The sequence below is a fragment of the Sinomicrobium soli genome, assembly GCF_003285545.1.
Lineage (GTDB): Bacteria > Bacteroidota > Bacteroidia > Flavobacteriales > Flavobacteriaceae > Sinomicrobium.
The window spans coordinates 57,672-115,342 of the sequence record NZ_QLNV01000008.1; the positions used below are offsets into that span (position 1 = coordinate 57,672).

Below are 57,671 nucleotides of genomic sequence, written 5' to 3' on the forward strand. Positions count from 1 at the left end.
CTATTAAATCATTAAAAATCAGGTAAGATGAGAAACAAGGAATTATTGTCCTCCCTTTCAAACTGCATAAATCACTGTAATTACTGTGCAGACGCCTGTCTGGAGGAGGAAAATGTAAAGAAGATGATCAATTGTATCAGGACCGACAGGATATGTGCTTCGATATGTACGGCTACGGCCGAAATTCTGGCAACGACATATCCGGCGGAAGCACTGGTTCAATATTGTATGGAATGGTGTGAGCTGTGTGGAGAGGAATGTGCGCGCCACGGTCACGATCATTGCCAGGAATGTGCGCAGGCCTGTATGGAATGTGTCAGGGCATGCGAGCAGTACCTGGCTTAGTATGCCTCGAATCTGTGTAAGCGGGAGTTAGAATCTCCCTGAATGCCAGGTAAAAACAGATCGTTTGGATATCAGGTTGCCAACGCATAGGCGATCTGATATCCAAACGATTTAAATCAATGCAATAACCACAGGACCTTATGAAGACCTGTCTTTTTTAACATGCAGTTTATGGAAATAAACGTATGACACTATAAGAATAAGCAAAAAGATAAGAGGCATCACAACAATATTCACGGGGTCCCCGCTGCTACCGTGAGAGATGGCAGCAGTGATAAAAACAATCCCGAAGCCTGCATATACCCATTCTTTGATATTCCGGGGAAGGGCGGGGATTAATAAAAGTACTGCTCCTATCATTTTGGCAATAGCCAGTTCTACCCTGAAGTAAGAAGGATAACCCAAATGAGTAAAAGCCTGAATCATATCCGGATTGGTTAAATACTGAAAAGCACTGAAAAGCATCATCAGGCTGATGATAGCTGTAGTAATCCAGAAAATAATTTTATTGGTTTTCATAGTTTAGTTTATTTAGTTTACAGTTCTTAATTCTTATTGGATGACAGCTTCAAGCTTCCGACTCCGGGCTTCCAACCATTTCGTCGTTCACAAACGAACGATATTTTTGATTTTTATTATCGGTCAAAGTTATATATTTTTACTTTCGAAAAGTAAGTAGTGAATAAAAGGTAAGTGGTTACATTCAGGTTAGTGATATGAAATACAATTCAACACAGTGTAAAACAAGTTTAAATGCGTTAGAAGATGCTCTTTATGTGATAGGAGGAAAATGGAAACTGCGCATTATCATTGCATTAAGAGATGAAAAGTCAATGCGGTTTAATGAATTGCAACGCAAAATCGGGGGGATCTCTGCCAAAGTACTTTCCAATGAATTAAAAAACCTGGAAGAAAATGATTTTGTAGAAAGAAAGGTCCATATAGGAGCGTCGGTAATCGTTGAATATCAATTGACGGATTATAGCGAAACCCTGGGTGACGTGTTAAAGGCCTTGGTGGAATGGGGAACCATGCACCGGGAGAAAATCGTATCTTCTATGACCTGAACGATTAATTTACCTTGTGTTCCAGGTATGTTTTTACCTCCCGGGGCATTTGGGTTCTGATATGTTCTATCTGTGCTTCGGGAATATACCTTTTCAGTGAGTTCAGGGTATCTGCAATAATCTGTTCCGTGGGTTTTTTCCACGGAAACTGTCGTTCGCCGTATTGGTTTTGCAGCGATTTCACACACGATTTCATATCTTCCAGGGTGGTATAATTCAAGGGAGGATGTGCCGTATGTTTCCAGCCCTCTACATATATTCCCTTCAGAATCATGGGTAGGGGGGGGTAGTGATTAGTTGGGACTTTTAATTGCTGCCGTTGCCCTGATCCTGTTTTGCTGGTAACATTTCGGAGAGCAATTGTATTTCTTTTTGAATATTTTTGAAAAATAACTACGGCTGGCAAAACCGATGCTGTATACTATTTCCGAAATATTCAGGTCTGTATTTGAGATCAGCCGTTCTGCTTTTTCCACCCTGACATTCCTGATAAAATCGGCTACCGTACGATGGTGCATTTTCTTGAAACCTTCCTGCAATTTACAGGGAGGAAGCCCGCTCATGCTGCACAGGTACTCCACAGTATACTGTTTTTCCGGATTTTCCTGTATAAACTCCGAAAGTTTATGAATTTCCCTGCATTCCCTCTGGTTCAGGGTACCTATGGCATTTCTTCTTCGCCCTTCATCTTCTATGAACTGCTGGATCTGCAAGCTGATAATAATGTTGACCAGTCCTTCAAATAATAAATGCCGGGAAAGATCGGTAATGGATATTTTCTTCAGACGCCGGGCATAATCGGCGATCATCAGGTTATAGGACCCGAGATAGATGCCGGTTCGTTTCCTGTTTAAAAAAGAACAGAAAGCCTTTATGGCATTCAGGCTGATCTCTTTGGGTATCCTGCTGCGGAGCAGGTTAATATCGTATAGGCATATGATAAAGAAATCGTAGGAATGTTTTTCCCTGAAAAAGAATTCCAGCCTGTCCTGCGGATTGACGTGAAGGATTTCCGGTTGAAATTCATCCAGTAATTTCTCCTTGTTGCCCAGGCTCTCTATTCTATGAGATAATTGTCCCCCGGTACTGTAGGCAAACATAAAGGATCTTCGTGTTTCGGTGTATACCTTGTATACTGTATTCTGATTAAAGCGTATTTTGAAATGGGTAAAGACCAGTCCTTTTTTTATCCTGGATTCCCGGATCTTTATTTTTCCGGTCCTATTGTTAAAGGAAAGCGCCCTTTCATTTTTGGTTACCGAGATTTCCTTGTTCCCGTAACGGGCTAATTCCTGTAAGATTGTGGTTTGTTCCGATGCAATTGACAGTAGGGTATTCATGACTAACGGGCAGTTTTACGATCGCTTACCTCAGATCTTATCCCGGGTCCCCGAATGTGGAATTTCCCGGATCGTCAGCAGTGCGACAGGGTTAAAAAATTATTTTAAACTTTAAGGCCGTATCAGGCCATCGTTATAAAACCCGGCTTTTGGTATGGGTGGGGAACCTGGGGAATTGACCTCCGGAAAGCCGGAATTTTTCAATGGTGAGAAAAGATCGGGTCCGGAATTCATAAGGGTAAGACAGCTTATGTGATAAAGTACTTCTGTCTTCCTTTTCGATCGTATTGTAAAGTAAAGGTAAGTTTCCGGATTAAGCGTTATATAATTATCTCTTTATATTACATAATCCCGTTATAAATAAATGTTAATGCGCTTATTAAGTGGTGCTTAATACGTTACGACACCTGTGTCAACATCTGCCGTACCCGGTGGCAGGGTGTTGCCGGGGTTTTCCTGTAGAAGCACATTCAGGTGCGGTATATGAAGTTTTCAATATTAAGGTTGGATTCCAGGTACTGGAAATTGATTTTCAGTATTTTTTCCACTACTTCCCTGAATTTCTCATAAGTATGCGGCTTGTCCATATAGACATTTGCTCCGTAGACAAAGGTATCTTCGATAAGCTGTTCCGAGGCCCCGGAGGAATAAATGACGATGAGGGTATTGCGGAGTTGGTGCTGTTTTCTTACCTGTCTCAGGTCTTTCAGGAAATTTTTTACCATCGGGTCTAATTTCAGGAATATAATATCGGGGACATGGTTTTGGGGGCCGTCAATATATTCTAAAAGTTCATTGCTTTGTTGAAAAAAAATCATGCCGGCAACGAGGGTACTCTCATTGATGGCCTTTTGAAAAAGTTTTTTTGAAGATTTGTCATCCTCAACTACAGCCAATTTTAGAAAACCTCGTATCATATGGTCCGTTTTTTGAGTCCGGAAGTCCGGAGTCCTGAGTACATTTACTTCCGGCTCCGGGCTTCCGACTATTTTGCCGTTTCCTGCCTCGCAAATTAACAATGTGTGTATCAGTTACAGGGTGCGGTTTCTTTTTTGGATAATATTGTAAAAAGCCGTCGGGGTCATCCCGGTGGTCTTCTTGAATTGTTTGGACAGATGACCTACGCTGCTGTATCCCAGCTTATAGGAGATCTGGGTAAGCGAAAGCCTGCTTTCGAGAAGCAGCTTTTTCGCATAATCTATTTTTTTAAGAATTACAAAGTGTTCAATAGAATAGTGGGTGTGTTCTGAAAATATCTTGGAAAGATAGGTATAGGAATAGTTCAGCTTTTCGGTGAGATAGGTCGAGAGCTTAGGGGATTTCAGGTCCTCCTGGTGTAATATCATTTCTGAAATGGTGTCCTTGGTACGCTGAATAAGCTCATGACGCGAGTTTTCAATAACATATATCCCGGCTTCCCGCAATTTATTTTTAAAAGTCCTGATCTCGGAGAGGGCAGGTTGTCCTTTCAGTTTTACTTCGCTCCATCCGTTTAACTCATATTCTATTGAAGACGCTTTCAGGCATTCTTCCAGTACTTTCATATAGACCTTTTGTGCGTCGTAGGTTAAGTGCATACTAATCATGTGGATCCCGGGTTTGTTGATATGAACTTTTAACAGGTTTTATAATTCTTTCATTTTGTGAGATAAATTTAAGAAATAACTTGTTAATCACGATCTTTTAAATGAGTTATAAATGATAAAAATATGCTTTGGAAGTTATGTAAGGGCATAAAAAAAACTCCCTTCTCAAAAAAGGAGTCTATTTTCTCACGGATATGGGACGGAGGGGGCTTATGCCAATGTGCACTTTTCCCGGTGATATACTGATCTTTTTGAGTGATCACATCTCTATCCGTGATTTCCCGGTCAGGTCCGGGCAGGATGTGTCAAATCAAAACAGGTGTCAGTTTTCCCAGGATGCTATTTCTTCGCGAAGCTGCCGGAGGCTTTTACCTGTTTTATATTGCAGGTGTTTCAGCATATGCCCGAATTCTCCCGGGGCGTATACGATATCCGAACGGCTGAGACGATCGTATTTGTGCAGGAAATCTTCTTTTATTTTTATCCACTTCTTTTCCAGGGCGTTATCTTTTACCTTGTCCTGATGCAGGTGGCTATCCAGGAACTCGTCCTGTTCCTGCTCCTGTTCCTGCCTGTCCATGCGGCCTATTCCGCGGTGATGTGATTTGTCGTTGTTCTCTTGTGAATTCATCTTCGGGATGTATTTGGTCTCGCTTAAAACCGGCTCCCTGCTTATCTTTTATTACAGAGCGGTTTTATGAGTTCGTTTGAATTTTTCTTTACCGGCCACGGAAAAACAATAGCCACGGCGGTACGGCAGCAGGTCGCTGTTCCGATGATGTCACTGGTTTTGTTGCTTTGTCCAGTCCTGATATTTCCGGTATTGCTCGGCAGAGAGAATATCTTTTAATATCCGGTCGCGTTCCGTTTCCAGATTTGTAGTTCGTGTATTGTCAGACATCTCCTCAGACATTTCCTCGATATGGGTCTGGTAGTTTTTTTCAAAGGTCCTGATCTGCCCTTCATCCATTTCGAGATGGGAATACAGGGCATTGATATCTACCCCTTCACGATTGTTGTCCGTGTTTTCGGAATTTGATCTCAACCTCCGGTCGTCACCGGCTCCCATGTTATTCTCACTACTGCTGTTGGCAGAAGTAGTATCGGGAAGTGTTCCGTTTTCCCGGTCCCTGTTTTTCCGGTCCCTGCACGCTAACAGTGCCATGATCCCGACAACGATTACGGTTACTCTTAAAATTTTCATGATATTATGCTTTTATGGGTTATATATTTCTGTAACTCAAATCTAACCAGCATTACCAAGATAAATTGACGCATATCGATCAAAAATTAGTTCGGTACGTTACAAAGACCTTTTTCTGTCGGTTTCCGGTGAAGATAAGGGAGGGTTTAACCGGGATCTATATCCTAATGTTTTTCGGGAGGCGTGCCGTTTCCGGAAAGGGTGTGCTTTTTTCCTTCCCTGGTGTTCCAGCTGTTCTTGAAGAACTGCATAAAAGTCAGTGAGAGCACCATCGTTGTGGCAAACCCCATAAGAAGTACGGTAAACAGCAACATTCCCACATTGGCCGACCAGTCGAACTTCCACATCGGCATGAACCTGTCCGTAAAACGCGGATTCAGTTCTGTAACATACAGGGTAAAGAAGGCGGTGTAGATTACTGTTGCGGTAAAGCCACATAACAGGCCCGCCCCGAACCCGTCCTGGTATTTGAATTCTTCGGCCCTGTGCTTTTTGTAATGTTTGATACACAAATACATACCTGCCCCCATAAAGAGGACATTGACAAAACTGAATGCGGGCTGTATATGGAGCCCGGCCAGGGAAAGCGATAAAAAGTATACGATCAGTATCACTGTTATCCCGCATCCGTATGCGATTGGTATAACCTGGTATTTCATATGCGCTGTTTTTAAAGCAATACAAGGGCAAGTTGCCACAATCTCCAGGGGACGGTGTGCTCTATCCGTTTTATTTTTAATGCATTCGCGTAAATGGTCAAACAATTAACTTTCTATTTAGAAGCGGGACAGGCAATAATGGGTAATTTGCTTTATCATGTGCAGCTTGCTGCTGCTTTTAAAGATCATTGACCATGTCAGTACAGTGGGACCACATAGACTATAAGGCATTTGAGAGACAACTGGAAAAGAAATCCATTGTGGAGCTGACCCTCCCCAACGGGGGCTTTCTCCATATTGAGGAAAAGCTGTCGTTCATTTTGATATACCGTAAGAAAGACAATGACAGCGGTACGGAAAGGCTGGTAAAAACCATAGGTTCGTATTTGCTGATCGGTAAGGGAGACACTTCGAAGTATTCCGTATTGCTGGAAATACTGATACGTTTTTTTACCAGGAAATACAATTCCTACCTGCTTTTTGAAATTTACAGCGGGGGGCCTCATGATACGACTTTTGTTATAAAGGGTCCTGCCCATAAATTGCCCACAACACTTCAGGCTTTAAAGGAGAAACTGTCCGGAATCCCTTTTAACCGACTGGTGAAACCGGTGGATGTAGTTATAGAACAGACCAAGGAAAGACATGCGAGGGGGCAGGAGTCCATTATCGATATCGAAAAGGCAAAAAACAGCGGGGGGCTGCTCATTGCACTTGAAGTCCCCCCGGTGTACCGGGACGGGAACGGCCATATCTATCCCGTTTTCTTTCAGGCTTTCCGGGATGATTTTGCCCGGGCTATCCGGAAAACACTCTTTGAATACCTGCGTGTACAGACTACTTCCGGAATTGCCAGTTACCACGCCCTCGGGAAGAGCCAGATACAGGAAGAAGTACTGAAAACAGACCGCGAACTGTCGGAGATCCAGAATACCTATCAGTTCCTGCTGCAGGTTGCTCCTGTAAACCTGGAACAGATCAAGGATGATTTTTTCAGCAGCAATTTCAAAAAGCTCTCCAAGTATCAGTACCGCCTGCTCACCGCAGATCCCGACCTGCTCAAAAGGAAATTGTTCAACCTTCAGATCGAAAAAATCGATGATCCGGCCCTGTTCTATATCTTTAAAGAAAAGAGGGAAGAACTGGACCAGCAGATATCGATGCTGGGCGAACGGGGTACGAGGAACTTCTTTTACAACAGCATCCGCATATACAAGGGGGTGAACAAGGAACTGTTGTCGGAAGCCACTGCAATTTTGAATAATCTGCCGGAGCAGGACGGTAAGGGAGAGGAACTTATCGGTGCGGAAGAGTTTGCCGCATTGGCCGAGGAGGAGTTCGAGACGTACCGGATGCAGGCCTCCTCCTTTAAAAGCAGGATACACCTGAGAAAGGACCTCAACATATTGATGGTATCGAGGGGGGAACTTTATATTCCGACGACCTTCCGGGTAGCCCCTGAAGAGGCCAGGGCCCTGATACAGCATGAGGTAGGGACGCATGCGCTCACGTATTACAACGGAAAGGAGCAGCCATTGCAGCAACTGGCCATAGGGCTGGCAGACTACGAGACCTTACAGGAGGGAATTTCCGTGCTTTCGGAATTTTTCAGCGGGGGACTTAGCGGAAACAGGCTGAGAATCCTGGCAGGGAGGGTGGTTGCAGGAAATGAATTGCTCAAGGACGCCAACTTCCATGAAATATTTTTCAAGCTCTATACCGAATTCGACTTTTCCAGGGAACGCGCTTTCAATATTACTTCCAGGGTATTTCAGGGCGGAGGCTTTCTCAAGGATATTATTTATTTGCGCGGGCTGATACAGGCCATCCGTTACCTGAAAAAAGGAGGGAACCTGGAACCCCTGCTGGCCGGAAAGTTTGCGATACGGCACCTGGAAGTGATAGAAGACCTGACCGCCCGCGGAATCCTTATTAAACCCAGGATATTGCCTACATATATGCAAAACGGGGTATTCGAGGAAAAACTCAATACTATCAGGGAGGGATTGCCTCTCTTTAAAATGATCTCATCGTGAAACCGTATTACCAGAATGATCTTCAGACTCACCACCTGTGGCATTAAAAAACAAGAGGCCGTTGGCCTGCAAAGCGGGAACGGCGAAATGGCGGGAAGTCGGAAGTCCGAAGTTGTCATCCAGACCGGAGTGCTTGTCCCGGCTTTTGTCGGGGGAAGGATCTCTACCCGGGCACCAAGGAGCTTCAATAGCATCAAGGAAGCACCCGAGATTTAACTGCGTTGAGCCCTTCGGGGTTCTCCTTTCCCGATGCTCGAGGCTGTCGGAATGACAAACTAAGAACTAAGAACTACAAACTAAAAAACTAAACCATGAAAATAGGTTTTGTCTTAAATGATCTGGATACGGAAGGCTACGGTACTTCGGTCACCATTATGAATAAAGCTTCTGAAATGGGACATGCGGTGTATGCAATGGACGTGGGAGACTTTGTGTTTGACAACAATGCCCCGATGCAGGTATATGTCTGCAGGATCGATGAACCGGCACGGGCACTTGCCCCGAAAGGGTGTTTTGACCAGTTGAAAAACGCCGGGGAAAGAAAGGAGAAAATTCAGGTAAATGAGCTGGATGTCCTTTTTCTCCGGAATAACCCCACCGAGGAAAATGCTGTACGGCACTGGGCCGAACTGGCCGGGATTGCTTTTGGCAGGCTTGCACAGCAACAGGGCGTACTGGTACTGAATGATGCCGACGGATTGTCTGAAGCCTTTATAGATAAGCTCTATTTCGAAAGTTTCCCGAAAAGTATAAAGCCGCGTTCCGTGATTACCCGGTATAAATCGGAAATATTGCAGTTTTGGGACAGGCACGATAAAAGAATGGTCCTGAAACCGCTTCAGGGTTCAGGCGGAAAGGATGTATACCTGATAGACCGGAGGGAAAAAAATGTACACCAGATCATAGACACCATCCTCTCCAGGGGATATGTCATTGCGCAGGAATATCTTCCGGAAGTGAAAGACGGTGACATACGGGTGCTGCTGATGAACGGAAAAATACTGGAGGAGAACGGGGAAAAGGCACTTATAGGCAGAGTGAACAGTAGTAAGGAAGAGTTCAGGAGCAATTTTAAGGTAGGGGCAAAGGCCAGAAGATGTGAACTGACTCCGGAGATAGAAAAGATAATAGACCTTGTTTCTCCCGGGCTTATCCGGGACGGCCTCTTCCTGGTAGGGCTTGATGTGGTTAAGGATAAGCTTATAGAAATCAACGTACTGAGCCCCGGCGGCCTCGATAAATTCCGCCATATAGACATGCCTGATTTTTCAGAACCCCTGGTCCGGGCCATAGAGCGTAAACTGCACTACAAAAAGAAGTATAAAGGGAGGTTCGACAACCGTACCCTGGCAACCATGGATTGATATTTATGACAGCATTATGGAAAGATTGATAGGAGTATATGAGGGTAATGGCCGCGGTGGTGCCGTATTATTCGTTACCGCAGGGATTCACGGCAATGAAGCCAGCGGGGTTACGGCTTTAAAGAAAATATTCTCCGAACTTGGAGACCATAAGCCGGAAATCAGCGGAACCGTAATCGGGATACGGGGCAATACGGAAGGCTTGAAAGCCGGAAAAAGATACCTGGATGAGGATCTTAACCGCGTCTGGACCAGGGAGAATATCCTGTCCGGTAAAGCAGACACCAGCGAAAAAAAGGAGATGTTTGACATCATTCGCAGTATTGACCTTTTTTCTTCCGGGAAATACCGCGAATATTACTTTCTCGATTGTCACACCACATCGTCGGCTACACGGCCATTTATTTCCGTACAGGACAGGGGAGGCAATGTCGGATGGGCTTACCGGTTTCCGTTACCGGTCGTATGCGGGTTCAGTGATATAGTGAACGGGTGTATTGACCAATACCTGAGCAGTTCGGGAATGACCGGGTTTGTTTTTGAAGGAGGCCGGCACACTGCCCCCTCTGTTGTAAAACATCAGGAATGCATGATATGGCTGGCTATTGAAAAGGCCTGTGGCCTGCATCCCGGACAAATTCCCGGGCTGCCGGGTTTGCTCCGGGACTTCGGAAATAACGATATGGAGCAATCTGTCTTCAGGATCATATACAGGCACATCCTGCAGGAGGGAGACCGCTTTGTGATGCAACCGGGGTTTGCCAATTTTCAAAAGATCGGAAAGGGAGAACTGCTGGCCATCCACAATGGCAGGGAGGTCGTTAGCCGCTGGGATTCATATATCTTCATGCCATTGTACCAGTCGCAGGGAAAAGACGGTTTCTTTATCATCGAACGCGATGAAATACACCCCGCCTGATACCGGGGTGGCATTGTTTCCCATGCCCTCAATACTTATGGATATACACTGTTTTTTTATTGACAAATTCCCGGATGCCGTCTACCGACAATTCCCGTCCGTACCCCGAACTCTTGGTTCCCCCGAACGGTAAGCGGGGATCGCTTTTTACCAGTTCATTCACAAATACGGCGCCATCGTCAAATTCCGGGACCAGGCTTCGGGCCCTTTCCAGGCTCTCAGTGAAGACAGAGACCCCCAGTCCGTACCTGCTTTTATTCACCAGTGCTATGGCCTCTTCTTCCGTATCAAAAACCGTTATGGCCATAAGGGGGCCAAAGGTTTCTTCCTTAAAAACAGGCATTTCCTCGGTAACATTGACAACTACCGTAGGCTCGAAAAAAGCCTTGTCCCTTTTTCCCCCGGTCCGTATTTCAGCCCCTTTTTCAACAGATTCCTGCAATTGTTTTTCGAGATCCTCCGCAAGGTCCTCACGGGCCAGGGTACCCAAGTAAGTATCCTTGTCCATGGGGTCTCCCGTTTCCAGGTTGCGGACGGCTTCCACAAACTTTTCCGTGAATTTTTCCGCTATGGCAGCCTGTAATAACAACCGTTTACCGGCAATACAGCTTTGTCCGGCATTCTGAAAACGCGCCTGCACACAGGTCCTGACCGTTTCTTCCAGGTTACAGTCGTCAAAAACAACCAGGGCATTACTGCCCCCTAGTTCCAGTACTGTTTTCTTGATCCGGCTCCCGGCAGCAGCAGCCACGGCTCTGCCCGCCATCTCACTTCCTGTAAGAGTAACGGCCTTTACCTTGTCGTTCTCAATGATGTGCTCTACCTTTTTACTGCTTATCGGCAGGTTGGTAAAACAGCCGTCGGGAAACCCGGCCCTCCGGAAGACTTCTTCAATAAGGCCGGCCGACTTCATGACGTTACTCGCGTGTTTCAGGAGTCCGGTATTTCCCGCCATCAATGCGGGAGCCGCAAAGCGGAAAACCTGCCAGAAGGGAAAGTTCCAGGGCATTACCGCGAGAACGACACCTATGGGTTCATAACTCACATAACTCTGGTATGCTTCCGTCTCTATGGATTTGTCAGACAGCTGTTTTTCCGCATGCGCTGCATAATACTCACAGACCCAGGCGCATTTTTCCACTTCTGCCAGGGACTGTGTGATGGGCTTGCCCATTTCTTCCGTAATTGCAGTGGCGTATTCTTCCTTGTTCTTCCGCAATTCACGGGCAGCTTCCAGCATTAATTTTTTCCGCTCCGGAAAAGAGACCTTCTTCCACGACCGGTATCTTTCATCCGCCCTGTCAATGGCCTCATTGATCTGTTGTTCGTCATATTCCCTGACTTCGTAAACTTTCTGCGAGGAATACGGGTTTATGGATTGTAGCATCTTAATAGTATGAATTTAGGGTTTAACCCGACGTAGACTGTCCTTTCAAAAGGAAAAACTTATTCTCCCTTACGCCGGAGTCAATACGTTTCAAAAAAATATAAGGTAAATCGGGTTCTCTGCAAATTACAAAAGAATCGCGGAAATATTGGTAGCCCGGAAGGAAATTCTGTTGCCTGAATAACTTACTAACCCAATAACCGAATAACTTTTACCACAAAAAGGCAATCTGACAAACAAAATTTTTGGTATAATGGCAATTATTTTGTTTTTTGTGGTTCGAACACATTTGGTTGTGATAAGAACGAGGATGGTTTCAGATAAATTTTTTTAGCATTTAAAAATGTTGACAGTAATACTTTTGTCATTCTGAAATGTATTATTATTGAGAGCTTGTTTAAATTGATTTGATTGCAGCGAAAAATGATGATTTTTGTTCCATATGAAGACTTTTTTGAACCGCATAGCATAGCTACGGGGTGATAAAAAGACAGGACCGAACGTTAAGAAAACAGCTGGTAGCTGTTTTTAGTGAAGGGGCCAGGTGGCGCACTGGGGCAAAAAGGGCATTTTTTTAGCCAATTGGAATTAGTTTAAACAAGCTCTGAATACTTTCTTAAACTTAAAATCTTAAAATAATGACTATGAGATCAAAAAACCGGATCAGGAAGATTGCCTTGTTATCATTGGCAGCAGTTGCTTTTTCCTGCAAAACCGACACTGAGAAAAAAACTGCTCCGGAAGCAGTGAGCGGGGAAGAGCTCACACAGGAAGACCGGCAAAAGGACTCCGGGTGGATCTACCTCTTTGACGGGACGAGTACCGAAGGCTGGCGCGGATACGACATGGATTCCCTGCCGCCGGGATGGACGGTAAAAGACAGTACTCTGACTTTTGATACCGAGCTCGGACTGGAACAGAATTACAAGGGCGGAAAAGATATCATCTACGGAGCCGAGGAGTTTGACAATTTCGAACTGTACCTGGAATGGAAACTCCCCGAAGGAGGGAACAGCGGTATTTTCTATCACGTAAAGGAAGGATATGACGGTCCGCCGGTGGTGGCTCCCGAATACCAGCTTATAGACGATGAGAACTACGCCAGTATCCACGACCTTACGGCATACAATACCAGCCTGGGATATACTGAAAAACCCGAAGAGCTGAAGCCCTTGCAGCAAACCGGGGCCGATTATGCCATGCACCCGCCCAGCCCGGATAAAATACTGCATCCGGTAGGAGAGTGGAACAGTTCCAGAATTGTCTTTACCCCGGAAAAAGTAGAACACTGGCTCAATGGAAAACTGCTGCTGTCTTTCGTGCCGTGGGACGAGGCCTGGCATGAAAAGAAAAACTCCGACAAATGGAAGAACAGCCCTGATTACGGGAAGTACAAGACCGGGTATATCGCCCTGCAGGACCACGCCAGCCCGATCTGGTTCCGGAACATAAAGATCAAAAAATTATAATTCTCCAGAATAAAATGAACAAACGCGAATTTTTAAAAACAAGTGGTGCCGGTGCCCTGGGAGTGATGCTGGCCCCTTCCCTGTTAAAGGCTTCTGCTGCCGGAAACCGCTTGCGAACCGCTCATATCGGAGTGGGAAATATGGGTATGGAAGACCTGAAGGCCGTTTCTTCCCATCCCGAGGTCGACGTAGTAGCCCTGTGTGATGTCGATGCCGTTTACTTGTCTGAGGCCCGTAAACTCCATCCCGATGCCCGGGTATTTTTTGATTACCGTGCCATGCTGGAAGCAATGGGAGACCAGATCGATGCTGTAATCGTGTCTACTCCCGACCACACCCATGCCCCGGCTTCCATGCTGGCCATGGAGATGGACAAGCCGGTATACTGCCAGAAGCCGCTTACGCATTATGTTTCCGAATCCCGGGCGATGAAAGAACTGGCTGCCCGGAAGGGGCTGGTTACCCAGATGGGGATACAGGTACATTCCTTCTATGATTACAAACTGGCTACACTTTTAATCCGCTCGGGGATTATAGGAAAGGTACATACGGTACACGCTTGGTCTCCGAAAAACTGGGGGTACGACGGCCCCCTGCCGGAAGGGGAAGATCCCGTACCCGGAAAGCTGGACTGGAACCTCTGGCTGGGAACTTCGCCCATGAGGCCCTATAAGGAAGGAGTATACCATCCCGGGAACTGGAGAAAACTGGTGGACTACGGTTGTGGTACCCTGGGTGATATGGGGGTGCATATTTTTGATACCCCGTACAACGCCTTGGAACTCGATGTTCCGCAGACCATTACCACGGAATGCAGGGAGCCCAACGGCTTCGGGTTCCCGGAGCACAATACGGTAACTTATGAATTTCCGGGAACCGATTATACTGCAAAATCCCTGAAGTGGATATGGTATGACGGACAAGGTGCCCCGGCCATGCACGAAGATCTCATGCTGCCCGGTATGGATACCGGAAAAGGCAAGAAGAAAAAGGAAGCCGGTGTTAAGGACAAGATATCCCTCGATGCAGGAGTGGCTGCCGAAAACGAACTCCCGGAACAGGGAGCCATGTTTGTCGGAGAAAAAGGCCGCCTGTTATTACCCCATTTCATGCAACTCCCCAGGAAGATCGTAAGGGGGAAATATGTGGATATTTCGAAGGAAATCGCCAAAATGTCGGAGAAGCACGGCCTGGGAGAGCCCGTCCGTAATTACGAGTCTGAAGGTCCCAAACACTATCATCAGTTTGTAGATGCCTGCCTGGGCAAGGGGGAATGTACGGCGCCTTTTGATTATGCCGCACGGCTTACGGAAACCATTTTGCTGGGTACCATAGCCGGACGATTTCCAGGAGAAACCCTCCACTGGGATGCCGAAACCGCCAGGTTCAGGGAAGAAAAAGCCAATAAATACCTGGCCGGGGAATACAGGAAGTTTTAGGGAAAACGGGATGGTTTTATTAGTCTGTTAGTTTGTAGTTCTTAGTTGTTAGTCATTCCGACAGCCTGTCCCGAGCATCGGGAAAGGAGAACCCCGAAGGGCTCAACGCAGTTAAATCTCGGGTGCTTCCTTGATGCTATTGGAGCTCCTTGGTGCCCGGGTAGAGATCCTTCCCTCCGGTCTGGATGACAACTTCGGACTTCCGACTTCCTGCCATGACTGCCTTCCGGGGAGCCGGTCTGACAAATATCATTTCAGGTTTATAGCCCCGGGTATATTTTTGGTTCTGAATAACAGGAGTGTTCCCGGTGATATGGTAACCCCTTAATCCTTTAGACATGAAAACAATAGTAGTAGCCACAGACTTTTCCAAAGAAGCGGAAAACGCGCTTCAATACGCTGTTAAAATGGCGGAAGAACATCAGTTCAGACTGGTACTCTTTACCCTGTACAATATCTCGGTACATGCATTGAATGCCAGGTTGTCTGACGATTCCATAGAGATGCTCATCGCCCGTAAGACGGAGGAATTACAGAAATTAAGCGATAGGATAAAGCAATCTTCCGGTATAGAGGCGGCAATACATTTTGCTTCCGGCGATTTTTATGAAGAGGTAGAACGCTGTATCCGGCAATATGATGCCGGAATGCTGGTGATGGGAATGGCAGAGAAATCGGCAGAACAGGACCTGCTGGGCAATACCACAACAGTGGTCATCCACCAGCTTCGGACCCCCATACTCGCTGTTCCCCTGGGGGCAAGGTACAAAGGCATATATCATCTCCTGTTTGCCTGTGATATCGTAAAAGGCGTACAGAAGGAAATATTTGAAAAGGTCCAGGAACTGGCTTCGCATATAGGGGCCATTGTCGAAGTATTCCACGTTTCGGAAAAGGTGGAGGAACTGAGAGATACTAAAAGTCCGGAGATAGAGCTCATGGAGAAGGAGCTAAAGGAGGTAACCTATTATTACAAGAATGTGGAATCCAAAAAGATACTGGAAGCCATTAAAGAGGAAATAGCTGCCACCAAAACAGATATGCTTATTATGGTTCCCTATAAATACGGGTTCTGGCAATCGCTGATCCACAGGAGCAAAACGAGAATGATGGCCTCGGGAAGCAGTATTCCGCTGCTTTCGATTCCGGTGGACTGAACGATGGAACTCTTTGACAGGTGTTTAGTGGTTGGTTATTAGGTTAATGGGGTAATAAGTTAATGAGTTAATGAGTTGTCGCCTGAATAACTTAATAACTGAATAACCTAATAACCAAACGACAGGTCCTTCGAATGAGGCCACTAAATACGGACGGGCTGGAGCGCCCGGAGTTTTTGTGCCGTGAATTTTAAATGTATGTTAAATCAGCTGAAAATTAGGATGTTGTCTGTGTTTTTAGTACTTTAAGGAACTCAAATCTTAAAACACAGAAACTATGGTAAAAGATCACGGTCCGCAGATCAAGGATGACGAGAAGTATGAAAAACTTCGAAAGGAAGGGATGAGCAAATCCAAGGCCGCCCGGATTGCCAATACCAAAGACGCCTCTGAAAAAGGGGGAAAGGCGAGTAAATATGAGGAACGTACCCGGAAAGAGCTTTATGAGCAGGCAAAGAAAGTGGGTATTGAAGGGCGTAGCAGGATGAATAAAAAGGAACTGATCAGGGCACTCCGGAGTTCGTGACAAACGGAATACTGTCAGAAAGGCACTTGTCTTTCTTCTGGAACGTATTTTGCAAAAAGAGGGATAAGTATATCGTATGTTCTTATGGTTTAACTTAAAAAACTTGGATTATGGAGAAAAAGCCTGTTCAGGTACAACTGGTGGGTAAGGAGGGAGACCGGTACAAGATCCGTTTTCCCCATTTAAAGATTCCTGTTACGGTAAACGAGAACCTGTATCACCAAATGCTGAATAGTGATGAATACCGGTTTACAAGTCTTAACTCTTCCGCCAAAAACGCTTACGCCCCACAGCTGAGAAAGAATAACAAGGTTGCTTTATAGGCAACCTTTCTTTTTATGCAGCTTTCCCGGTAGTCGAATACGGAGACCTAATTTACGGATTAAAAAGAGAATATTTGTGAAATAATATTGCTTTCAAATTTTGTATCTTTGATAAAAATAGCGGATATGAAAACAGGAGACAGAGTTTTAATCGCCCCCCAGGTTACGGGAAGGGCAGATTGGACGGAAGCCACTGTTATTGAGGTCGAGAAGAACCCATACGTGGGCATTGTGATTACAGCAAAGGCAGATGATGGAGAGATCTTCTTTGAAAAAGAGGACATGTTCAGGCTTCTGGACAGTGAGGTATGTACGCAATAGGAAAATAATCACTGAATATACCTTATACGATATTACCTGCCAAAATCATTGACCGGATTCTGATGACCAGCCTTTATACACTACCTGTAGATTTTGTATACAAACAAGGATACCCGTAACGCTGTGGAGTGGCCCGAAACGTTGCCGAGCGGTACGATTATGTCAATATTCTGTTAAACCCCCCCGTTTTTCACGGTATTTGCAAAAGAGAGCAATATCAGAAAATGCGGAGCTGTGTTACGGACACCGGCCCCGCCTGTAAGATTGCTTTTTTGCTATGATTAAAATAACATTATTGGTAGTACTGGGGTTTTTGATTTTTGTACTCAGTACGGTAAGCGGTGGCGGAGCGAGCCTGCTCCTGATGCCACTGATCATTTTTGTAGCGGGTGCCAAGTCGGTGGCGCCCATAATGACCACGGGAATAGCCATGAGCAGCAGTTCCAGGGTGTTTTTATTCTTTAAGGACATCGACTGGAATCTGTTCAAGTGGCTGTTGCCTTCCACCATCGTGGGTTCGGTGCTGGGAGCCCGGCTGTTCGCTTCCCTTTCTTCAGACTGGATACAGATCATTATCGGGCTTTTCCTGGTTTTTACCGTGGTACAGTTCTTCCAGAAAAAGGAAAAAGTCAGGGAAAGGCGTATCAAGACCTGGCATTTTGTTCCCATCGGGTTCACCATTTCATTTCTCTCCGGACTGATAGGAGGGGTGGGACCGCTGATGAACTCGGCCTATATGAATTACGGGATGACCAAGGAAGAGCTCATAGGCACCCGTTCGGCTAATGCCGTAGTACTGCATATTTCAAAGCTGGCCAGTTATGCCTATTTCGGATATCTCACGGGAGATGTCCTCAAATACGGCCTCATTCTGGGAGTGACAGCAATTGTCGGGAATTTTTTCGGAAAAAAATTACTGGGAATGATCTCGGAACTGATCTTCCGGAAGATCGTCATTACCACCATGGTCGTGAGCGGGGTACTGATGCTGTATAAGCACTGGGATTTCATACTGCAAACCATTCACGCTACCTGACCGGCAGGTCCGGCACCATAACAGGCTATCGAAAATCATACACTATATCCATTTGAAAAACAACAGAAAATAAGCCCATGAAATTAAGTATTGCAGATAACGTACATTTGGTAGAACCCGGAGATTTCGAGGCTTCGGAACACTGGTATCCCCGGGTATTGAATTCCAATATACACCCGTTGGTAAGCCATTTTCTCCACCTTACCCAGGATCAGTTCATTGCGAGGTACAACCGCCTGAACCCCACAACAGACCCGGAGATGCTTAAAGAAATCCTTTCGTACCGCCCGGAATATTTCAAGTGGTCGGGTACCGATATGATGCATGTGACCAACCGGGCCGGGAACCGGAAACTTACCATCATAGAGACCAATTCCTGCCCGTCCGGACAGAAATCCATGCCGCTGCTGGACCTGAACGTGGAACAGGGAGGGTATAGAAAGCTTATAGAACAGACGTTTAAGCCCCAGATAGATCTCCATGATGAAACGGGAGCCCTGGCAGTCATATACGACAAGAACCCTATGGAGAATGTGGGCTATGCTTCTACGCTGGCCGATGTTTTCGGAGAAGATGTGTACCTGGCCAGGTTCCTGAAAGACGATCCCAACCCCCCGGCGAAGTTTGTAGATAACAAGCTGTATGTAAAGTCGGAAGATGAATCATGGATACCTGTCCGGGCCGCGTTCCGCTATGTGACGCAGGAACCCTGGAACAGGCTTCCCCTGAAGTCGAAAACATTACTGCTCAACCCTATAGAAGCCTGTCTGGCCGGGGGGCGGAACAAGACGGAAGCCTATATGGCATACCGGAAATTTAATGAGCAGTTCAGGAAATACGGGCTGGAGATACATACCCCGGAAACCTTTCTGGAAGTAGAACACGGGGATCTGCCGGAATATTTCGAAAAACTCGGGAGAAGTATGGTGGTCAAGGTCCCCGACAGCAATGCCGGGCAGGGGGTGTATACGGTAACATCAGAAAAGGAAATGAAACAGGTATACGAGACCCTGAAGCAATACCAGCCCGAAAAATACCTGATCCAGCAGCTGATATACAGCAACCACATCAACGGGTCCGACCGGGAGAAAGCCTGGTACCACGTAGGGACCATCCCGGACAAGAAGAACAGGAGCTATGCTTTTGACCTCCGGCTGATGATGCACTATACGGAAAACGGGCTCCGGCCTCTTGCCATTTATTCCAGGAGAGCGCGTTTACCGCTCAACAAGCCCTTGCCGGAAGGAGCCAGTTCCTGGGACCTGTACGGAACAAACCTCTCCGTAAAGCAGACCGAGGGCTGGTCGTACGACGATGAACGCCTGATGTTATACGATATCCGTAATTTTGGTAACTTGGGGCTCGGAATAGACGAACTGATACAGGGCTTTATTCAAAGCGCCATGGCTACTTATGCCATAGACCGGCACGCGATTGAAAAATTTGATAAACTATAGGATTATGAGCTTAAAGATATTAGTAGTAGAGGATGATGTGGTATTTTGTCGTTTACTGACAAAATTCCTGAACAACAACCGGATAGAGACCAGGGATGCACAATCTGCCGCCAGGGCCAGGGAATTGCTTGCCCTGGAAAAATTTGATGTGGTCATCACCGATTACAAACTGCCCGATGAAGACGGGCTGAGTGTCCTGGAAGCCACCAAAAACAGTCCCAACAGCAATTCCACCAAACTCCTGATGAGCCGTTTCAGGGACGAAGAGGTCGTGGCCAGGGCACGTGAGCTCGGGGTTGTCGATTTTATTCAGAAACCCATTAAACCGGCGGAATTCCTGGAGCTCCTGGAAAAACTGGGGTGAGACAATAGTACGGACAGCTGTCCGGAACCGGTATGTTGTTAACTTGCAAAATACATCGCTATGCTTCATGTAAAGAGTAAGACCCTGCTGATGTTTGCCCTGAGCGTGGTTGCCATAGCTTCAGTGGGGTTTTACTTTTATACCAGCCTGGAGTCGCTTAATACACGGGTGGAAAACAGTATTAACCCCCAGAAGAAGTCCAACTATCTGAAGAAGATAGCCCTCGACCTCAACAGGCTGAACAACCTATACCTGGTCGATTCCGTCGAACTTTCACGGGAAAAGGTCGATTCCATTATCGCTTCCGTTGAAGTTAACCTGGATTCCGTAAAGGAGGTCTCCGGAAAGTCCCGTGAGCAGGGAGATTACAGCCGCCTGGATACCATCCCGCAATTGCTGAGGGAGATTAAAAGGGAATACCTTACCCTGGAGGATATCAGGCAGAAAAGCCAGGAAAGGTTTTTAAATGATTTTGAAGATGTACTGAAAGAAGAACTCTCAACCCTTAACCTGAGTGCCCGGGATTCCATTACCATCATCAAGCAGATCACCTCGGAGATCTATGAAAACCCCGTAGACCATTCCGGAAGATTATTGGTCAAGGACCAGCTGAGCGGGGCAGACAAGCGAAACTTTTTTCAGCGCCTGTTCGGCCGGGGCGGTAAGGATACCACGGCACGGGAAAACGGGGACCTGCCTGAACCTTTCCTTGCGGAGGAGGTGGAGGCAGACAGGGATACCGTGGTTTCTACGGCGGTAGATACCCTGCATATGCGGCAGGAGGCGGGAGAAGCGCCGGAAATGAAGATCATCTCCATCTTCGAGAAAGTCCAGAAAAGACGGATCCGGATCCTGGATAACCTGAAACAGCGGGAAAAGCAGATATTCCGGAAAAATGCCGAAATCAATAATTTTATAGAAGGGACCCTCAATGAAATACTTTTTGAGGAACTCCGCGAGTTCAACCTGTATATCGATAACTTTTCGACAGCGTCCAGGAGATACATTTATGAGACCGGGGCGATCATCCTGGTGTTCCTGGTCATCGGTCTTATTGCCACCTATATTATTTTCAGGGATATCAATACCTCCATCTTTTACCAGAAAAAGCTCGAACTGAGTGAAAAAAGGGCCCTGAGGGAAGCCGAGGAAAAACAGAAATTCCTGTCTACCATGAGCCATGAGCTCCGTACACCCCTTACCTCCATTATAGGCTATGCCGACATGCTGGACCAGGACGATGAAAATGTACAGGCCCTGCAATCGGCCTGCGGTTATCTCTACCAGATGACCAATGAGATCCTGGACATGGCCAAGATAAAGGCGGGGATCATAGAGATCAGGAATGAGAATTTCGACCTGCTGGAAGTATTGGGCAGGGTGAGGAATAATTTCGAACCGCTGATCATCAACCGCGGGATACAGCCCCTGTTCCTCTTTCCTTCGGCCCCGGTATACGTTATATCGGATGAATACCGCATTCAGCAGATCGTGTATAACCTGGTACACAACGCCATCAAGTACACCGAAGAAGGATATATCAAGCTGGCCCTGGAAGTTCATGAAGACCCGGAGGATACGACGGCACTTCAGGTAGATATAGTGATCGAGGATTCCGGTATCGGGATGAGTGAGGAAGAGCAGAAGACGGTATTCCAGGACTATCAGCAGGCAGGAACCCATAAAAACAAGATCAAGGGCACAGGGCTGGGGCTGGGGATCGTGAGAAGGGTGGTACGGGAAATGGGCGGTACCCTTACCGTGGAAAGCCGGGAAGGGGAAGGCAGCAGGTTTGTGACAGGCTTTGTCTTTAAAAAGGGAGCAGCAAAAACCACTGCCGGCGAAGGAACATTTGTAATGGCTCCCGACAGCCTGAAAGGTATACGTGTCTTTGCGGTAGACGACGACCCGTTGATTACCCGTCTCTATGAAAAACTCCTGGTCCCTTACGGCGCCGGTTTTACGGCAGAGAATAACCCGGAACAGGCATTGAAACGCCTCGAAACGGAAACCTTCGACCTGGTGATCTTCGATATGAAAATGCCGGGAATGTCGGGATACGAGTTGAAACAGGAACTGGAAAACAGGGGAATAAGGCTCGCCCGTACCATTATTGCTACCGCCAACGTCATGCTTACGGATGAAGACCGGCGGAATATGGGAAGCTTTGACAGGACCCTTTTTAAGCCGCTTCGGAAAACAAATGTATTGAAGGTTGTTTCGGAACTCCTCGACCTGGAACACCGCAGTACCGCCCTGCCTGAACGACCGGAAAAGAAAGAGAGAAAATACGACCTGGGCGATCTTAAGGAGTACACCGGCGATGACGAGGAAGCCCTGAGGGACATGCTGGGATTCCTGGTAAGCGAGAACAACAAGGAGTTGGAAATTTACAGGGAAGCCCTTGACGAAGAGGATTACGAGGCCCTGGCCCATACCATTCACAAACTGGCATCCAGGTTCGCACAGGTACGGGTAACGCCGCCCTTTGCCACCAAGGCCCTGGAACTGAACCTCAGGGACAGGAAGAAAGCGGCCCTGCGACAGGCGGGAGACCTGTACCGTTTCTGGAAGCAGTGCAACGAGGAACTGGGAGAGGCATGTTGAGACAGGAGACTGGTGTACGGCCTGTTACGGGCTGGTAAATAATACCCGTTTTTAACGGAAAAAGCTGCTTCATTCGGGGCAGCTTTTCGTTTTTATAGTGTGAATTCCATATTCTGAACGAGCTAAAATCACATATTTACCATGTATTTAATGTTAAAATTATCAAATACGCAATTTTTTTTACCCCCGGTCTTGTGTATTTAAAAATAATCACTACTTTTGGTTAACCAATCTGGTCAACCAGTTTGGTCAACCAAATTACCAAATGGGATATGCTGGATCTAAAAAAGGAAAATTTCACGGAAGTTCAGGAAGAGTTTCAGACCGATGAGGAACTTATTATCAACAAGATAAAAGAGCTTATCACCTCCCGGCAGCTGGAGTCCGGAGACCGTTTGCCTTCGGAACGGAAGTTGTCGGAGAAGTTCAATGTAAGCCGGGGGCAGGTGCGTTCGGCCATACAGAAGCTGGAGTTTTACGGCCTGCTGAAAACCCTGCCCAAAAGCGGCACTGTGGTTTCCAACCTCGGGGTTACGGCATTGAACGGGATGATGCGGGATATCCTGAAGTTGCAGCGGCCGGATTTCAAGTCGCTGGTAGAAACGAGAATAATGCTCGAAAAAAACGCCGTATGGCTCGCGGCGCAGCGCCGGAGTGAGGACGACCTGCAACATATCGAAGAGGCCCTGAAAGCCTTTGAGAACAAGCTTCTCACCGGTGAGAGTGCCGTTGAGGAAGATATGATGTTTCACCTGAAACTCGTAGAGGCCGGCAATAACAGTGTCATGCATTCCCTGGTACTGATCATCGTGCCGGAGATCATCACTTACTTTATGAAGAATAAAATATGTAGCCATGTAGAAGCCAGAAAACTGATCAAGGAACACCAGGATATTTTTGATGCCATCAGGGAAAAAGATCCGGAAAAGGCGGAGAAGGCCATAGATGCCCATTTCACCGATCTGAAGCGTTACTGCTACAGTTGAGCAGGTAATACCAGTTATAAAATAAAAAGGATGAGCTGCCTACTCACCCTTTTTAAACAAAAACTTCTTGTCGTCAGAAGTCTGATAATAGTGCTGATATCAAGTACTACTACGTATTGCAAAATTAAGGAAAAGATTATTGTAACAAAATAATCGGCTTCATAATTATGGATTTGCAGTGGTAGCGGTACCTGGTATATGGCCGGACAAAACCATTCAAAACCAAACTAATTATGAAAGCCAGATTGTGTATACTCTTCTTCTCACTGGGTATAATGTCCCTGTACGCCCAGGATTCCTATACGCTTACCGGGAAAGTCATCTCCGCAGCAGACCAGTTGCCTGTTATAGGTGCCAATATCGTGGTGGTCAATGCCTCGAGGGGAACTACGTCCGATTTCGACGGTAATTTTTCCGTTGAGGTTTCCGGGAATGATGTGATCAGTATTTCTTATGTGGGATACATTACCGAAACCATTATCATCGCGAACCAGAACAATATTACGGTTAGCCTCAGGGAAGACACCGAACAGCTGGATGAGGTGGTCGTGATCGCCTACGGTACGCAGAGGAAATCCAGCCTTACCGGTTCCGTAGCCAGCCTGGAGAACAAGAATCTCGACGAACTGCCGTACAGCAGGGTAGACCAGTCCCTCCAGGGAAAGATAGCAGGGGTACAGGTTCAGAATATCTCTTCTGAAGTGGGTACGGCCCCGCAGATCAATATCCGGGGGCTGAGCTCTATAAGCGCCAATACATCCCCGCTTGTCGTGGTAGACGGTTTTCCCATAGCAGATGCCCTGGAGTTCATCAACCCGAGCACCATAAAATCCATTGAGGTACTGAAAGATGCAAGCTCTACGGCCATGTACGGTTCCAGGGGCGCCAACGGGGTGATCCTCATCACTACCAAGAACGGTAGCCTTCAGCCGAAATATGTTTTTAAAACCTTTACCGGGTTTAAAAACGCCTATAAGCAAATAGACGTTCTGGACGGTTATGAGTATACCGATATGCTGCTGAGGGAACGCCAGATGGTGGAAGACTATGAGGCCATGCAGAACGGGACCACACCGGCTGTACTGGCACATTCCGACAGGGAAATGGCACAGCGGATCGTTGCCGATAATACCGGGGGCACCGACTGGGCCGATGAATCACAGCGGGGCGTGGCCCATATCAAAAACTACCAGTTCGATGTATCCGGGGGGAACAGCAATACCCGTTACTATATATCTTCTCAATGGATTGAGGATGAAGGGCTTTTAAGGGATAATTTCAACAACAGGCTGAATCTCCAGGGCAGGCTTACGACCAGGCTTACGGAAGACCTTGAAATAGGGTTTAATTTCCGGCCGTCCTATTCGAGAACACGGCGTTCCACGGTGCCCTTTTCCGATTTTTCCAGGGCATTGCAGTGGGGCCCCGTAAGGCATAACGAATATACGGCCGCGCTTACCGGGCAACCCCTGGGGACTTATGCCCATCCGAGGCACTTTAACAATACGAGCTATTCGTATACCGATGCCGACGGCAATGAAAGGACATTTACCGTTCCTTCCCTGTGGGGGTCCAGCAATAACAACCCCATAGCCCGTATGGAAAACGAAGAACGTATGCAGTACGACTACCGCGTGGTGACCGATGGCTTTGCCAACTGGGATATCACCGATAACCTCCGCTACCGGGGGTCGGTAGGAGCGTATTTTCAGTTCCGTGATTACGAACGGTTCCGCAGGTCGATTGCCGACCGTACCGGGCAGTCCCTGGGTATTAATACCACTTATATGCGAAACCGGATCATTACCGAACACACACTGAACTACAGAAAGAAGTTTAAAAATCACCGGCTGGATGCCCTGGTCGGGACTACCTACGAATATACCGGGATAAAGAGGACCGCGATCAGCGGAACACAATTCCCTACCGACCTGATCGAGACCATCAATGCGGCTACGGTGATCGATGCCGACGATACCTATACCAGCAAGGAAGAGATCTCCCTGGTTTCGTTCCTGGCAAGGGTAAATTACGAATACAAGGGAAAATACCTGGCCTCGGTAGCTGCCCGGTACGACGGTTCGTCCCTTTTCGGACCTGAGAACAAATACGGTTTTTTTCCTTCGGCTTCCCTGGGATGGAATATACACAAGGAAAAATTCTGGGAAGACCATATCGGGTTTATTGACGAATTTAAGGTGAGGAGCAGTTTCGGAATGGCGGGGAACAACAATATAGAGAACTATGCTTTTGCCAACTTGCTGTACCCTTCCAATTATTCCCTGGGCGGCGGTGGAGGTACGGTGACTTCCGGACTGGGAGAAACCTATCCTACGCTGGGAAACAGGGCGATAAGCTGGGAGCAGACCTACCAGTATGACACCGGGGTCGATATCAGTCTTTTTGACAATAAACTGTCGTTTACCGGGGATTATTACTATTCCATAACCGACAAGCTTCTCCTGCAACAGAATGTGTCTTTTATTACCGGACGTGACAATTACTGGAATAATGTGGGAAAAATACAGAATCAGGGTGTGGAACTTGCACTGTCGGCCAACCTGGCTTCCGACCACTTTTCCTGGAACGGGAATATCAATTTCTCGGCCAACCGGAACAAACTGATCTCCCTGGGCGGGGAAGAGCAGTTTATCAACCAGGGAGAACGCAACGAGCAATATATTTCCCGTGTGGGGGAAGAAGCCATACAGTTTTACGGGTATAAAATGGTGGGGATATGGCAGAATGCCGAAGAGTTGAATACCTTCCCGGGTTCGTCGGAAGATGCCGTAGGAGGGATACGGGTAGCCGATATCAACGGGGACGGTATCATAACGGCCGACGACAGGACAACACTCGGGAGCCCTTTCCCCGATTTTACGTGGGGCTTCAGCAATACCTTTACTTTCAAGGGCTTCGATCTGTATTTCCTGCTCCAGGGATCGCACGGTGCCGAAGTTTTCTACGGAGACGGGTATTATACCGAACCCAGGTACCTGCACAGGAACTTTGTGGACGGACGCTGGTTCAACGAAAACTTCCCGGCTACGCGGCCGCGGGAAAAGCTGGGACGCGACTGGGTGTTTACCGATTACCTGGTGCAGGACGCTTCTTATGTATCCCTCCGCGAGGTGATCCTGGGATACTCCCTGCCACAGTCGCTGGTGAGCAGGATACGGCTGGACAAGGTCAGGTTCTTTGTATCCGGACAGAACCTGTTATACCTCATGGCCGATGATTTCTTCGGGATCAACCCTGAAGCCATTTCCACCAGCGGGGTATACAATTCACCCCTGATTTCGGGTTACCAGCGCGGGGCATATCCCATACAACGCCAGATAACTCTCGGACTGGATATTAACTTTTAAAAGAAGGGACATGAAAAGAATACATACCTATACCTATACCGGAACACTGATCCTGACAAGTCTCACCCTGATCTTCAGCCTGGTTTCCTGCGATAAGGAGCTGGACCTGCAGCCGGTCTCGGAAATCAGTGCCGACGAGTTTTACAACAATGCCGAAGAAATCAACCTGGCCGTAATGGGCATATACAACGGGATGTACGATGTGCTGGACAGGGAGTGGATACTTACCGAACTCCGGTCCGACAATACCTATATGAGTCCGCGTAACAGCGAGACGGCCAATGTGCCCTTCCGCCAGGTCGACCGTTTTGTACTGACTTCGCAGAACATTCATGTCGAAGATTACTGGAGGGCCTGTTACAGGGTTATCTCGCTGGCCAATAACGTGATCGCCCAGATAGAAGTGGTAGACGATCCTGACCTGGCCGGCAGGTATGAGGGGGAAGCCCGTTTTTTACGTGCCCATATGTACTTCAACCTGGTACGGCTCTGGGGCGGGGTGTTTATTGTAGATCGTCCTGTCTCGGGGGCCGAAGCCAGGACCATGGACAGGAGTACGACAGAAGAGGTCTATGATTTTCTTCTGGAAGACCTGGAATTTGCCGTGGAGCACCTGCCCGGTACCGTCGGTGGTTCAGACCTGGGGAGGCTCACCCGCTGGGCGGCAAAGGCCGAACTCGGCAAGGCCCTCCTCACGCGGGGAAGTACCGAAGATATAAACCGGGCCGTGAGCGAACTGTCGGATGTGGTACACGACAGCCCTTTCGGGTATCTCGACGATTATGCCCGCGTTTTTGACATTGACAACGAATACAACAGCGAGATCCTGTATGCCGTGAGATACCAGACGGGCAGTGTGGGGCTGGGAGCGCCGTTTGCCAATTACTTTGCTCCCATGCAAAGCGATGACTTTGTAGTTCGGGGAAACGGCGACGAGCTCAACGTACCGGCCACAAGCCTGTCGCAGGCCTATGAAGCCGGTGATGAACGCAAGGCCGTGTCTATGGCAGATACCTGGATCGGTTATAACGATATCGTCAACGAGAGCAGGCATATTACCAAGTACAATTCAGACTTTGCCACCGTAGACGACGCCGGGAACGACTGGCCCGTGATCCGCTTTACCGATGCCATGCTCCTGCTGGCAGAGGCCATCAATGAGCTCAGCGGACCGACCACAGAGGCCATAGCACTGCTCAACAAGGTACATCAGCGTGCGGGACTGACCGCTTATGACCACCAGGAAGTGGGGAGTTATTTCGATTTTAAACTCGCCCTTGAGAAAGAGCGGAAACTGGAATTTGCTTTCGAAAATCAACGGTGGTTCGATCTCGTACGTACGGGAAGAGCCATGACCGTGATGAATACCCATTTTGCTGCCGAAGACCAGTACAACGATCCGAACCGGCCGCAGTTCAATACCGATCCCATTGAGGAATACCAGTTGTTACTGCCCATCCCGCAATACGAAATAGACCTGAACCCCGGCATAGCCCAAAATATAGGATACTGATATGAAAACTACATTTATCACACTGTGCTGTATACTGACCCTGCAATGCCTGCAGGCCGGCAGCATCCGTGTCAGTACTGCCGAAGCGCTGAACAGGGCGATAAAGCAGTCTGCCCCGGGAGATACCATCATTATGGCCAACAAGACGTGGGCCGATACCGAGATCCGCTTTCTGGCCGGCGGGGAACCTGGCAGGGAGATCACCCTAAAGGCAGAAACTCCCGGAAAAGTAGTGCTCACGGGAACGTCCAGGCTTATTATCTCCGGAAAGTACCTCGTCGTTTCCGGTTTGTGGTTCCGGGAAGGGAATACCCGCGGAAAACCGGTGATCTCGTTCCGGAAAAGCAAGGAAGAACCGGCCTTTTACTCGAGGGTGACCCGTTGTGCTATTACTGATTATAACCCCTCCGACCGCTCGCTGCAATACCAGTGGGTAGAGCTTTGGGGGAAACACAACCGGGTAGATCACTGTACTTTTTACGGAAAGACGAACCAGGGCCCCGTGCTTATTGTGGGGCTGAAAGACAATAAGGCAAACCTCGAAAATCATCACAGGATAGACCACAACCACTTCGGTCACCGTCCGTCGCTGGGGTCCAACGGCGGGGAAACCATCAGGATAGGTACCAGCCATACCTCCCTGGAATCTTCCGGGACCGTAGTGGAAGAGAATCTCTTTGAACGGTGCAACGGGGAGGTAGAGATCATTTCCAGCAAGTCCTGCGACAATATCTACCGCAACAACCTCTTTGTAGAAAGTGAGGGCGGGCTCGTGCTCCGGCACGGTAACCGCTGCCTGGTGGAAGGAAATGTCTTTTTCGGCAACAATAAGCCCCATACCGGGGGGATCCGGGTGATCAACGAAGGGCACATCGTACAGAACAACCTGCTGATGGGGCTCACGGGAGATGGCTTCCGTTCGCCGCTGGTGATCATGAACGGGGTGCCAGACGGCCCGCTCAACCGCTATAACCAGGTCCGGAATGCGATAATACAGCACAATACCTTTATCCATTGTGCGCCCCTGGAACTGTGTGCCGGCAGTGATGACGAACGCACGGCCACCCCGGTAAACACTCTTTTTACCAACAACCTGTTCTATACGGACAAACAGCAGGAACTGTTCCGGGTGCTGGACGATATATCCGGGATCGCCTTCTCGGGAAATAAGGTGCAGGGCCCGGCCTCAGTGTCTGTAAAAGGCATCGATCCCGTAGCTCTGCAATGGAAAAACCTGGAGATGTATCCCATCCCGGTGAGTGACTCACTGCTGGCGGTAACCCCTTCCGGAAGGCCGGTACGTACCGACCTTACCGGAACCGTCAGGACCAAAACCAGGGCCGGGGCGGTGATCCCCGGAAATGAAAGGGTGCCCCTGGCCCTGCGTATACAGCCCGGTGTAGACTGGCCCCTGGAAAAAGCAGCGGTTACCGGGGTTCCGGATACCCCGGAACCCAGGGTCATCGCCGTGGCACCGGGAAAGAATACCCTGGAAAAAGCGGTGAAGAAGGCCTCAGGCCATACCGTATTGCAATTGTCTGAAGGGGTCTATGAAATAGGCAGGGGGATGCCGGTTACCGGCAAAATTGTCATAAGAGGGAAAGGAAGTGCCAGAACCGTGATCCGGGCCGGCAAAGACGAAAAAGTGCCCAACTACTTTTTTCGTGTGGAGCAGGGGCAATCCCTTGTTCTCGAAGGAGTGGAGGTAGATGCCGGTAGTGACACTCCCGTAAAATACGGCATCATTTCACCTACAGAACCCAGTGCGGAGGCCTACAGGCTGGTATTAAACGATGTGTACCTTCATGGTTTCACGCAGGAAACCGGGGCCGTATTCAAGGCCTATAAGGGCACTTTTGCCGATACCATCCGTATCACCAACAGCCGGATAGAAGACAGCCACAGGGGGCTGAACCTGAGTTATGAAAAAGACGATAAGGGGAAATACAATGCCGAAGTGATCGATATCAGCAATACCCTGTTCAGGAACCTCGGGCAGTTTGCCCTGTATTACTACCGCGGAGGCCATGACGAGTCTACCGTGGGCGGGCAGCTGCACATAGATCACTGCGTGTTTTACCATGTAGACAACAACGAAAAGGGGCGGATACTGCGTACCAAAGGTATAGTATACGTCACGATCACCAACACGGTATTTGCCGGTAGCCCGGAAGCAAGACAGGCCGTGGTATTGCAGGGAAGTAAAAACCGTATTTCCCATACCCTGGTCCATAATTCGGGAGAGATTAAAACCTCCGGCGGTGCCGTATCCGACAGGATACTCCGGGCTGATCCCGGATGGGAAGATACCCTGAGATTCAGACCGAAAGAAGGATCGCCCCTGAAGAGTGCGGGGACAGACCGCAGGGATATCGGTTTGTTCTTGAGTTATTAAGTGTTGCCTGAATAACCCAATAACCCAATAACCCAATAACCAGTACACACATTTGATTTCAACCGAGACCACTAAAACACTATGATTATGAACATAAAAGCAACAACCTTTATCACGGCAGTTTCCGCATTTGCCCTGCTGGTCTTTACAGTGGGGTGCGATGCCGATACGGAGGTAGACCAGACGGTGGAGGAGATCCTTTCCGCCCAGCCGGCCATTACTTCCTTCAGCCCTGCTTCGGCAGATATTCAGTCCAGGGTACTTATCCGGGGAACCTATCTTAACTTTGCCAGCAAAGCCTATGTGGGAGATACCGAATGCCGGATAACACAGCGGATCAATGGGGAGACCCTGGAGATAGAAGTAGCCCCGGAGGCGGAGAGCGGGGTGGTGCGTATTGCCACCTCTGCCGGAAAGGAAGCTTCTTCGCCAGAGCAGCTTTCCGTGACGTATCCGCAGCCTGCGGTCAGTTCGGAACTGCCGGAAGGGGGGATGGTCAATGAGAATATCGTTATAGAGGGGACCAACCTGCGGACCGTAACCAAGATCACATTCGGGGGTACCGAGGCGATCATCCAGTTCAAGGAAGCCCAGGCCCTGGTGGTCTCGGTGCCCAATAACGAGGGGGAAGGGCAGGAAGTGAGGATGTATTACAATACAGCATCCGGAGAAACATCGGTAGCCCTGAGTGCGGGTTTCAGCATCACCATTCCCACACCGGTGATCAATAACTGGCCGCAACTGATGAACCGGGACAGCGAGGTGTTTATTACGGGGGAGGACCTGAACCTGGTGACCTCGGTCACCATAGACGGACAGGAAGCACCCATAAATGCCAGTTCGGCTACCGCATTGAACTTTAATGTACCGGAAGGGGTACAGACGGGGTACAGGGATATAGCAGTGCATTACGGCACAGACAAACAGCTGGTGCGGGAAGGAGTGCCGTATATCAACGGGCAGTATGAAAAATATATAGAGTTCGACACCGACCCCGAAAGTGTTTTTGCACTGGACCTGAGCAAAGACCCCCTGGCGGTACAGCAGCTTAACGGCAATGCGGAACAGCCACCTTTCCCGGGAGCGTCGTACTACAACCTGCAGATGAATACCGGAACGGGGAGCACCATTGCGAGGATGCGGCTCCATAGCGAAACGGCAAACGAGACCTGGCAGCAGATCCTCGATCCCGGAAATTTCGGGGATAATCCCGTGCTGCACTTCTGGATCAACACCGAGGGAACCGCCCCCATACTGAAACTTTATATCGGCGGGACCTCCAATGCGAACCGGCGGGAACTTTCCGGGGGTAATACCAATACCGGGGAAGGATGGAAACTGTATGCCGTTAGACTGAAAGATTTTATCCCGGGACTTACCTCCGTAGGTTCTGCTTTTGAAATTCGCCTGAATACCGGTTCGGGAGCTTCGGTCTTCCCGGTGGTTGTCAACCTCGACTGGATTGTAGTTACCGACCAGGTACTTACGGAATTCGGGGCGGAAGATGTGACCGACCTGTTCAAACCTGCGGGATAATGATATACGACCTTATAAAAAATGGTATTTTGAAAAAGACATTTCTTTTACGTGCCGGGTTATTGGTCATGATACTGATGCCCCTTGTATTTCACGCTCAACCGGTCTCTGAAAAAGGCCCCCGGCTTATCCTCTCGGCAGGCATTGCCGGTGCCATAGACAGGGATACGGAAGGGAACCGCCTGCTGGACAGATCATTCCGCTATGCAGAACGAAAGGCGGATGAGGCGTTAAGGCATGCTATAGAGGTCCCCGTTCCTGCCGATCCGGGAGGGGGGTATACCCATGAAAAACACAAGAAGAATTACGCAGACATGTACAACGCCGCCCTGGTTTTTGCGATCACCGGAAAGCCGGCACATGCGGAATTCGTAAAAAAGATGTTGCTGCGGTATGCCGAAGTGTATCCGGGGCTGCCGTTACACCCCGCACGGAAAGAAAACCACCCGGCAGGAAAGCTGTTCTGGCAGGGGCTCAATGAAGCCGTGTGGCTGTTTTATACCATACAGGCCTATGACCTGGTAAAAACGGAGATCGGCCGTAAAGACCGGGAAACGATAGAAAATGAGCTCTTCCGGAAGATGGCACACTTTATCAGTGTGGAATCTTATGAGACCTTCAACAAGATACACAATCACGGCACCTGGGCCGTGGCTGCCGTGGGGATGACCGGCTATGTGCTGGGAGACAGGGATATGACCGAAAGGGCCATTAAAGGAAGCGACAAGGACGGCAAAACAGGCTTCCTGAAGCAGCTGGATGAGCTGTTCTCCCCCGACGGGTATTATTCCGAGGGGCCGTATTACCAGCGTTACGCCATATTGCCGTTTATGGTGTTTGCCGAGGCCATAGAAGAAAATCAGCCCGCCCTGGAGATCTTTGAATACCGGGACAGGCTGTTGCACAAGGCCGTGGTTACCCTGTTGCAGCTCACCAACAGCAACAACGAATTCTATCCTATCAACGATGCCATCAAGGACAAGACCTATTTTAGCGAGGAACTGGTTTTTGCCACCAACATCGCTTATGAAAGATATGAAGACCAGAGCCTGTTGCCTGTAATACGGCAGACCGGCCGGGTGAGCCTTTCCAATGCGGGATATGCCACTGCCCTGGCAGCAGCCGGGAGTAAGGGGACTTCGTACGAAAGGTCTTCCAGGCTTATCAGCGACGGCCCTTCGGGAAAACAGGGAGGCATCGCCCTGTTGCGTATGCCCGATGCTTCGGGAACACTGCTGGATGCCCTGTTCAAGTTTGCTTCCCAGGGTATGGGGCACGGTCATTTCGACCGGCTGGGCCTCCTGCTTTACGACGGCCCGCAGGAAGTCCTCGGCGATTACGGGGCAGCGCGGTTCCTGAATGTAGAGGCCAAGGACGGAGGCAGGTATCTCAAGGAAAACAAGACCTATGCCAAACAAAGCATAGCCCATAATACCCTTATTGCAGACGAAACCTCGCATTACGGGGGAAAGGTGAAGCAGGGTTCCGGAAGTGCGCCGGAACTGCTGTTCTGTGATCTCGGGGAGGATATACATATGGTCTCGGCAAGAGAGGGCCGTGCTTATAAGGATATAGAGCTGAGCCGTACGGTGGCCATGCTGGCCACTCCGGAAGCACCGGAACATCCTTTTGTGATAGATATTTTCCGGGCCCGGTCGGATACCCCGCATCAGTACGATCTCAATTTTCAGTATTCCGGGCAGTTAATGGACACCAGTTTCGAATACACCAGAGACAGTGTCCTTGCCCCTCTCGGTACGGCAAACGGTTACCAGCACCTGTTTAAGACCGCATACGGGAAACCGGGAGCGGGGCGGGCCGTGTTTACCTGGCTCAGGGATAAAAGGTTCTATTCCATAACAACGCTTACCGATAGTAGTACGGAACTGTTCTTTACCCAGGCCGGGGCCGGTGACCCCGACTTTAACCTGAGGCCCGAAAAGGGATACCTGGTACGGCAGCGGGATAAAAGGGACCATGTGTTTGTAAGCATCATAGAACCCCACGGAAATTTTGATCCGCAACTGGAAACCGTTCAGCATCCCGGCTCGGGAGTGGAAATGCTGGAAGTGACATACCGGGACGACAAATACCTGGCTGTTACCTTCAGGTTCCGGAACCAGCAGGCCCATACCCTGGTTATATGCCGGGACAAGGTAACGGGAACCCCGGAACACCGGGTAACCATAGGAAGTAAAACCATACGCTGGAAAGGCGCGTATACCATAACCCAATAAAAAGTAAACTTCATGAAAAATCAGAAGCTCATCAGTGATGTTTTTTTTCAGGCCGACCACAAGGAGTGGGAAAACGTAGATCAGGGCATTTCCCGGCAGTTTGTCGGTTATGACACACAGATCATGATGGTCAAAGTAAGGTTCGAGGCCGGTGCCATCGGGTACGAACATCAGCATTTTCACGCCCAGGCCACTTATGTGGCTTCCGGAAAGTTCCGGGTGACCATCGACGGGGAAGAAAGGGAATTGTCGGAAGGGGACGGTTTTTATATTCCGCCCAATGTCATGCACGGTGCCGTATGCCTGGAGGCGGGAATGCTTATCGATGTGTTCAGCCCCGTACGGGAGGATTTCCTGGATATTAATTTCACAAAAAAATAGGTTTTGAAGATCAGAGGACTGCGATGGTGGATCATTGCCCTTATCGGCCTGGCCACCATTATAAACTATATAGACCGCTCGGCCCTGTCCATTATGTGGCCGGCCATGGGAAAGGAACTGGGAATGGACGATACGGACTATGCCCTGGTGCTCAACCTTTTTATGATCGCCTATGCCGTAGGACAATCGGTATCCGGCAAGATGTTCGACAGGATAGGCACCCGTATGAGTTATGTGATCGTCATTGCGGTGTGGTCGTTGTCTTCCCTGTTCCATTTTGCGGTAAGAGGCATTTATTCCCTCGGGCTGGCAAGGGTACTGCTCGGGGTGTCGGAGGCAGGGAACTGGCCGGGGGCCGTAAAGAGCAATGCGGAGTGGTTTCCGGTGAAGGAAAGGGCTGTAGCCCAGGGTATTTTTAATGCCGGGGCCTCCCTGGGGTCTGTAGTAGCTCCCCCGCTCATAGCCTTTCTTTATGTGGGCTTCGGATGGAAGGTCACCTTTATCCTTATCGGGTTGATGGGGTTGTTATGGATCGTACCCTGGCTGGTTGTCAACAAGAAACTACCGGAAGAACACCCGTGGATTACCGAAGAAGAAAAGAAGCATATCGCCGGGGGAAGGGGCGAAGCCGATGGAGAAAATGCGGCAGCCCGCCCGTTGTCCCTGAAAGAGATCCTTTCCCACAAAGCTTCGTGGAGTGTCGTGGTATCCCGTTTTTTCCTGGAACCCATCTGGTGGCTGTTTGTGGGGTGGATGCCCATTTACCTGCAAAACACCTATGGGTTTGATGTAAAACAGATAGGGCTTTTTGCCTGGGTGCCTTATGTGGGCGCCGCTTTCGGAAGTATAGCCGGAGGGTGGTATGCAGGCCGGCTGATAGGCAGGAAAAAGTCGGTAGACAAGGGAAGAAAGCAAACCATAAACATTGCCGGGGTTATCATGTTCTCCGGCTTGCTGGCCACCATTTTCTTTGCCGATACCCCCGTAAAGTTTGTGGTTATAGTGGCCCTGGTACTGTTCGGGTTCCAGTTCGGGATCAGTAACATACAGACCCTGCCCAGCGACCTGTTCGACGGTAAGTCTGTGGGAAGCCTGGCCGGTTTCGGGGGCATGTCCGGGGTGTTGTCGGTGATCGTCATGAATTTCCTGATCCCGGTCATTACGAAGGAATCCTACATCCCGGCTTTCGTCATTATAGCTGTTTTTGTGCCACTGGGCATTCTGGCGGTACATATTTTTTGCAGGAAGATCAAACCAGTACATCATAAATAATTTATAAGATCAATATGAAACTAAAAGGAAAAATTGCGGTAGTTACCGGAGGAGCAAGAGACATAGGAAGAGCGGTCTCGGTAAAACTGGCCGGTGAAGGGGCCAAAGTAGTAGTTAATTATTTCGAAAGCGAATCGCATGCGGAGGACACGCTCGAGGAGATCCGTAAGGTGGGCGGGGAAGCCATTGCCGTATACGGGGATATGACCAGGCAGGAGGATGTAGACCGAATGGTTGCCCGCAGCCGGGAGGCTTTTGGCGACAGGGTGGATATCCTGGTGAATGTGGCGGGCGGACTCTTTGCACGTAAGAGTATCGAGGAAATGGACGAGGCTTTTTTCGACCTGCTCATGAATGTAAACCTGAAAACCGTTTTCCTGGTCACCAGGGCTTTTAAGCCCCTGATGCAGGAGGGGGCTTCCGTAGTGAACTTTTCTTCACAGGCCGCCAGGGATGGCGGAGGGCCCGGGGCGAGTATATATGCAACTTCCAAGGGAGCTGTAATGACCTATACCCGAGCCCTGGCCAAGGAGTTCGGTCCGCAGGGGATCCGGGTGAATGCCGTATGCCCGGGAATGATCGCTACCAGGTTCCACGACGATTTTACCAAGGATGAGGTAAGGCTCAAGGTAGCAGGCGGCACCCCGATGAGAAGGGAAGGCCGGGCCGAGGAAGTGGCCGACCTGGTCACTTACCTCGCATCGGATGCCTCTTCTTTCCTGACCGGGAACAACATAGATATCAACGGGGGGCTTGCCTTTAGTTAACAGCCCGATGAGCCCGGGAAAAGAGCACAGGATCATTACCTTCGGCGAACTGCTGATAGATCACTTAAAAACCAAAATGATGAGAACGCAAATACCGGTGTGGTACAAAGCGGTTATTCCGGGAGGATATATGGTGCTTACCACCGCATTCTGCCTGGCGTGTTCCGGGAATGCCGAAACGCTCCCCGGAGAAGGAGAGCCGGTAGATGTTGCCGAAACAGCTGATTCGGTACCGTATGCCGATATCGATCTGAGCCATTGGAAAATAACCCTGCCTGCAGACCTGGACCACAATGGGAAACCCGACGAATACCAGCCCGGGGACCTGGTAAATTACGGGTACCGGGATATCGCTGCGCTTAGCCCGTTTATGTATGACGATACCACAGATGTTTCCCTGGTATTCCATACCTATCCGGCAGGGGCCACCACGCCCAACAGCAGCTACCCGAGAACCGAACTCAGGGAACAGATGACGCCGGGGAATAATTACGACAACTGGTCATTGACAGAAGGAGGGACCATGAAAGGAAGGCTTAAGATAGACAGCATTTCCCCGGATACGGTGAACAGCAAATACGACTATCACCGGGTTATCGTGATGCAGATACACGGGGTCATTTCGCAGGAAGACATGGTGACTTATGGCTTTGACAGTAACCATGCACCGCCCCTGCTTAAAATGACGTGGATCGACGGACACCTGTTTGCCTATAAGAAAACCCTGGTGGACGAGTCTGTATCGGGGGTTGATCTCTATGATGACAGTAGCGGTACCTGGACGGATGTAAAACACGATTTCGGAGAAGTAGGACACGATGCTTTTACGGTCGAGATCGAAGCTTCCTACGGAGAACTTTCGGTAACCGTAAACGATGAGACCCATGTTTTTGATGATATAAGCATGGAGAAATGGCCTTTTGAAAACTATTTCAAGGCGGGAAATTACCTGGTGACCACCGATACTACCGGCTTTGCTACGGTAAAATATTACGAGCTGGAAGTGGTGCATCCTTGAGTTATTAGTTGTTAGTTCGTAGTTCAGTTCGTAGTTAATTGCATGAAGTGCCGCCTGTTCCGGGTATGGGGAGGCCGGAGCATGGTGCTCAAGATTGGGAGTTGATGAGTTTTTAACCTAAAATTTTTATATGAAAAGAATAACAGCCTGCCTGGTAGCCTTTATGGCCCTGGCATACAAAACCTCCGGGCAGACTACCGAATATCTCCCGGTAGATTACCCGGAGCATTACGAAGCCCGGATAGATGCGGTATATACCGTGGTAAACGGTTGGGAAGGCCGGATGGATATTTATTATCCTGCCGGGGAAGGGGAAGCCGTTCCCCTGGTGATCAATATTCACGGCGGGGGGTGGAATCACGGGGTGAAGGAATCCCAGCGCGGATACGGATCATTTTTCAAGAATGGCTATGCGGTGGCCAATGTGGAATACCGCCTCGTGGATGTGGCTACCGCCCCCGGCGCCATCGAGGATATCCGGTGTGCCCTGGTATACCTGTACCAACATGCCGTGGAATTGAATATCGATACCGGCCGGGTGGTATTGATGGGCGGATCTGCCGGCGGGCACCTGGCCCTTATGGCAGGATTGCTGGGAGACGACCGCCGGTTTGATGCGAACTGCCCTTATGAGGAGTCGCTGAAAGTCGCTGCCATTATAGACAAGTACGGGGTCACTGACCTCACCCCCCTTTCTGCATGGAAGTCGGCCCGGAACTGGCTTGGGAGTGGGCGGGAGGACGAAGAATTCGTAAAATCTGTTTCCCCCTTGTTTTACGTGGATAAAAACAGCCCTCCCGTGTTTATCGTTCACGGAAATGCCGACCCTATTGTACCCTATGAGCAGTCGGTGGCCCTGCATCAGAAACTGGAAGACCACGGTGTGAAAAACCGTTTTATGACCATAGAAGGCGGGCAACACGGTAAATTTACCCGGGAGGAAAAAAAGCGGGTAAGCCGGGAAATGTGGGATTTCCTGCATGAGGTTATTCCCCGGGAATAGAAAATACAGAGGCTTAAGAAGTTGTAAGATAAAAAGCCCGCAGTAAGTGCTGTAAACTGTACTGCGGGCTTATTTTATCCGTTGGGGAGACCGGTTATTTTAATCCCCGGGATTCCAGTATGGCATCGACTTTCGGGTCGCTGCCGCGGAATGCCTTGTAGGCTTCCTTGTATTCGAGGGTATTTCCTCGGGAGAGTATCATGTCACGGTAACGTTGCCCGTTCCCGCGGGTAAGTCCCCCGTTCTCATCAAACCATTCCCCGGTATCAAGTGCCAGCATTTCGGTCCACAGGTAGGCGTAATACCCGGAGGCATACCCTCCGCCGAAGACGTGGTTAAAGAAAGTGGCCCGGTATCTGGGAGGGACGTTTTTCATCCAGAGTTTATCCGCTTCGAGCGAAGATTGTTCGAAGGCGTTGATGTCCATATTTTCTTCGGCCTTATCCAGGGTGTGGAAATTAAAGTCCAGTTTGGCTGCTGCCAGGACCTCACCGAAAGCAAAACCCTGATTAAAGGTACTCGCCTTTTTGATCTTGTCGATCAGTTCCTGCGGCATGGGTTTACCGGTTTCGTAATGAACGGCGTAATTTTTCAGTACTTCGGGTGCCAGGGCCCAGTGTTCGTTGGCCTGTGAAGGATATTCCACAAAATCCCTCGCTACTGAGGTCCCGGAGATCGAAGCGTATTTCTGGTTTGCAAAAAAACCGTGCAGGGCATGGCCGAATTCGTGAAAGAGTGTCGTCACATCGTCATAAGTGACCAGGGCCGGTTCTCCGGTGGCCGGTTTGGTATAATTACAGACATTGTAGATTACCGGTTTCTGACCGAGCAGCTTCGACTGGTTCCTGAAATTGCTCATCCAGGCCCCGCCACGCTTGCTTTCGCGTGCGAAATAGTCGCCGTAGAAGAGCCCGATCGGTGTCCCGTCTTCTTCCTTCAGTTCGTAGACCAGCACATCTGGATGGTATACGGGAATGTCGTCGCGTTCTTCAAAAGTAATGCCATAAAGCCGGGTAGCGGCAAAAAAGACCCCTTTTTCCAGAACGGTCTTTAATTCGAAATACGGCTTTATCTGGTTTTCGTCGAGGTCATACCTGGCCTTACGTACTTTCTCGGCATAAAAATTCCAGTCCCAGGGCTCCAGGGGAAACGGATTTTCTTCCTTATCGATCATTTTCCGGATTTCCCCGGCTTCCTTCCCGGCGGCAGCTACTGTAGCGGGAATTAATTGCGCAAAGAAGTCCTCTACCGTTTCCGGGGTCTTTACCATGGTGTCCTGCAGGTTCCATGCGGCATAATTGGGGAAGCCGAGCAGTTTTGCCTTTTCGATGCGCAGTTTTACGATTTCCTGTATAATGGTCACCGTGGAAAACGTTCCTCCGTCGGTCCTTTTCCAGCTGCGGTTAAACAACTCTTCCCTGACTGCCCGGTCGGTAAGACTTTGCGTCAGCGATTGTTGAGTGGTATTGAACAACGGGATTCTCCATATTTCCTTTTCTTCTGCTTTCAGGGCATTGATCTCCCCGGGCGAGAGTCCGTCCAGCTGGTGTGCATCCGTAACCACCAGTGCCGAGGCATTATTGGCCTCCAGCAATACCTGTCCGAACCTGTTCTCGAGCGAAGCCAGGCGGGAGTTGATCTTCCTGAGCCTGGACTTATCGGCGTCAGACAGCCTGGCGCCGGCCTTTACGAATTTCTGGTACCGCACTTCCAGGAGTTTCAGGTCTTCCGCATCCAGGCCCAGGCTTTCCCTTTGGTCGTACAGTGTTTGTATGCGTTCGAAGAGTTTTTCGTTAAGGGTGATATTGTCCCTGTGTTCGGCAAAACGGGCCGACATTTCGGCGTCCAGTTCTTTGAGTACATCATTGGTATATGCACTGGTCAGGGCATTGAATACATTGCTGACCCTGCTGACGGGTTCATGTGCTTTTTCCATGGCCACCAGGGTATTTTCGAAAGTAGGAGCGTCCGGGTTGTCGGCAATGGCCTGTATGGCCTCTGTTTCGGCCTGCAGGACATATTCCAGTGCCGGTTTGAAATCTTCATTCCTGATCTTCGAAAAGTCGGGAGTACCGTAGGGTAGGTTACTCTCCTGTAATAACGGGTTGTCTTTCATCACTGTTACGGTATGTTTTTGAGCATTGTTTTCCTTGTTCTTCTCTTTGCATCCGGACAGCGAAAGTACTAAAACAGCCGATAATAGTGTTAGGTGTTTTCCTCTCATCGTATAAATTCGTTAAGTGAATTCAAATTTAGGAAAGTTTTGGTTAGTTGAGGCGTTCCGGGTTTTGAGGATGGTAGATCTGAAAGGAATTTTATAAAACAAAAAAAGCCACCCGGTAACCCGGATGGCTTGACAATAATATGACAAGGACAATTTAAATCGCTGTTACATTTACTGCATTAAGACCTTTCCGGCCCTGTTCAACATCGTAAGTAACTTCATCGTTCTCACGAATGTTATTTGTCAATCCTGATGTATGTACAAATACATCTTCTCCGCCGTCGGCAGGTGTAATGAAACCATATCCTTTGGCGTCATTAAAAAATTTTACTGTTCCTTTATTCATTTTGATAAAAAATTATTGACAAAGGTAATGTAATTATTTGGGTTTCAGTTTTTTTATCGGATTTATTTTTAGTAGCCTCAGTGTATCTCCGGGTTTGGTTAACAGGTTAATAGGTTAATGAGTTATTAAGTTATTCAGGTGACACTCATTAACCTAATAACTTAATATCTTGATAACCAGTAACAAAACAACCAGTGATCCTGGAATTACCCCCATATCCCCAGGTTGCCGAACGGTCCTTTCCCGGGATCTTTTTTTATTTTGATTAAATAGCCGTTTTCTCTTTTGTTCTGTATAATTTTGCCTTTTGATCAGGAAATCATTTATGAAACGCTATAACAAGAAAAACGAACGGATCAGTACCATATCCACTTTTTTGCTGATCCCGTTATCGGGGCTGGTTACCGATATTTATTTACCGTCATTTCCGGAAATGCAGCAGGCACTGGGGGTAGAGGCAGGGGCCATACAGCTTACCCTGACCTATTTCCTGGTGAGCTATGGTTTTGCCCTGCTCTTTGCGGGGAGTGTCGTAGATAGTTTCGGACGGTATAACCTGACTTTGGGAGCACTGGTGATATTTGCCCTGAGTAATTTTGCCATTGTGTGGTTTCCCGATATATACCTGTTGTATGCCATGCGGATCATACAGGGGATAGCTACGGCACTTATAGTAGTGAGCAAGCGCTCTTTCCTGGTAGACATATACAGCGGGGACAAGCTGAAGCATTATACCTCCTGGCTAACGGTAATATGGTCTATGGCCCCGATATCGGCGCCCTTTATAGGGGGATACCTCCAGAAACTGTTCGGATGGGATGCCAATTTCTACCTGCTGGGGATTTATGCACTGGTCATGCTGGTCATGGAAGCGGCCTTTTCCGGGGAGGCCCTGAAAAATTTTAAGGCATTTAACAAAAACACTATTGCAGAAGCTTACAGGAATGTACTTCGCGCTCCTGATTTCAGCATAGGCCTGGTGGTCCTGGGACTGGCATACGGCATGGCCATGGTATTTGCCATGTCTACCCCCTTTATCGTGGAGCACCATTTTCACCTGTCGCCCGTGGTTACCGGTTATTGCGCCCTTTTTTCTGGGCTGGGGCTCATGTTCGGGGGGCTTATCGGAAGGGCGCTGAGCCACTGGCCGTTTGTCGGAAAGCTGTTCGGGGGAGGTACGGCCATACTGGTGCTGGGAATACTGATGTACAGCTTCGGGCAGTATTATTCCACCGTATATACCCTGATGCTGTTTGTACTGTTACTGCACACTTCCTCCGGGTTTATTTACACGGTATATTTTACCTATTGCATTACGAGATTTCCCCAATATGCCGGGGTAGCCAACGGACTTACCAGCGGGGCGAGCTACCTGGTGACCTCGGTGGTCAGTTTCGCCATAATAAGCACCATACATATAGAGACCCAGTCATTGCTGGCGCTGAGTTATATTATTCTGGGAATAACCATGCTGCTGGTGATCAATTACCTGCGGGTTGTGGCCGGAAAGAAATTGTTGTGGCGGTAAGGCTGTGATATTTTACTGCCGGGTTTCCTCATGAATAATAAACCCGGTAGTTTATGTCGTGAGTGTTCTTGTTTTCAATATCTTTGCCCTTTCCGATTTTCAGATAGATATGTTCAGGCACAGGGGAAGGAAAAGAGCTTTCGCACACAACCGGCGGCTGGCTTCCATATTGAGTTTTGTAGCCGGAGTGGTCAATATAGCCGGAATACTGTCATTGGGGACATTAACGACCAATGTAACCGGTCATTTTGCCTACTTTTCCCGGGCCTTTGTAGATCGTGATCACCATTGGGCACTGCTGCATCTGCTTTTTATTTTCTTTTTTCTTCTGGGTGCCTTTGTATCGGGATGGCTCAGTGAAATGCTCGGGCGTACCCGGGAAAAACTCTCGTACCTGGTGCCGATTTTCATAGAATTTGTCATATTGCTTGCGATTGCTGTGACCGGTACCGGGGATGATGTATCTTACCTGCAGGGTGTTATGGCGTGTTCCCTGCTTTTTGCGATGGGGTTACAGAACGCCCTGGTGACCAAAATATCACAATCTGTAGTACGTACAACACATCTGACGGGACTGTTTACCGATCTGGGAATCGAATTATCGCAGCTGTTCTTTTACCGGAGAAGCCAGCATTCCCAGTGGCTCAGGCGGGGAATATACCTGAAACTGACTATTATAGCCTGTTTTTTTATAGGAGGTATCATAGGAGGCATAGGATATAATTACCTTCATTTAAAAGTGCTTTTGCTGGCTTGTGCCGGACTGATCACTGCTATTTTTTACGATGCCATGTTGTTACGGTTTTATCTTATAAGGAGAAAAATTATTTCTAATTAGTACGGCAGGAAAACCTTTCAGGTGCGAACCACTATCTTAAATGTTCCCGTATTTCCTTCAGTTCCTCCTTTATTTCCCGTGCCCAGTGTTCCAGGGGGGTGTCGGGGGCAGGCTCCAGGCTTCCCGATATTTTACTGACTACCCGCCATATCTCGCGGATGTCTTCTGCCCGGGTTTCGATAGGCGGGTAGTCGGGGTTTACGGAAATCAGTTGTATACGGTGCTGTTGGCGGACGATCTTTTTTACCACCAATGTATCCTGAAGTACAACAACGTAAACCTGTCCGGGGCGTATGTCTGAGAGTTTCTCTTCTGCCCGGGCAATGACCCATTCCCCCGGATGCAATACGGGATACATGCTGTTGCCTTCGACCTGGAACCCGCGGTATGTGGCATTCCGGTATTCCGGCAGGGGGAGGTCAAAGGCCGGAAGGGTCTCATACCATTCGGGGTCCTGCAGATTATGGGCATAACCGGCAGAGGCTTTTGCGTTTACCAGGGCTATATTCTCATTTTCCGAAGAGTTGAGCGTGACTACTTTCGGCATGACCTGCACTTCTCCCGCCTGCAGGTATTTTTCTTCGCTCTTCCCGAAAAGCCACAGCGGATTGATGTGGTAATGTTCGAACAGTACGGCTACGACTTCTCCGGATATCCTGGACTTTCCCCGCTCGATATCCGCCGTAGAGTTACTGATCCCCAGCTGCCCGGCAAAAGCCTGCTGGGTGAGGCCCAGCTCCCGGCGGAGGAGTTTAAAGCGTTTTGCCGCTATGTTTAAGTGTTTGCCCATAAAGCAAATATAAATTTAAATATGGAATTTTTCCATAAAAAAACAGGACTATTTCCTTTTTATTGGAAAAATTCCATATTTTTGGAAAAAATCCCGGAAAGTGAACCGTACTATTTTACACCTGGACCTGGATACCTTTTTTGTATCGGTAGAGCGATTGCTGGACAGCAGGCTGCAGGGCCGGCCTATACTGGTAGGGGGGCTCAGTGACCGCGGGGTGGTCGCTGCGTGCAGCTATGAGGCGCGTACCTGTGGTGTGCACAGCGGCATGCCCATGAAAATGGCCCGGGAACTGTGTAAAGAAGCTATCGTTATTAAGGGCGATGCTTCTGTTTATACCCGGTATTCCGAAACAGTGACCCGTATCATCAGGGAAAACGTACCGCTCTTCGAAAAGGCGAGCATAGATGAGTTTTACGCCGACCTTTCGGGGATGGACCGTTTTTTCGGCACGTATCGCTATGCCTCCGAACTCCGCCGGAGGATCATCCGGGAAACGGGGCTGCCCATATCTTTCGGGCTTTCCGTGAACAAGGTGGTTTCCAAGGTGGCTACCAATGAAGCCAAACCCAATAACCAGAGACTGATAGATCCCGGAAGGGAGAAAACCTTCCTGGCCCCCTTGTCTGTACGGAAACTTCCCATGATAGGAGACAGTACCTACCTTACCCTGAGAAACCTGGGGATCAGGCGGATGAGTAACCTGCAGGAAATGCCCGGGGAAGTACTGTACCGCGTACTGGGGCGAAACGGGCTCACCATCCGCGATCGTGCCAATGGTATAGACATGACCCCGGTAATTCCCTTTTCGGAGCGCAAATCCATTTCTACCGAGCGCACCTTCGACCGCGATACCATAGATGTACAAAGACTTCGTACGATACTGGCAGCCATGACGGAAAACCTTGCGTTTCAACTGCGCCGGGGCGGGAAACTCACGGCCTGTGTGAGCGTGACGATCCGCTATTCCGATTTTCAGACGTACTCGAAACAGCTGAAAATACCTTATACCAGTGCCGATCATGTGCTTATTCCCAGGGTGACAGACCTGTTTTACCGGCTGTACGACCGCAGAATGCTGATACGGCTTATAGGGGTAAAGTTCAGCCACCTGGTACACGGGAATTACCAGATCGATCTTTTTGAAGATACCGAAGAAACCATCCGTCTCTATGAGGCAATGGACAAGATCCGCCTGCGGTATGGCGACCGCAGTGTTACCCGGGCTTCGGCCCTGGGCGTGAAGACCATAGGGAGAATGACCAATCCCTTTAACGGACAACCACCGATCATTTTAGCGCATAGAAAACAATAATGTACCTGAATTGTCACACCTATTACAGCCTGCGTTTCGGAACCTTTTCCGAGACAGAACTCCTGGATCTCGCCAGGGAAAACCATGTGGCCCGGCTGGCACTTACCGATATTAACAATACCTCGGCCTGCCTCAATTTTATCCGTAAGGCGGAAGAAGCGGGCATAGCCCCCATAGTGGGAGTAGACTTCCGCAAGGGAACCGTGCAGCAGTTTGTGGCCCTGGCCAGGAACAATACGGGGTATACCGCCATAAACACACTGTTGTCGGAGTACCTGCACCATAACAGAGACATCCCCCCTCGGGCCCCGGAACTCCCGGAGACCTATGTGATCTATCCGCTGGAAAAAGCGGTACGGCACGGGTTTACCTCCCTGAAGGAAAACGAATATGTAGGGGTGTCTGTCCATGACCTTCGCAGGCTCCCCTTTACCGTATTCGGGGAAATGCAGGACAAGCTGGTGGTATTGCAGCCGGTCACTTTCCGGAACAAAAGGGATTACAATGCACACCGGCTGCTGCGGGCCATAGATCATAATACCGTGTTGAGCAAGCTTCCACCCGGGGAAACAGCCCCGGAAGACGAAAAGATGTATCCTTCGGAAAACCTGTACAGGGCCTTCGGGCAATATCCCCGTATCCTGGAAAATACGGTCCGGTTGATGGAAGCATGCCGGGTCTCTTTTGATTTTTCGGAGGGAAAACCGGGCAATAACCAGCAAACCTATACCGGGAGCAGGGAAGAAGACGAAGAACTCCTGGCCGGGCTCTGTGTAAAAGGGATTGCCTATCGCTACCCGGAACAGCAGCACATGGCGATGGAGCGGTTGCAGAAGGAACTGGACCTGATCAGAAAGAAGGATTTTGTTTCCTATTTCCTGATCAATTACGATATCGTGGAATACGCCAGGCAGCAGGGATATTTTCACGTAGGGCGGGGGAGCGGTGCCAACAGCATTGTGGCCTACCTGCTGGGGATTACCGATGTAGACCCCCTGGAACTGGACCTGTATTTTGAACGTTTTATCAACCTGTTCCGCAGCAGCCCCCCGGATTTTGATATCGATTTTTCCTGGCGTAACCGGGACGATGTGACCCGTTATATTTTTGAAAGATTCCCTCATGTGGCACTCATGGGGGCTTATGTAACCTTTAATTATAAAGGAACGGTACGTGAGCTGGGAAAGGTATTCGGGCTGCCCAAGGGGGATATCGACCGTTTGAGCGAAGGGGATCTTCAGCCGTATGAGCTCGATGAACCTTCCCGCCTGGTGCTGAAATACGGGAAACTCATCGAAGGAATGCCCAGTCATCTCAGCGTACATTCGAGCGGGATCATTATCAGTGAATACCCGCTGAACACTTTTTCAGCTACCTTTTTGCCCCCTAAAAACTATCCTACGGTGCAGTTTGACATGCATATCGCAGAAGATGTGGGGCTGTACAAATTTGATATCCTGGGGCAGCGGGGGCTGGGAAAAATACGGGAAACCATAGAGATCATCCGGTATAACCGCCCCGGGGAACCGGTACCGGACATACACGATATCCATCGTTTTAAAAATGATCTTAAAATAAAGGCCATGCTTGAAAGTGCACAGTGTATGGGGTGTTTTTATGTAGAATCCCCGGCCATGAGAATGCTACTCAAAAAGTTGAAGGTGGCCCATTATATCGGGCTGGTAGCCGCCAGTTCCATTATACGCCCGGGAGTGGCCAAAAGCGGGATGATGCGGGAATACATCCTTCGGCACCAGGACCCGGAACGGGTAAAACAGGCACACCCGGTACTGCTGGAGATCATGCCTGAAACCTACGGAGTTATGGTATACCAGGAAGATGTGATCAAGGTCGCCCACCATTTTGCGGGACTGACGCTGGCCGAAGCGGATGTTTTGCGGCGGGGAATGAGCGGGAAATTCCGTTCGAGGGACGAGTTTAAGGAAGTGGAGGACAGGTTTGTTGCCAACTGCCGGGACAGGGGGTACGACGATAAGGTCATATTTGAGGTGTGGAAACAGATCGAGAGTTTTGCCGGGTATGCCTTTGCTAAAGGGCATTCTGCTTCCTATGCCGTAGAAAGTTACCAGAGCCTGTTCCTGAGAGCATACTATCCCCTGGAATTTATGGTGGCCGTACTCAATAACGGCGGCGGATTTTACCGCCTGGAGACCTATATTCACGAGGCGGAGATGCTGGGTGCGCAAATTCATATTCCCTGTATAAACCGGAGCCGTATGGAAAGCAGGATCTGCGGGAAAGATATCTATCTCGGGTTCGGATACCTCAAAGACCTGGAAGACAAGATATGCCGGAGGCTTCTGGAAGAGCGTGACCGGAACGGGGAATTTGCTTCACTTGCCGATTTTATGGAACGGGTGATTATAAGTATGGAACAATTGAGTATTCTTATACGCATAGGAGCTTTCCGGTTTACGGGCACCGATAAATACGAGTTATTGTGGCAGGCCCACCTCGGGAGAGGGGTGGTGCCCGGAGAGGAAGACCAGTGCCGCATGTTTGCCTCCCGGCAGAAAGACTTTGTCATTCCGGCATTGCAAACCACCAGGCTGGAAGCGGCATTTGAGCAGATAGAACTCCTGGGATTTCCGCTGTGCAGCCCTTTTGAATTACTGAAGGAACCCCCGAAGAGCCATAAAGGCGCCCAGGACCTTGAATACAGCGAAGGGAAGTATATCGATATCTACGGTTATCTCGTAGCCGTAAAGAAAACCCGGACCCGTAAAGGGGAGGAAATGTTTTTCGGTACGTTTACCGACCAATGCGGGGAAGTATTTGATATCGTGGTGTTTCCACCCGTAGCTCGAAAGAACAGGTTTAAGGGAAAGGGCGTCTACAGAATGTACGGCAAGGTGGTCAACGAATTCGGGTTCTACAGCATTGAGATCGTAAAGATGCAGCGGGAAGCATATGTGACAGACCCGAGGTTTGTGGAATAGGTAGGGAAAACAGGTCGCTTTCACTTTTTTAAAACCCGCTCCTTCAGATAAGGATAGGTGTGATCGGCATAGAGCCCGGACAGGGCTTCTTCCGGGCAGGTGCAGGTTATTTCCTTTCTCGTATCCCAGAGTTTGACGAAGATCTGTGTTATGATCTTGTCTGTAATTTCCCTGTCTTTGACCATTGATAATACCGCAGTATATAATTTTGGATAGTATTTTTTGCAGATAAGCTCATAAGCATCGACATCGTCATTCTTTAATGCAGATAATAATTCGCTACCGGTTTCTCGATTTTTCATATCCTTTTGGTTTGCTGTTCAGAATTATCCGGAGAGGGTACCTTTGATATCGATATCGTGCAAATACTTCCCCCTCCTGTATGTATAGGATATGAAAACCGGTTTTTTTCCAGGATTTACCCCTGAAAGTTATTAAGTGAAATTCAGGTTAAATTATATATTTTATTTTAATCATCTCATTATCATTTTATTGTGTGTCGTTTGTATTGTTGATAACTTTTTTCGTGAAGATATAGGAACGGTTGAACAGCATTCTGTCGGTCTGCGAAGTTCGAACTTCGTGCTTCAAGCCCATTTAATGACATGGCGATATACGTTCAGGGGTATTTCTTTCCGGTAACCGTGATTGCGGCGAGCAGGTCTTTATAGCTCATTGATTTGAGGTTTTCATCGATATAGAACGGACTGAGTTTGTCTTCGTTGTAGCTGTACAACTCCCAGTGTTTCTTATGGTATTCGAGAGCGGTAAGGTTTTCGACCCAGTCTCCCGAATTGAGATAAAGACAGGTGCCGTGCCGGTTGACTTTCCGGATCATTTTGGGTTGGTGGATATGGCCGCATACCACGTATTTATAACCGTTTTCTATGGCCAGGTCGGCGGCGACCTTTTCGAAGTCATTGATGTATTTAACGGCCTTCTTGACGCTGTTCTTAATTTTTTTGGAGAGCGAATATTTTTCTTTTCCCATCTTGGTAAGCCCCCAGTTTATCATCCTGTTTATAACGATCAGGAAATCGTATCCCCACCCTCCCAGTTTGGCGATCCACTTGGTATGTTGTATGGAAGCATCAAAAACATCGCCGTGAAAAAACCAGGCCTTCTTGTCGTCGAGGGTGATGCAGAGTTTATCCAGGATGGCTATATTCCCCATGGAAACATCGCTGAACCTGCGAAGCATTTCATCGTGGTTTCCGGTAATATAGAATACCTGGGTACCTTTGGTGGAGAGGTCGATGATCTTTTTGATGACCTGGAGGTGACTTTTGGGAAAATAGCGTTTTCTGAATTGCCAGATGTCTATGATGTCTCCGTTGAGGATAAGTTTTTCAGGGTTTATACTGTTCAGATAAGACAATAATTCCCCGGCATGGCACCCGTATGTACCGAGGTGCACATCTGAGATCACAACAATTTCTACTTTTCGTTTCTTCAACACCTGTTCTTTTGTGTAAAAGAAAGTGTTTTATGTTATTTGAGTATTAATATCCAATTAATAAAACATGAGTATATCGTTAATATAGTGTGATGTACATGCCCGTAACAGCGTCGGGCAGGGGAACCTTGGGGATAAGGGCTTCCGTAATGATGCGCCGCCCGTGGCAAGCAAAATCAGTTTAAATCTTGAATAATTAACGATTAACATTTACATTTGTCGCAAATCAACTTTCATGGCAGGAAATTCCTTTGGAACGTTATTCAGGCTCACTACATTCGGAGAATCGCACGGAACTGCCCTCGGTGGCGTTATCGACGGTTGTCCCGCCGGGCTGGAACTCGATACCGGTAAGATACAATACGAACTGGACCGCAGAAAACCCGGACAGTCGGCTATTGTGACACAGCGAAAGGAACCCGATGAGTTCCGCATACTTTCCGGGGTTTTCGAAGGAAAGACCACGGGGGTTCCCATCGGTTTTGTCATAGAGAACACCAATCAGAAATCTCATGACTACTCCCATATAAAAGACAGCTACCGGCCCAGTCATGCCGATTATGTGTACGACCGGAAATACGGTTTCCGGGATTACCGGGGCGGTGGCAGAAGTTCCGCAAGGGAAACGGCCTGCCGGGTAGTTGGCGGTGCGATAGCCCGGCAGTTGCTCCGGGATATCAGCATAGAGGCCTATGTGTCTTCGGTAGGGGATATTTTTCTGGAAAAACCATACCAGGAACTGGATCTTTCCGGGAGGGAAGACAACCCCGTACGGTGCCCGGACAGCAAAGTGGCCGCCCGAATGGAGGAATATATAAAGGAGATAAGAAAACAGGGCGATACCGTAGGCGGAACAGTGACCTGTGTCATACGGAATGTGCCTATAGGTCTCGGGGAACCTGTTTTTGACAAGCTCCACGCAGATCTTGGTAAAGCGATGTTATCTATCAATGCGGTAAAGGGATTCGAATACGGCAGCGGATTTTGCGGGGCGAAGATGAAGGGCAGTGCACACAATGACCTGTACAACCCCGACGGGAGTACCAAAACCAATCTTTCCGGAGGTATACAGGGCGGTATCAGTAACGGGATGGATATCTATTTCAGGGTAGCTTTTAAGCCTGTGGCTACGATCATGCAGTCGCAGCCTACCATAGACCGCGACGGAAATACGGTGGAAATGCAGGGAAAGGGAAGGCACGACCCCTGTGTGGTACCCCGTGCCGTACCTATTGTAGAGGCTATGGCGGCTCTTGTACTGGCCGATCATTACCTGATAAACAGAAATGCAAAATTGTGATCTGAAGATCAGCTGTGCACCCGGTTTTCCGGTATGGTGTACGGAGCGACGGGATACAGAGTTCCGGAAGCCTCACTCCTTTAAATTAAAAACAAGTCTGGTATGAAGATAAAAATAGCATTGCACTGGCAGATCGTCATCGGTATGGTGCTGGGAGTCGTGTTCGGATTGGTCATGGCCAACGTAGGTAAGCCTGATGCTGAAATCAAAAACAGGGCGGCCGGTTACAACAGGACCCTGACAGAGATAACGGCAGAAAACCAGGAGCTGGCGGAACAGCTGGAAACCCTTGACGAACGTTTTGCACAGGGACAGGCCGGAGCGATGAATTACCTGGTTGAGAAAGAACAGCTCAGGCAGCAGGTGGAAAAGAACGAAGAAAGGATCTCTGCTGCCCGTGAAGCCCTGAGGGAATTGCCTGTAGACCCGTGGGGCAAGACCTTTATCGAGAAGTGGGTATATCCTTTGGGAGAACTTTTTATCAACCTGCTGAAGCTTATTGCCATTCCGTTGATCATTGCTTCCCTGATAAAGGGTATTGCCGATCTCAAGGATATTTCCAAGCTTTCCAGCATAGGGATACGTACCATGCTGCTGTATATCATGACTACGGTTTTTGCCATAACCATAGGTCTCGGGGTAGCCAATATGATACAGCCGGGATCGGGGATCTCGGAGGAGACCATTGAAAGGCTTACCAGTGATGCGGGACAGGCCGATATGGTAAGCCAAAAGATCAGTGACAGCCAGACACAGACCAAGAACCTGATGGAATTTATCGTGGATATTGTTCCGGACAATGTTATCGGCGCGATGGGAGATAACAACCAGATGCTGCAGGTGATCTTTTTTACCATAATGCTGGGAGTATGTATGCTGCTTATCGGGGATAAAAAGGCAAAACCCCTGAAAAAATTCTTTGACAGCCTCAATGATGCGATCCTCAAAATGGTAGACCTGATCATCAAGATCGCACCCATAGCTGTTTTTGCACTTCTGGCCAATGTGGTGGTCGGGACCAATGATGTCGAAGTGCTCCTCGCCCTTTTGAAATATTCTTTTACGGTAATTCTGGGATTAACGCTGATGGTTGTGGTTTATATGACCCTGGTGGCGGTCTATGCAAGAAAAAACCCGTTGTGGTTCCTGAAGCAGATCAGTCCGGTACAATTGCTGGCATTTTCCACCAGTTCCAGTGCGGCCACGCTTCCCGTAAATATGGAAAGGGTAAGGGATTATATCGGGGTGGATGAGGAGGTAAGCAGTTTTGTGCTTCCCATAGGGGCCACGATCAATATGGACGGGACCAGCCTGTACCAGGCAGTAGCGACCATTTTTATCTGTGAGGCCCTTCATTTCGATATCACCTTTGCAGACCAGCTGACCATTATTTTCACGGCTTTGCTGGCTTCGATAGGTACCGCAGGCGTTCCCGGGGTGGGTGTGGTGATGCTCATCATTGTGTTGCAGTCTATCAATTTCCCGCCTGAAAAACTGCCCCTCGGAATCGCATTGATCCTGTCGGTAGACCGTATCCTGGATATGTGCAGGACTGCTATCAATGTATCCGGCGATGCCACGGTAGCTACGGTAGTGGCAAAATCGGTGGGGAAACTGGGAGAGCCTTTACGTGATGAGGATTGATATGGAGCATGACCTGTAGTAAAAAGAAATTGTATATGATGGAGTATGATGTTTTAATCGTGGGAGGTGGTCCCATAGGTATAGCCTGTGCCCTGGAAGCCAAGAAAAAGGGACTGCGTTATATCGTTCTGGAAAAAGGATGTATTGCCAATTCACTGTACAATTATCCTCTTAACATGACCTTTTTTTCCACATCGGAAAAACTGGAGATCGATGACATCCCCTTTATAAGTATCAAAAGCAAGCCGCAAAGAGCGGAGGCCCTTGAATATTACCGGCGGATAGTAACGTCCAACGATCTTGATATCAGGTTGTTTGAGATTGTTTCGGACATCAGGAAAGAAGACAATATGTTTACCGTAACCTCCCCGAAAGAGGTTTACAGGGCCCATCATGTCATCATGGCCACGGGTTTTTACGATATCCCGAACCGCATGGGAGTTCCGGGAGAAGACCTTCCCAAGGTAGCCCATTACTATAAAGACCCTCATTACTATGCCGGGCAGCGGGTTATCGTGGTCGGTGCGAGCAATTCTTCGGTAGATGCCGCCCTCGAAATCTATCGCAAGGGGGGAGAGGTGACCATGGTGGTGAGGAAAAGTGAAATAGGACGAAGGGTGAAGTACTGGGTGAGGCCTGATATAGAGAACAGAATAGCGGAGGGTGCCATAAAAGCTTATTTCAACAGCAATATCACTGAGGTCCGACCGGAGGAAGTACGTGTAAATACGCCCGAAGGGGAAGTGGTATTGCCCAACGATTTTGTCCTTGCCCTTACGGGGTATATGCCTGATTTTGATTTTCTCCGTAAAGCGGGGGTGCACCTTTCCGAAGAAGGACGGCTTTACCCGGAATACGATCCGCAGACCATGGAGACCAATATCGACGGTTTATACCTTGCCGGTGTGGTATGCGGCGGCATGGATACCCATCTCTGGTTTATAGAGAACTCGAGGATACACGCCAAACTTATTATGGCGGATATTGTAGAAAAGAAAAGAGAGAAAACGGAATGATAGATATATACTGCGGTGGGAAAAGATAACCTACCGGAGTTTAAAATCATAAACTTTTGCGATACTGTCACAATTCTCTACCGAAACGGTTACTTTCTTCGAATTTAATGTAGCGTCTATGGCATAGGTTTTACAGGAATCCCGTTTGGTATCGCTTTCCGAAAAGATGACATCCCCATCGGTAAATACGGCCTTTGCGATTCCGGTGGTATCGAGGGAGTATTCCGAGATGGCCTTCAGTGCCTCTTCCCGGTAGGTGATCTGTTTGTTCCTGATATCCTTTAAAACCCGGCAGTTGGGGCCGTAACAGAAAGAAGTTCCCTTTTCCTTTAAAAAAAAGGCCACAATAACCAGCCCGATGGAAAGTCCCAGAAGATAGAACCCTATTCGCTTCAGTAAACCCATTCGAAAATATTTGGATCAATGGTTTATATAAAAACAGTTTGTATTCAGAATATCAGCAGGTTAATGTCGCTATAGGAAAGGTTAAACCATTCGGCGACAGTCTTATTAGTCAATATTCCGTGGTAAAAATACAATCCGTTTCTCAAACCACGATCAAAACGGAGCGAATTTTCCAGTCCGCCCTCATCACCGATCTTGAGAAGATAGGGGGTAAATATGTTGCTGATGGATACCGATGCGGTTCTGGAATACCGTGCGGGAATATTGGGAACACAATAATGTATGACCCCGTGTTTTTCGAAGATGGGCTTGTCGTGGGTGGTGACCTCGCTGGTTTCGAAACATCCTCCCATGTCTATACTGACGTCTATGATAACCGATCCTTTCTTCATGTTTTCCACCATAGTTTCCGATACGACTACCGGGGCCCTGTTATTCCCTCTTACGGCGCCGATAACCACATCACAGCGTCTGAGTGCCTTGAGAAGGCTTTTGGGTTGAAGTGTAGAAGTAAACATCGGGCGGCCCAGGCTGGTTTGAATACGGCGGAGACGGGTGATGGAATTGTCAAAGATCTTAACGCCGGCCCCCAGCCCCAGTGCAGACCGTGCGGCAAACTCACCTACGGTCCCGGCCCCGAGGATAACGACTTCTACGGGAGGAACCCCGCTTATATTACCGAACATGAGGCCGTTGCCATTGTTGGCGTTCGTCATGAGTTCGGAGGCTATCAGTACCGAAGCCGTACCGGCAATTTCACTGAGCGATCTCACCGCCGGATAGTTGCCGTCCTCATCGCGTATATATTCGAAAGCAATAGCGGTGATCCTTTTCTTGGCGAGCTGTTCAAAGTAACTTTTGTCCTGTGTCTTTATCTGGAGTGCGGAGATCAGGATGGTTTGCGGATTGATCAGTTCCAGTTCATCCGGGGACGGAGGTTCCACTTTAAGTACAATGGGGCAGGAATATACCTTTTTGGTGTCGCTGGTTATTTCCGCACCGGCATTACTGTATTCGATATCGGTGAAGTTGGCACCTTCTCCTGCTTTTGACTCTATCAGTATCCTGTGACCGTGTGCCGTAAGTGCACTGACGGCATCGGGTGTGAGACATACTCTTTTTTCCTGGTAAGCGACCTCCCTGGGAATACCGATAAACAGATCGCCTTTCTGTTTCAGCACCTCCAGCATTTCTTCCTGGGGCAATAGCTGTTGCTTGGTAAAAGGTGACGAGGCTACATTCATAATACGTTTACTACAAAATACCGGTTAAGTTAACAATTATTTGGAGAAATGCTCCTCTTCCATATCGAGTTCTTCCAGTTCCTGATCCAGTTTTTTCATATCGATACCGTGAACCAGTTTGTCAAACAGTTTTACGCGGATGATATAGACTATGGGGATGATCACAAACATGATCGGGATCAGGTAATAGATCTCTGTTTCATCGATATATTCCACATCGTCATTGATCACGTGAAAAAGCTGAAAGGCATACATGGCGATGGGAATGAGTATGATGTGGTACCACCAGTGCCGGCAGGTAAAGAACCATAGAAGAAGGAGGTAAAGGGGAATGAATTTGCTCACAAAATACCAGGCGGCGCTATATACATCCGGGTAGTTCGTAACTTCCAGTGTAAAGAGGGACGTCTCCCAGGTTTTACTCTCCGGGAAATTCTCATAGAGGTAAAAAAGATACGGAGATATTGCAATCAGAAAAGCTATAAAACTTCCGAACAACAATGATCTCCGCATTTGCTTTGTCTTTACTTTCTTCATGCTCGTGAATGACAAGGGATACGAAGAAAGCAAAAAGACTTCTTATAAACAAATCTTTTGCCTAATTATTTACAGGCATCTAACCGCCCTGTAATCAGGCTATGACACCGTGCTTTGGCGGTTTCTGGAACTTGTCGATAAATGCAAAGCCGTGCTTTGGTGGCTTCTGGAACTTGTCGATAAATGCGAAGCCGTGCTTTGGCGGTTTCTGGAACTTGTCAATAAATGCAAATCCGTGCTTTGGCGGTTTCTGGAACTTGTCAATAAATGCAAATCCGTGCTTGGGCGGCTTCTGGAACTTGTCGATAAATGCAAAGCCGTGTTTGGGCGGCTTCTGGAACTTGTCGATTAAAAATGTTGCACTTACAGATACTACAAGGGCAAGGGCTACGGACAGAAAATAATGATAAAATTTAAATGATTTCATGATCGTTATGCTTTTTGGTTATTTAGTCTAAGCAAACGTATCAAAAAAATAAATATTATCGTTTGGTACTTTCGTCGTAACTTTATTACTTTTTGTCGAAAAAATAATGAAGATTGCCGTTTTTTATGTAAAAGGGAATTTACTGCAATAATACACAAATTCATTCATTATCCAATGTAAGTATTGTCTTTCTTTGCTGTTTTTTTTATTCGGACTGATTAATAACTCAGGCTATGTAGTTTAGAACTTTTATCTTAGCTTTTGTAAAAAATATCGAATGGAAGCCTGAATATAGCCTGCAAACTCATTAACCTGATCACCCGTTCTGTGGAGACGAGGCGGATAAAATGTTTGTTTTTGCCGATAAAAAGCATATTTTTGAAAGGCTCTAAAAGGACCATTACTTATGCTGATCCAAAAAACGTTACGAATCTGTTCATGGGGTCTTATACTTTTTCCGGGAGTGATACTGTCGCAGGAATACGAGGTGAGAGGAAGAGTAACGGAAACCGGCGGTGCTGCGCTTTCCTTCGTAAACATACTTCTGCTGCAGACTTCG

At 48.5% G+C, this 57,671-nt stretch carries 53 protein-coding genes (1 of these 53 only partly in view); 35 read left to right on the forward strand and 18 right to left on the reverse strand.

Annotated elements, in window-relative coordinates; translation table 11 throughout:
• The first annotated feature begins 27 nt into the window (after positions 1 to 27).
• Positions 28 to 345 (forward strand): four-helix bundle copper-binding protein, encoded by a 318-nt coding sequence (locus tag DN748_RS11805; RefSeq protein WP_112372035.1) that lies wholly within the window; start codon positions 28 to 30, stop codon positions 343 to 345.
• Between the two features lie 138 nt (positions 346 to 483).
• Here the strand turns inward: DN748_RS11805 and DN748_RS11810 are convergent, their stop codons facing one another.
• On the reverse strand, positions 484 to 864 hold the full coding sequence (locus DN748_RS11810) for a DoxX family protein (RefSeq protein WP_112372036.1): 381 nt from the start codon (positions 862 to 864) through the stop codon (positions 484 to 486).
• 197 nt (positions 865 to 1,061) lie between these two features.
• Between DN748_RS11810 and DN748_RS11815 the strand changes: the two genes are divergently transcribed.
• A complete protein-coding gene (locus DN748_RS11815; RefSeq protein ID WP_112372037.1) occupies positions 1,062 to 1,412 on the forward strand; it encodes a winged helix-turn-helix transcriptional regulator in 351 nt (116 codons plus the stop codon).
• A 4-nt stretch (positions 1,413 to 1,416) separates the two neighbouring features.
• Here DN748_RS11815 and DN748_RS11820 read toward each other — a convergent pair whose 3' ends face one another.
• From DN748_RS11820 to DN748_RS11850, 7 genes are all read right to left on the reverse strand, one after another.
• The gene (locus DN748_RS11820; RefSeq protein WP_112372038.1) at positions 1,417 to 1,686 is read right to left on the reverse strand and encodes a DUF2267 domain-containing protein; all 270 of its coding nucleotides are present in this window, start codon (positions 1,684 to 1,686) and stop codon (positions 1,417 to 1,419) included.
• A 19-nt stretch (positions 1,687 to 1,705) separates the two neighbouring features.
• Complete coding sequence (locus DN748_RS11825; protein WP_112372039.1) at positions 1,706 to 2,752, reverse strand: helix-turn-helix domain-containing protein; 1,047 nt, start codon at positions 2,750 to 2,752, stop codon at positions 1,706 to 1,708.
• Between the two features lie 470 nt (positions 2,753 to 3,222).
• The gene (locus DN748_RS19100) at positions 3,223 to 3,477 is read right to left on the reverse strand and encodes a response regulator (protein WP_161554550.1); all 255 of its coding nucleotides are present in this window, start codon (positions 3,475 to 3,477) and stop codon (positions 3,223 to 3,225) included.
• 306 nt (positions 3,478 to 3,783) lie between these two features.
• Entirely contained in the window at positions 3,784 to 4,338 is a 555-nt protein-coding gene (locus DN748_RS11835) for a helix-turn-helix domain-containing protein (protein ID WP_112372041.1), read from the reverse strand.
• 322 nt (positions 4,339 to 4,660) lie between these two features.
• Complete coding sequence (locus DN748_RS11840; protein ID WP_146746604.1) at positions 4,661 to 4,969, reverse strand: hypothetical protein; 309 nt, start codon at positions 4,967 to 4,969, stop codon at positions 4,661 to 4,663.
• Between the two features lie 150 nt (positions 4,970 to 5,119).
• Positions 5,120 to 5,542 (reverse strand): hypothetical protein, encoded by a 423-nt coding sequence (locus DN748_RS11845; protein ID WP_112372043.1) that lies wholly within the window; start codon positions 5,540 to 5,542, stop codon positions 5,120 to 5,122.
• Positions 5,543 to 5,706: 164 nt separating this feature from the next.
• A complete protein-coding gene (locus DN748_RS11850) occupies positions 5,707 to 6,201 on the reverse strand; it encodes a DUF4199 domain-containing protein (RefSeq protein ID WP_112372044.1) in 495 nt (164 codons plus the stop codon).
• Positions 6,202 to 6,395: 194 nt separating this feature from the next.
• On the opposite strand from DN748_RS11850, the gene DN748_RS11855 reads away from it, so the two are divergent.
• The 3 genes from DN748_RS11855 to DN748_RS11870 all read left to right on the forward strand — a co-directional run bounded on the left by DN748_RS11855 (position 6,396) and on the right by DN748_RS11870 (position 10,520).
• A complete protein-coding gene (locus tag DN748_RS11855) occupies positions 6,396 to 8,237 on the forward strand; it encodes a flavohemoglobin expression-modulating QEGLA motif protein (RefSeq protein ID WP_112372045.1) in 1,842 nt (613 codons plus the stop codon).
• 311 nt (positions 8,238 to 8,548) lie between these two features.
• On the forward strand, positions 8,549 to 9,601 hold the full coding sequence (locus DN748_RS11865) for an ATP-grasp domain-containing protein (protein WP_112372047.1): 1,053 nt from the start codon (positions 8,549 to 8,551) through the stop codon (positions 9,599 to 9,601).
• A 16-nt stretch (positions 9,602 to 9,617) separates the two neighbouring features.
• Complete coding sequence (locus DN748_RS11870) at positions 9,618 to 10,520, forward strand: M14 family metallopeptidase (RefSeq protein WP_112372048.1); 903 nt, start codon at positions 9,618 to 9,620, stop codon at positions 10,518 to 10,520.
• Between the two features lie 28 nt (positions 10,521 to 10,548).
• On the opposite strand, the gene DN748_RS11875 is transcribed toward DN748_RS11870, so the two are convergent.
• The gene (locus DN748_RS11875; protein ID WP_112372049.1) at positions 10,549 to 11,907 is read right to left on the reverse strand and encodes an NAD-dependent succinate-semialdehyde dehydrogenase; all 1,359 of its coding nucleotides are present in this window, start codon (positions 11,905 to 11,907) and stop codon (positions 10,549 to 10,551) included.
• 644 nt (positions 11,908 to 12,551) lie between these two features.
• Here DN748_RS11875 and DN748_RS11880 point away from each other — a divergent pair.
• From DN748_RS11880 to DN748_RS11985, 22 genes are all read left to right on the forward strand, one after another.
• Positions 12,552 to 13,376, forward strand: a complete 825-nt coding sequence (locus tag DN748_RS11880; RefSeq protein WP_112372050.1) for a 3-keto-disaccharide hydrolase — start codon at positions 12,552 to 12,554, stop codon at positions 13,374 to 13,376.
• A 14-nt stretch (positions 13,377 to 13,390) separates the two neighbouring features.
• Complete coding sequence (locus DN748_RS11885; protein ID WP_112372051.1) at positions 13,391 to 14,815, forward strand: Gfo/Idh/MocA family protein; 1,425 nt, start codon at positions 13,391 to 13,393, stop codon at positions 14,813 to 14,815.
• A 130-nt stretch (positions 14,816 to 14,945) separates the two neighbouring features.
• Positions 14,946 to 15,143 (forward strand): hypothetical protein, encoded by a 198-nt coding sequence (locus DN748_RS18995; RefSeq protein ID WP_146746605.1) that lies wholly within the window; start codon positions 14,946 to 14,948, stop codon positions 15,141 to 15,143.
• Positions 15,144 to 15,153: 10 nt separating this feature from the next.
• Complete coding sequence (locus tag DN748_RS11895; RefSeq protein ID WP_112372053.1) at positions 15,154 to 15,972, forward strand: universal stress protein; 819 nt, start codon at positions 15,154 to 15,156, stop codon at positions 15,970 to 15,972.
• A 277-nt stretch (positions 15,973 to 16,249) separates the two neighbouring features.
• A complete protein-coding gene (locus tag DN748_RS11900) occupies positions 16,250 to 16,498 on the forward strand; it encodes a DUF7218 family protein (protein WP_112372054.1) in 249 nt (82 codons plus the stop codon).
• Positions 16,499 to 16,608: 110 nt separating this feature from the next.
• Entirely contained in the window at positions 16,609 to 16,821 is a 213-nt protein-coding gene (locus DN748_RS11905) for a hypothetical protein (protein WP_112372055.1), read from the forward strand.
• Positions 16,822 to 16,947: 126 nt separating this feature from the next.
• Positions 16,948 to 17,142 carry a transcriptional regulator gene (locus DN748_RS11910; RefSeq protein ID WP_112372056.1) on the forward strand — a complete coding sequence of 65 codons (195 nt, stop codon included), beginning with the start codon at positions 16,948 to 16,950 and terminating at the stop codon, positions 17,140 to 17,142.
• A 277-nt stretch (positions 17,143 to 17,419) separates the two neighbouring features.
• On the forward strand, positions 17,420 to 18,178 hold the full coding sequence (locus DN748_RS11915) for a sulfite exporter TauE/SafE family protein (protein ID WP_201741473.1): 759 nt from the start codon (positions 17,420 to 17,422) through the stop codon (positions 18,176 to 18,178).
• Positions 18,179 to 18,255: 77 nt separating this feature from the next.
• Entirely contained in the window at positions 18,256 to 19,635 is a 1,380-nt protein-coding gene (locus DN748_RS11920) for an ATP-grasp domain-containing protein (protein ID WP_112372057.1), read from the forward strand.
• A gap of 4 nt (positions 19,636 to 19,639) precedes the next feature.
• The gene (locus DN748_RS11925; protein WP_112372058.1) at positions 19,640 to 19,999 is read left to right on the forward strand and encodes a response regulator; all 360 of its coding nucleotides are present in this window, start codon (positions 19,640 to 19,642) and stop codon (positions 19,997 to 19,999) included.
• Positions 20,000 to 20,059: 60 nt separating this feature from the next.
• On the forward strand, positions 20,060 to 22,606 hold the full coding sequence (locus DN748_RS11930) for an ATP-binding response regulator (protein WP_112372059.1): 2,547 nt from the start codon (positions 20,060 to 20,062) through the stop codon (positions 22,604 to 22,606).
• A 272-nt stretch (positions 22,607 to 22,878) separates the two neighbouring features.
• Entirely contained in the window at positions 22,879 to 23,592 is a 714-nt protein-coding gene (locus tag DN748_RS11935; RefSeq protein WP_112372195.1) for a FadR/GntR family transcriptional regulator, read from the forward strand.
• Positions 23,593 to 23,825: 233 nt separating this feature from the next.
• Positions 23,826 to 26,960, forward strand: a complete 3,135-nt coding sequence (locus DN748_RS11940) for a SusC/RagA family TonB-linked outer membrane protein (RefSeq protein ID WP_112372060.1) — start codon at positions 23,826 to 23,828, stop codon at positions 26,958 to 26,960.
• A gap of 10 nt (positions 26,961 to 26,970) precedes the next feature.
• A complete protein-coding gene (locus DN748_RS11945; protein WP_112372061.1) occupies positions 26,971 to 28,473 on the forward strand; it encodes a RagB/SusD family nutrient uptake outer membrane protein in 1,503 nt (500 codons plus the stop codon).
• Between the two features lies 1 nt (position 28,474).
• Entirely contained in the window at positions 28,475 to 30,868 is a 2,394-nt protein-coding gene (locus DN748_RS11950; RefSeq protein WP_112372062.1) for a polysaccharide lyase 6 family protein, read from the forward strand.
• Positions 30,869 to 30,955: 87 nt separating this feature from the next.
• Positions 30,956 to 32,404 (forward strand): IPT/TIG domain-containing protein, encoded by a 1,449-nt coding sequence (locus tag DN748_RS11955; RefSeq protein ID WP_161554551.1) that lies wholly within the window; start codon positions 30,956 to 30,958, stop codon positions 32,402 to 32,404.
• Between the two features lie 29 nt (positions 32,405 to 32,433).
• Positions 32,434 to 34,641: a heparinase II/III domain-containing protein gene (locus tag DN748_RS11960; protein WP_161554552.1), complete on the forward strand. Its 2,208-nt coding sequence runs from the start codon at positions 32,434 to 32,436 to the stop codon at positions 34,639 to 34,641.
• A gap of 12 nt (positions 34,642 to 34,653) precedes the next feature.
• A complete protein-coding gene (locus tag DN748_RS11965) occupies positions 34,654 to 35,022 on the forward strand; it encodes a cupin domain-containing protein (RefSeq protein ID WP_112372065.1) in 369 nt (122 codons plus the stop codon).
• A 3-nt stretch (positions 35,023 to 35,025) separates the two neighbouring features.
• Positions 35,026 to 36,294, forward strand: a complete 1,269-nt coding sequence (locus DN748_RS11970; protein WP_112372066.1) for an MFS transporter — start codon at positions 35,026 to 35,028, stop codon at positions 36,292 to 36,294.
• Between the two features lie 14 nt (positions 36,295 to 36,308).
• Complete coding sequence (locus DN748_RS11975) at positions 36,309 to 37,061, forward strand: SDR family NAD(P)-dependent oxidoreductase (protein ID WP_112372067.1); 753 nt, start codon at positions 36,309 to 36,311, stop codon at positions 37,059 to 37,061.
• Positions 37,048 to 38,079, forward strand: coding sequence for a polysaccharide lyase family 7 protein (locus DN748_RS11980; protein ID WP_236636848.1), 1,032 nt, complete (start codon positions 37,048 to 37,050; stop codon positions 38,077 to 38,079). The genes DN748_RS11975 and DN748_RS11980 overlap by 14 nt, the downstream gene beginning before the upstream one ends.
• Before the next feature lie 130 nt (positions 38,080 to 38,209).
• Positions 38,210 to 39,082 carry an alpha/beta hydrolase gene (locus tag DN748_RS11985; RefSeq protein WP_112372068.1) on the forward strand — a complete coding sequence of 291 codons (873 nt, stop codon included), beginning with the start codon at positions 38,210 to 38,212 and terminating at the stop codon, positions 39,080 to 39,082.
• Positions 39,083 to 39,176: 94 nt separating this feature from the next.
• Here DN748_RS11985 and DN748_RS11990 read toward each other — a convergent pair whose 3' ends face one another.
• Both DN748_RS11990 and DN748_RS11995 read right to left on the reverse strand, forming a co-directional pair.
• Positions 39,177 to 41,306: a M3 family metallopeptidase gene (locus DN748_RS11990; protein ID WP_112372069.1), complete on the reverse strand. Its 2,130-nt coding sequence runs from the start codon at positions 41,304 to 41,306 to the stop codon at positions 39,177 to 39,179.
• 154 nt (positions 41,307 to 41,460) lie between these two features.
• Complete coding sequence (locus DN748_RS11995) at positions 41,461 to 41,652, reverse strand: cold-shock protein (protein WP_112372070.1); 192 nt, start codon at positions 41,650 to 41,652, stop codon at positions 41,461 to 41,463.
• A 325-nt stretch (positions 41,653 to 41,977) separates the two neighbouring features.
• Here DN748_RS11995 and DN748_RS12000 point away from each other — a divergent pair, with 325 nt between their 5' ends.
• Together DN748_RS12000 and DN748_RS12005 are read left to right on the forward strand one after the other, a co-directional pair.
• Complete coding sequence (locus DN748_RS12000; protein ID WP_112372071.1) at positions 41,978 to 43,180, forward strand: MFS transporter; 1,203 nt, start codon at positions 41,978 to 41,980, stop codon at positions 43,178 to 43,180.
• 58 nt (positions 43,181 to 43,238) lie between these two features.
• A complete protein-coding gene (locus DN748_RS12005; protein WP_317047425.1) occupies positions 43,239 to 44,018 on the forward strand; it encodes a YoaK family protein in 780 nt (259 codons plus the stop codon).
• A 31-nt stretch (positions 44,019 to 44,049) separates the two neighbouring features.
• Here the strand turns inward: DN748_RS12005 and DN748_RS12010 are convergent, their stop codons facing one another.
• Entirely contained in the window at positions 44,050 to 44,808 is a 759-nt protein-coding gene (locus tag DN748_RS12010; RefSeq protein ID WP_112372072.1) for an XRE family transcriptional regulator, read from the reverse strand.
• Between the two features lie 100 nt (positions 44,809 to 44,908).
• Here DN748_RS12010 and DN748_RS12015 point away from each other — a divergent pair, with 100 nt between their 5' ends.
• Both DN748_RS12015 and DN748_RS12020 read left to right on the forward strand, forming a co-directional pair.
• Positions 44,909 to 46,123, forward strand: a complete 1,215-nt coding sequence (locus tag DN748_RS12015; RefSeq protein WP_112372073.1) for a DNA polymerase Y family protein — start codon at positions 44,909 to 44,911, stop codon at positions 46,121 to 46,123.
• Entirely contained in the window at positions 46,123 to 49,083 is a 2,961-nt protein-coding gene (locus DN748_RS12020) for a DNA polymerase III subunit alpha (RefSeq protein ID WP_112372074.1), read from the forward strand. Before DN748_RS12015 ends, DN748_RS12020 begins: the two co-directional genes overlap by 1 nt.
• Before the next feature lie 20 nt (positions 49,084 to 49,103).
• On the opposite strand, the gene DN748_RS19000 is transcribed toward DN748_RS12020, so the two are convergent.
• Positions 49,104 to 49,385: an RNA polymerase sigma factor gene (locus tag DN748_RS19000; RefSeq protein ID WP_146746606.1), complete on the reverse strand. Its 282-nt coding sequence runs from the start codon at positions 49,383 to 49,385 to the stop codon at positions 49,104 to 49,106.
• A gap of 317 nt (positions 49,386 to 49,702) precedes the next feature.
• Positions 49,703 to 50,539: a UDP-2,3-diacylglucosamine diphosphatase gene (locus DN748_RS12025; protein WP_112372075.1), complete on the reverse strand. Its 837-nt coding sequence runs from the start codon at positions 50,537 to 50,539 to the stop codon at positions 49,703 to 49,705.
• A 235-nt stretch (positions 50,540 to 50,774) separates the two neighbouring features.
• Between DN748_RS12025 and aroC the strand changes: the two genes are divergently transcribed.
• The 3 genes from aroC (at position 50,775) to DN748_RS12040 (ending at position 54,499) form a co-directional block, all read left to right on the forward strand.
• Complete coding sequence (gene aroC, locus DN748_RS12030) at positions 50,775 to 51,839, forward strand: chorismate synthase (RefSeq protein WP_112372076.1); 1,065 nt, start codon at positions 50,775 to 50,777, stop codon at positions 51,837 to 51,839.
• Between the two features lie 102 nt (positions 51,840 to 51,941).
• Complete coding sequence (locus DN748_RS12035) at positions 51,942 to 53,483, forward strand: dicarboxylate/amino acid:cation symporter (RefSeq protein WP_112372077.1); 1,542 nt, start codon at positions 51,942 to 51,944, stop codon at positions 53,481 to 53,483.
• A 35-nt stretch (positions 53,484 to 53,518) separates the two neighbouring features.
• Positions 53,519 to 54,499: a YpdA family putative bacillithiol disulfide reductase gene (locus DN748_RS12040; protein WP_112372078.1), complete on the forward strand. Its 981-nt coding sequence runs from the start codon at positions 53,519 to 53,521 to the stop codon at positions 54,497 to 54,499.
• A 30-nt stretch (positions 54,500 to 54,529) separates the two neighbouring features.
• On the opposite strand, the gene DN748_RS12045 is transcribed toward DN748_RS12040, so the two are convergent.
• The 4 genes from DN748_RS12045 to DN748_RS12060 all read right to left on the reverse strand — a co-directional run bounded on the left by DN748_RS12045 (position 54,530) and on the right by DN748_RS12060 (position 57,112).
• Positions 54,530 to 54,904 carry a hypothetical protein gene (locus DN748_RS12045; RefSeq protein ID WP_112372079.1) on the reverse strand — a complete coding sequence of 125 codons (375 nt, stop codon included), beginning with the start codon at positions 54,902 to 54,904 and terminating at the stop codon, positions 54,530 to 54,532.
• Positions 54,905 to 54,948: 44 nt separating this feature from the next.
• A complete protein-coding gene (locus tag DN748_RS12050; RefSeq protein WP_112372080.1) occupies positions 54,949 to 56,148 on the reverse strand; it encodes an alanine dehydrogenase in 1,200 nt (399 codons plus the stop codon).
• 36 nt (positions 56,149 to 56,184) lie between these two features.
• Positions 56,185 to 56,661, reverse strand: coding sequence for a hypothetical protein (locus tag DN748_RS12055; RefSeq protein WP_236636849.1), 477 nt, complete (start codon positions 56,659 to 56,661; stop codon positions 56,185 to 56,187).
• 118 nt (positions 56,662 to 56,779) lie between these two features.
• Positions 56,780 to 57,112 carry a hypothetical protein gene (locus DN748_RS12060; protein WP_112372081.1) on the reverse strand — a complete coding sequence of 111 codons (333 nt, stop codon included), beginning with the start codon at positions 57,110 to 57,112 and terminating at the stop codon, positions 56,780 to 56,782.
• Between the two features lie 406 nt (positions 57,113 to 57,518).
• On the opposite strand from DN748_RS12060, the gene DN748_RS12065 reads away from it, so the two are divergent.
• Positions 57,519 to 57,671: the beginning of an outer membrane beta-barrel family protein gene (locus DN748_RS12065; protein WP_112372082.1), read on the forward strand. Its footprint extends 2,259 nt past the window's final position; the window shows 153 of its 2,412 coding nt (coding positions 1–153); the start codon lies at positions 57,519 to 57,521; the stop codon falls past the right edge of the window.

What these genes read in the sequence shown, in the direction of transcription:
- DN748_RS11815 (WP_112372037.1), top strand. Translation starts at nt 1,062, where the DNA reads ATGAAATACAATTCAACACAGTGTAAAACAAGTTTAAATGCGTTAGAA.
- DN748_RS11945 (WP_112372061.1), top strand. Translation starts at nt 26,971, where the DNA reads ATGAAAAGAATACATACCTATACCTATACCGGAACACTGATCCTGACA.
- DN748_RS11900 (WP_112372054.1), top strand. Translation starts at nt 16,250, where the DNA reads ATGGTAAAAGATCACGGTCCGCAGATCAAGGATGACGAGAAGTATGAA.
- DN748_RS19000 (WP_146746606.1), bottom strand. Translation starts at nt 49,385, where the DNA reads ATGAAAAATCGAGAAACCGGTAGCGAATTATTATCTGCATTAAAGAAT.
- DN748_RS11940 (WP_112372060.1), top strand. Translation starts at nt 23,826, where the DNA reads ATGAAAGCCAGATTGTGTATACTCTTCTTCTCACTGGGTATAATGTCC.
- DN748_RS12035 (WP_112372077.1), top strand. Translation starts at nt 51,942, where the DNA reads ATGAAGATAAAAATAGCATTGCACTGGCAGATCGTCATCGGTATGGTG.
- DN748_RS11915 (WP_201741473.1), top strand. Translation starts at nt 17,420, where the DNA reads ATGATTAAAATAACATTATTGGTAGTACTGGGGTTTTTGATTTTTGTA.
- DN748_RS11805 (WP_112372035.1), top strand. Translation starts at nt 28, where the DNA reads ATGAGAAACAAGGAATTATTGTCCTCCCTTTCAAACTGCATAAATCAC.
- DN748_RS11855 (WP_112372045.1), top strand. Translation starts at nt 6,396, where the DNA reads ATGTCAGTACAGTGGGACCACATAGACTATAAGGCATTTGAGAGACAA.
- DN748_RS11875 (WP_112372049.1), bottom strand. Translation starts at nt 11,907, where the DNA reads ATGCTACAATCCATAAACCCGTATTCCTCGCAGAAAGTTTACGAAGTC.
- DN748_RS11910 (WP_112372056.1), top strand. Translation starts at nt 16,948, where the DNA reads ATGAAAACAGGAGACAGAGTTTTAATCGCCCCCCAGGTTACGGGAAGG.
- DN748_RS11825 (WP_112372039.1), bottom strand. Translation starts at nt 2,752, where the DNA reads ATGAATACCCTACTGTCAATTGCATCGGAACAAACCACAATCTTACAG.
- aroC (WP_112372076.1), top strand. Translation starts at nt 50,775, where the DNA reads ATGGCAGGAAATTCCTTTGGAACGTTATTCAGGCTCACTACATTCGGA.
- DN748_RS11975 (WP_112372067.1), top strand. Translation starts at nt 36,309, where the DNA reads ATGAAACTAAAAGGAAAAATTGCGGTAGTTACCGGAGGAGCAAGAGAC.
- DN748_RS12040 (WP_112372078.1), top strand. Translation starts at nt 53,519, where the DNA reads ATGATGGAGTATGATGTTTTAATCGTGGGAGGTGGTCCCATAGGTATA.
- DN748_RS11950 (WP_112372062.1), top strand. Translation starts at nt 28,475, where the DNA reads ATGAAAACTACATTTATCACACTGTGCTGTATACTGACCCTGCAATGC.
- DN748_RS11990 (WP_112372069.1), bottom strand. Translation starts at nt 41,306, where the DNA reads ATGAGAGGAAAACACCTAACACTATTATCGGCTGTTTTAGTACTTTCG.
- DN748_RS11985 (WP_112372068.1), top strand. Translation starts at nt 38,210, where the DNA reads ATGAAAAGAATAACAGCCTGCCTGGTAGCCTTTATGGCCCTGGCATAC.
- DN748_RS11930 (WP_112372059.1), top strand. Translation starts at nt 20,060, where the DNA reads ATGCTTCATGTAAAGAGTAAGACCCTGCTGATGTTTGCCCTGAGCGTG.
- DN748_RS11865 (WP_112372047.1), top strand. Translation starts at nt 8,549, where the DNA reads ATGAAAATAGGTTTTGTCTTAAATGATCTGGATACGGAAGGCTACGGT.
- DN748_RS11870 (WP_112372048.1), top strand. Translation starts at nt 9,618, where the DNA reads ATGGAAAGATTGATAGGAGTATATGAGGGTAATGGCCGCGGTGGTGCC.
- DN748_RS19100 (WP_161554550.1), bottom strand. Translation starts at nt 3,477, where the DNA reads ATGGTAAAAAATTTCCTGAAAGACCTGAGACAGGTAAGAAAACAGCAC.
- DN748_RS12010 (WP_112372072.1), bottom strand. Translation starts at nt 44,808, where the DNA reads ATGGGCAAACACTTAAACATAGCGGCAAAACGCTTTAAACTCCTCCGC.
- DN748_RS11905 (WP_112372055.1), top strand. Translation starts at nt 16,609, where the DNA reads ATGGAGAAAAAGCCTGTTCAGGTACAACTGGTGGGTAAGGAGGGAGAC.
- DN748_RS12055 (WP_236636849.1), bottom strand. Translation starts at nt 56,661, where the DNA reads ATGCGGAGATCATTGTTGTTCGGAAGTTTTATAGCTTTTCTGATTGCA.
- DN748_RS11880 (WP_112372050.1), top strand. Translation starts at nt 12,552, where the DNA reads ATGAGATCAAAAAACCGGATCAGGAAGATTGCCTTGTTATCATTGGCA.
- DN748_RS11810 (WP_112372036.1), bottom strand. Translation starts at nt 864, where the DNA reads ATGAAAACCAATAAAATTATTTTCTGGATTACTACAGCTATCATCAGC.
- DN748_RS11820 (WP_112372038.1), bottom strand. Translation starts at nt 1,686, where the DNA reads ATGATTCTGAAGGGAATATATGTAGAGGGCTGGAAACATACGGCACAT.
- DN748_RS11895 (WP_112372053.1), top strand. Translation starts at nt 15,154, where the DNA reads ATGAAAACAATAGTAGTAGCCACAGACTTTTCCAAAGAAGCGGAAAAC.
- DN748_RS12060 (WP_112372081.1), bottom strand. Translation starts at nt 57,112, where the DNA reads ATGAAATCATTTAAATTTTATCATTATTTTCTGTCCGTAGCCCTTGCC.
- DN748_RS11925 (WP_112372058.1), top strand. Translation starts at nt 19,640, where the DNA reads ATGAGCTTAAAGATATTAGTAGTAGAGGATGATGTGGTATTTTGTCGT.
- DN748_RS12050 (WP_112372080.1), bottom strand. Translation starts at nt 56,148, where the DNA reads ATGAATGTAGCCTCGTCACCTTTTACCAAGCAACAGCTATTGCCCCAG.
- DN748_RS11935 (WP_112372195.1), top strand. Translation starts at nt 22,879, where the DNA reads ATGCTGGATCTAAAAAAGGAAAATTTCACGGAAGTTCAGGAAGAGTTT.
- DN748_RS11835 (WP_112372041.1), bottom strand. Translation starts at nt 4,338, where the DNA reads ATGATTAGTATGCACTTAACCTACGACGCACAAAAGGTCTATATGAAA.
- DN748_RS11840 (WP_146746604.1), bottom strand. Translation starts at nt 4,969, where the DNA reads ATGAATTCACAAGAGAACAACGACAAATCACATCACCGCGGAATAGGC.
- DN748_RS11995 (WP_112372070.1), bottom strand. Translation starts at nt 41,652, where the DNA reads ATGAATAAAGGAACAGTAAAATTTTTTAATGACGCCAAAGGATATGGT.
- DN748_RS11850 (WP_112372044.1), bottom strand. Translation starts at nt 6,201, where the DNA reads ATGAAATACCAGGTTATACCAATCGCATACGGATGCGGGATAACAGTG.
- DN748_RS11885 (WP_112372051.1), top strand. Translation starts at nt 13,391, where the DNA reads ATGAACAAACGCGAATTTTTAAAAACAAGTGGTGCCGGTGCCCTGGGA.
- DN748_RS11920 (WP_112372057.1), top strand. Translation starts at nt 18,256, where the DNA reads ATGAAATTAAGTATTGCAGATAACGTACATTTGGTAGAACCCGGAGAT.
- DN748_RS12020 (WP_112372074.1), top strand. Translation starts at nt 46,123, where the DNA reads ATGTACCTGAATTGTCACACCTATTACAGCCTGCGTTTCGGAACCTTT.
- DN748_RS11965 (WP_112372065.1), top strand. Translation starts at nt 34,654, where the DNA reads ATGAAAAATCAGAAGCTCATCAGTGATGTTTTTTTTCAGGCCGACCAC.
- DN748_RS11845 (WP_112372043.1), bottom strand. Translation starts at nt 5,542, where the DNA reads ATGAAAATTTTAAGAGTAACCGTAATCGTTGTCGGGATCATGGCACTG.
- DN748_RS11955 (WP_161554551.1), top strand. Translation starts at nt 30,956, where the DNA reads ATGAACATAAAAGCAACAACCTTTATCACGGCAGTTTCCGCATTTGCC.
- DN748_RS12000 (WP_112372071.1), top strand. Translation starts at nt 41,978, where the DNA reads ATGAAACGCTATAACAAGAAAAACGAACGGATCAGTACCATATCCACT.
- DN748_RS12045 (WP_112372079.1), bottom strand. Translation starts at nt 54,904, where the DNA reads ATGGGTTTACTGAAGCGAATAGGGTTCTATCTTCTGGGACTTTCCATC.